This window comes from Mycobacterium intracellulare ATCC 13950 (assembly GCF_000277125.1).
In the GTDB taxonomy this organism is placed as follows: Bacteria; Actinomycetota; Actinomycetes; order Mycobacteriales; family Mycobacteriaceae; genus Mycobacterium; species Mycobacterium intracellulare.
Genome location: NC_016946.1, coordinates 3604441 through 3659605, shown reverse-complemented (window position 1 = coordinate 3659605; position 55165 = coordinate 3604441). Strand labels below are relative to the sequence as shown.

The 55165-nt window shown below is 68.0% G+C and carries 61 protein-coding genes, 4 tRNA genes and 1 pseudogene (1 of these 66 cut by a window edge); 33 read left to right on the top strand and 33 right to left on the bottom strand.

The features are described from left to right. Window positions 1-7 precede the first annotated feature (7 nt). Both OCU_RS41565 and OCU_RS41560 read left to right on the top strand, forming a co-directional pair. A complete protein-coding gene (locus tag OCU_RS41565; RefSeq protein ID WP_003875251.1) occupies window positions 8-376 on the top strand; it encodes an OB-fold nucleic acid binding domain-containing protein in 369 nt (122 codons plus the stop codon). 14 nt (window positions 377-390) lie between these two features. Then, the gene (locus OCU_RS41560) at window positions 391-1080 is read left to right on the top strand and encodes a DUF3159 domain-containing protein (RefSeq protein WP_009955806.1); all 690 of its coding nucleotides are present in this window, start codon (window positions 391-393) and stop codon (window positions 1078-1080) included. Here the strand turns inward: OCU_RS41560 and OCU_RS41555 are convergent. Together OCU_RS41555 and OCU_RS41550 are read right to left on the bottom strand one after the other, a co-directional pair. Next, window positions 1077-1733 (bottom strand): potassium channel family protein, encoded by a 657-nt coding sequence (locus tag OCU_RS41555; RefSeq protein ID WP_008258524.1) that lies wholly within the window; start codon window positions 1731-1733, stop codon window positions 1077-1079. The two genes, OCU_RS41560 and OCU_RS41555, sit on opposite strands and share 4 nt — an antisense overlap. A gap of 34 nt (window positions 1734-1767) precedes the next feature. Further along, window positions 1768-2433, bottom strand: coding sequence for a potassium channel family protein (locus tag OCU_RS41550; RefSeq protein WP_008258523.1), 666 nt, complete (start codon window positions 2431-2433; stop codon window positions 1768-1770). A gap of 127 nt (window positions 2434-2560) precedes the next feature. Here OCU_RS41550 and OCU_RS41545 point away from each other — a divergent pair, with 127 nt between their 5' ends. Next, entirely contained in the window at window positions 2561-4555 is a 1995-nt protein-coding gene (locus OCU_RS41545) for an APC family permease (RefSeq protein WP_009955810.1), read from the top strand. A gap of 29 nt (window positions 4556-4584) precedes the next feature. Further along, window positions 4585-5787, top strand: a complete 1203-nt coding sequence (locus OCU_RS41540; RefSeq protein WP_014380584.1) for a class I SAM-dependent RNA methyltransferase — start codon at window positions 4585-4587, stop codon at window positions 5785-5787. 8 nt (window positions 5788-5795) lie between these two features. Here OCU_RS41540 and OCU_RS41535 read toward each other — a convergent pair whose 3' ends face one another. Further along, on the bottom strand, window positions 5796-7085 hold the full coding sequence (locus OCU_RS41535) for an ArsB/NhaD family transporter (RefSeq protein ID WP_009955811.1): 1290 nt from the start codon (window positions 7083-7085) through the stop codon (window positions 5796-5798). A gap of 16 nt (window positions 7086-7101) precedes the next feature. After that, on the bottom strand, window positions 7102-7545 hold the full coding sequence (locus tag OCU_RS41530) for a CBS domain-containing protein (RefSeq protein WP_008258518.1): 444 nt from the start codon (window positions 7543-7545) through the stop codon (window positions 7102-7104). 154 nt (window positions 7546-7699) lie between these two features. On the opposite strand from OCU_RS41530, the gene dxs reads away from it, so the two are divergent. Beyond that, window positions 7700-9625, top strand: a complete 1926-nt coding sequence (gene dxs, locus OCU_RS41525; RefSeq protein WP_009955812.1) for a 1-deoxy-D-xylulose-5-phosphate synthase — start codon at window positions 7700-7702, stop codon at window positions 9623-9625. On the opposite strand, the gene OCU_RS41520 is transcribed toward dxs, so the two are convergent. From OCU_RS41520 to OCU_RS41510, 3 genes and pseudogenes are all read right to left on the bottom strand, one after another. Next, complete coding sequence (locus tag OCU_RS41520) at window positions 9622-10914, bottom strand: ribonuclease D (protein WP_009955814.1); 1293 nt, start codon at window positions 10912-10914, stop codon at window positions 9622-9624. The genes dxs and OCU_RS41520 overlap by 4 nt on opposite strands. Window position 10915: 1 nt before the next feature. Beyond that, window positions 10916-11582, bottom strand: a pseudogene (locus OCU_RS41515) (DUF3000 domain-containing protein). A gap of 78 nt (window positions 11583-11660) precedes the next feature. After that, the gene (locus OCU_RS41510; protein WP_008258514.1) at window positions 11661-12482 is read right to left on the bottom strand and encodes an enoyl-CoA hydratase/isomerase family protein; all 822 of its coding nucleotides are present in this window, start codon (window positions 12480-12482) and stop codon (window positions 11661-11663) included. A gap of 85 nt (window positions 12483-12567) precedes the next feature. Between OCU_RS41510 and hemE the strand changes: the two genes are divergently transcribed. The 4 genes from hemE to OCU_RS41490 are packed head-to-tail and all read left to right on the top strand — an operon-like array spanning window position 12568 to window position 16464. Continuing rightward, complete coding sequence (gene hemE / locus OCU_RS41505; protein WP_009955815.1) at window positions 12568-13641, top strand: uroporphyrinogen decarboxylase; 1074 nt, start codon at window positions 12568-12570, stop codon at window positions 13639-13641. Further along, complete coding sequence (locus tag OCU_RS41500) at window positions 13638-15014, top strand: protoporphyrinogen oxidase (protein ID WP_014380583.1); 1377 nt, start codon at window positions 13638-13640, stop codon at window positions 15012-15014. The genes hemE and OCU_RS41500 overlap by 4 nt, the downstream gene beginning before the upstream one ends. Before the next feature lie 5 nt (window positions 15015-15019). After that, window positions 15020-15715: a hydrogen peroxide-dependent heme synthase gene (gene hemQ / locus OCU_RS41495; RefSeq protein ID WP_008258510.1), complete on the top strand. Its 696-nt coding sequence runs from the start codon at window positions 15020-15022 to the stop codon at window positions 15713-15715. Further along, window positions 15712-16464: a class I SAM-dependent methyltransferase gene (locus OCU_RS41490; protein ID WP_009952076.1), complete on the top strand. Its 753-nt coding sequence runs from the start codon at window positions 15712-15714 to the stop codon at window positions 16462-16464. Before hemQ ends, OCU_RS41490 begins: the two co-directional genes overlap by 4 nt. A gap of 162 nt (window positions 16465-16626) precedes the next feature. Here OCU_RS41490 and msrB read toward each other — a convergent pair whose 3' ends face one another. Genes msrB through OCU_RS41470 form a run of 4 tightly spaced genes read right to left on the bottom strand, consistent with a single transcriptional unit; the run spans window position 16627 to window position 20717 of the window. Then, window positions 16627-17052 (bottom strand): peptide-methionine (R)-S-oxide reductase MsrB, encoded by a 426-nt coding sequence (msrB, locus tag OCU_RS41485; RefSeq protein WP_008258507.1) that lies wholly within the window; start codon window positions 17050-17052, stop codon window positions 16627-16629. Beyond that, window positions 17049-18359: an arabinofuranan 3-O-arabinosyltransferase gene (gene aftC / locus OCU_RS41480; protein ID WP_009952075.1), complete on the bottom strand. Its 1311-nt coding sequence runs from the start codon at window positions 18357-18359 to the stop codon at window positions 17049-17051. The genes msrB and aftC overlap by 4 nt, the downstream gene beginning before the upstream one ends. A 28-nt stretch (window positions 18360-18387) precedes the next feature. Next, entirely contained in the window at window positions 18388-19947 is a 1560-nt protein-coding gene (locus tag OCU_RS41475; RefSeq protein ID WP_080552477.1) for an alpha/beta hydrolase, read from the bottom strand. A gap of 14 nt (window positions 19948-19961) precedes the next feature. Next, on the bottom strand, window positions 19962-20717 hold the full coding sequence (locus tag OCU_RS41470) for a pyrimidine reductase family protein (protein WP_009952072.1): 756 nt from the start codon (window positions 20715-20717) through the stop codon (window positions 19962-19964). On the opposite strand from OCU_RS41470, the gene zapE reads away from it, so the two are divergent. After that, window positions 20716-21849, top strand: coding sequence for a cell division protein ZapE (gene zapE, locus OCU_RS41465; RefSeq protein ID WP_029383913.1), 1134 nt, complete (start codon window positions 20716-20718; stop codon window positions 21847-21849). The two genes, OCU_RS41470 and zapE, sit on opposite strands and share 2 nt — an antisense overlap. Here zapE and OCU_RS41460 read toward each other — a convergent pair. The 3 genes from OCU_RS41460 to OCU_RS41450 form a co-directional block, all read right to left on the bottom strand. After that, the gene (locus OCU_RS41460) at window positions 21827-22336 is read right to left on the bottom strand and encodes a GNAT family N-acetyltransferase (protein ID WP_014380581.1); all 510 of its coding nucleotides are present in this window, start codon (window positions 22334-22336) and stop codon (window positions 21827-21829) included. The genes zapE and OCU_RS41460 overlap by 23 nt on opposite strands. Next, on the bottom strand, window positions 22324-22842 hold the full coding sequence (locus tag OCU_RS41455) for a DUF1942 domain-containing protein (RefSeq protein WP_026071301.1): 519 nt from the start codon (window positions 22840-22842) through the stop codon (window positions 22324-22326). Before OCU_RS41455 ends, OCU_RS41460 begins: the two co-directional genes overlap by 13 nt. 92 nt (window positions 22843-22934) lie before the next feature. Beyond that, window positions 22935-23705: a Clp protease N-terminal domain-containing protein gene (locus OCU_RS41450; protein ID WP_009952068.1), complete on the bottom strand. Its 771-nt coding sequence runs from the start codon at window positions 23703-23705 to the stop codon at window positions 22935-22937. Between the two features lie 104 nt (window positions 23706-23809). Here OCU_RS41450 and OCU_RS41445 point away from each other — a divergent pair, with 104 nt between their 5' ends. Both OCU_RS41445 and OCU_RS41440 read left to right on the top strand, forming a co-directional pair. Further along, window positions 23810-24145 (top strand): DUF732 domain-containing protein, encoded by a 336-nt coding sequence (locus OCU_RS41445; protein ID WP_009952067.1) that lies wholly within the window; start codon window positions 23810-23812, stop codon window positions 24143-24145. Between the two features lie 48 nt (window positions 24146-24193). After that, complete coding sequence (locus OCU_RS41440; RefSeq protein ID WP_009952065.1) at window positions 24194-24538, top strand: DUF732 domain-containing protein; 345 nt, start codon at window positions 24194-24196, stop codon at window positions 24536-24538. A gap of 9 nt (window positions 24539-24547) precedes the next feature. Here the strand turns inward: OCU_RS41440 and OCU_RS41435 are convergent, their stop codons facing one another. The 6 genes from OCU_RS41435 to OCU_RS41410 form a co-directional block, all read right to left on the bottom strand. Beyond that, complete coding sequence (locus OCU_RS41435; RefSeq protein ID WP_009952063.1) at window positions 24548-25468, bottom strand: cation diffusion facilitator family transporter; 921 nt, start codon at window positions 25466-25468, stop codon at window positions 24548-24550. Window positions 25469-25530: 62 nt separating this feature from the next. Then, window positions 25531-25743, bottom strand: a complete 213-nt coding sequence (locus tag OCU_RS41430) for a hypothetical protein (RefSeq protein WP_009952062.1) — start codon at window positions 25741-25743, stop codon at window positions 25531-25533. A 63-nt stretch (window positions 25744-25806) separates the two neighbouring features. Further along, complete coding sequence (locus OCU_RS41425) at window positions 25807-27270, bottom strand: aldehyde dehydrogenase family protein (protein WP_009952061.1); 1464 nt, start codon at window positions 27268-27270, stop codon at window positions 25807-25809. Window positions 27271-27292: 22 nt separating this feature from the next. Then, window positions 27293-28048: a carboxymuconolactone decarboxylase family protein gene (locus OCU_RS41420; RefSeq protein ID WP_263649152.1), complete on the bottom strand. Its 756-nt coding sequence runs from the start codon at window positions 28046-28048 to the stop codon at window positions 27293-27295. 58 nt (window positions 28049-28106) lie between these two features. Beyond that, a complete protein-coding gene (locus OCU_RS41415) occupies window positions 28107-28928 on the bottom strand; it encodes a mycofactocin-coupled SDR family oxidoreductase (RefSeq protein ID WP_014380578.1) in 822 nt (273 codons plus the stop codon). 6 nt (window positions 28929-28934) lie between these two features. Then, on the bottom strand, window positions 28935-29765 hold the full coding sequence (locus OCU_RS41410) for a mycofactocin-coupled SDR family oxidoreductase (protein WP_008258475.1): 831 nt from the start codon (window positions 29763-29765) through the stop codon (window positions 28935-28937). Between the two features lie 115 nt (window positions 29766-29880). Between OCU_RS41410 and OCU_RS41405 the strand changes: the two genes are divergently transcribed. Further along, window positions 29881-30447, top strand: a complete 567-nt coding sequence (locus OCU_RS41405) for a TetR/AcrR family transcriptional regulator (RefSeq protein ID WP_014385361.1) — start codon at window positions 29881-29883, stop codon at window positions 30445-30447. Between the two features lie 16 nt (window positions 30448-30463). On the opposite strand, the gene OCU_RS41400 is transcribed toward OCU_RS41405, so the two are convergent. The 3 genes from OCU_RS41400 to OCU_RS41390 form a co-directional block, all read right to left on the bottom strand. Continuing rightward, window positions 30464-30838, bottom strand: a complete 375-nt coding sequence (locus OCU_RS41400) for a DUF732 domain-containing protein (protein WP_009952055.1) — start codon at window positions 30836-30838, stop codon at window positions 30464-30466. 112 nt (window positions 30839-30950) lie between these two features. Beyond that, window positions 30951-31316, bottom strand: a complete 366-nt coding sequence (locus OCU_RS41395; RefSeq protein ID WP_014380576.1) for a DUF4189 domain-containing protein — start codon at window positions 31314-31316, stop codon at window positions 30951-30953. A gap of 86 nt (window positions 31317-31402) precedes the next feature. After that, window positions 31403-31621, bottom strand: coding sequence for a hypothetical protein (locus OCU_RS41390; protein ID WP_009952053.1), 219 nt, complete (start codon window positions 31619-31621; stop codon window positions 31403-31405). A gap of 94 nt (window positions 31622-31715) precedes the next feature. On the opposite strand from OCU_RS41390, the gene OCU_RS41385 reads away from it, so the two are divergent. Next, a complete protein-coding gene (locus tag OCU_RS41385) occupies window positions 31716-32990 on the top strand; it encodes an amidohydrolase family protein (protein WP_014380575.1) in 1275 nt (424 codons plus the stop codon). On the opposite strand, the gene OCU_RS41380 is transcribed toward OCU_RS41385, so the two are convergent. Next, entirely contained in the window at window positions 32987-33874 is an 888-nt protein-coding gene (locus tag OCU_RS41380; RefSeq protein WP_014380574.1) for an IclR family transcriptional regulator, read from the bottom strand. The genes OCU_RS41385 and OCU_RS41380 overlap by 4 nt on opposite strands. Window positions 33875-33939: 65 nt before the next feature. On the opposite strand from OCU_RS41380, the gene OCU_RS41375 reads away from it, so the two are divergent. The 5 genes from OCU_RS41375 to OCU_RS51425 all read left to right on the top strand — a co-directional run bounded on the left by OCU_RS41375 (window position 33940) and on the right by OCU_RS51425 (window position 38569). Beyond that, window positions 33940-34869 (top strand): SDR family NAD(P)-dependent oxidoreductase, encoded by a 930-nt coding sequence (locus OCU_RS41375; RefSeq protein WP_041787087.1) that lies wholly within the window; start codon window positions 33940-33942, stop codon window positions 34867-34869. Next, window positions 34866-35669: an acetoacetate decarboxylase family protein gene (locus tag OCU_RS41370; RefSeq protein WP_014380572.1), complete on the top strand. Its 804-nt coding sequence runs from the start codon at window positions 34866-34868 to the stop codon at window positions 35667-35669. The genes OCU_RS41375 and OCU_RS41370 overlap by 4 nt, the downstream gene beginning before the upstream one ends. A gap of 3 nt (window positions 35670-35672) precedes the next feature. Further along, window positions 35673-36887: an amidohydrolase family protein gene (locus tag OCU_RS41365; RefSeq protein WP_009952048.1), complete on the top strand. Its 1215-nt coding sequence runs from the start codon at window positions 35673-35675 to the stop codon at window positions 36885-36887. Window positions 36888-36900: 13 nt separating this feature from the next. Continuing rightward, complete coding sequence (locus OCU_RS41360; RefSeq protein ID WP_008258454.1) at window positions 36901-38169, top strand: amidohydrolase family protein; 1269 nt, start codon at window positions 36901-36903, stop codon at window positions 38167-38169. Between the two features lie 256 nt (window positions 38170-38425). Then, window positions 38426-38569, top strand: a complete 144-nt coding sequence (locus OCU_RS51425; RefSeq protein ID WP_014380571.1) for a hypothetical protein — start codon at window positions 38426-38428, stop codon at window positions 38567-38569. Window positions 38570-38650: 81 nt separating this feature from the next. Here OCU_RS51425 and OCU_RS51835 read toward each other — a convergent pair whose 3' ends face one another. After that, window positions 38651-38935, bottom strand: a complete 285-nt coding sequence (locus tag OCU_RS51835; protein ID WP_308440472.1) for a hypothetical protein — start codon at window positions 38933-38935, stop codon at window positions 38651-38653. A gap of 224 nt (window positions 38936-39159) precedes the next feature. Between OCU_RS51835 and OCU_RS41350 the strand changes: the two genes are divergently transcribed. The 11 genes from OCU_RS41350 (at window position 39160) to OCU_RS41305 (ending at window position 50129) form a co-directional block, all read left to right on the top strand. Next, a complete protein-coding gene (locus OCU_RS41350) occupies window positions 39160-41091 on the top strand; it encodes a putative alpha/beta hydrolase (RefSeq protein ID WP_009952045.1) in 1932 nt (643 codons plus the stop codon). Beyond that, window positions 41072-41644, top strand: coding sequence for a hypothetical protein (locus OCU_RS41345; protein WP_029383902.1), 573 nt, complete (start codon window positions 41072-41074; stop codon window positions 41642-41644). Before OCU_RS41350 ends, OCU_RS41345 begins: the two co-directional genes overlap by 20 nt. Before the next feature lie 308 nt (window positions 41645-41952). Then, window positions 41953-42246 (top strand): hypothetical protein, encoded by a 294-nt coding sequence (locus tag OCU_RS51325; protein ID WP_162130883.1) that lies wholly within the window; start codon window positions 41953-41955, stop codon window positions 42244-42246. Between the two features lie 451 nt (window positions 42247-42697). Continuing rightward, complete coding sequence (locus tag OCU_RS41340) at window positions 42698-43858, top strand: tyrosine-type recombinase/integrase (protein ID WP_014380569.1); 1161 nt, start codon at window positions 42698-42700, stop codon at window positions 43856-43858. A 1-nt stretch (window position 43859) separates the two neighbouring features. Then, entirely contained in the window at window positions 43860-44252 is a 393-nt protein-coding gene (locus OCU_RS41335) for a hypothetical protein (protein WP_148278277.1), read from the top strand. 88 nt (window positions 44253-44340) lie between these two features. Then, a complete protein-coding gene (locus OCU_RS50575) occupies window positions 44341-44562 on the top strand; it encodes an excisionase family DNA-binding protein (protein WP_014380567.1) in 222 nt (73 codons plus the stop codon). 394 nt (window positions 44563-44956) lie between these two features. Further along, window positions 44957-46306: an AAA family ATPase gene (locus tag OCU_RS41325; RefSeq protein ID WP_158520010.1), complete on the top strand. Its 1350-nt coding sequence runs from the start codon at window positions 44957-44959 to the stop codon at window positions 46304-46306. A gap of 635 nt (window positions 46307-46941) precedes the next feature. Continuing rightward, the gene (locus OCU_RS41320; RefSeq protein ID WP_041787085.1) at window positions 46942-47457 is read left to right on the top strand and encodes a hypothetical protein; all 516 of its coding nucleotides are present in this window, start codon (window positions 46942-46944) and stop codon (window positions 47455-47457) included. 142 nt (window positions 47458-47599) lie between these two features. Further along, complete coding sequence (locus OCU_RS41315; protein ID WP_014380561.1) at window positions 47600-48127, top strand: HK97 family phage prohead protease; 528 nt, start codon at window positions 47600-47602, stop codon at window positions 48125-48127. A 3-nt stretch (window positions 48128-48130) separates the two neighbouring features. Next, window positions 48131-49561, top strand: coding sequence for a phage major capsid protein (locus OCU_RS41310; RefSeq protein ID WP_014380560.1), 1431 nt, complete (start codon window positions 48131-48133; stop codon window positions 49559-49561). Between the two features lie 94 nt (window positions 49562-49655). Beyond that, a complete protein-coding gene (locus tag OCU_RS41305; RefSeq protein ID WP_041787084.1) occupies window positions 49656-50129 on the top strand; it encodes a phage terminase small subunit P27 family in 474 nt (157 codons plus the stop codon). A gap of 195 nt (window positions 50130-50324) precedes the next feature. Here OCU_RS41305 and OCU_RS50565 read toward each other — a convergent pair whose 3' ends face one another. The 6 genes from OCU_RS50565 to OCU_RS41275 all read right to left on the bottom strand — a co-directional run bounded on the left by OCU_RS50565 (window position 50325) and on the right by OCU_RS41275 (window position 52109). Further along, entirely contained in the window at window positions 50325-51023 is a 699-nt protein-coding gene (locus OCU_RS50565) for a DUF732 domain-containing protein (RefSeq protein ID WP_014380557.1), read from the bottom strand. Window positions 51024-51064: 41 nt separating this feature from the next. Then, window positions 51065-51253: a hypothetical protein gene (locus OCU_RS41295; RefSeq protein ID WP_148278275.1), complete on the bottom strand. Its 189-nt coding sequence runs from the start codon at window positions 51251-51253 to the stop codon at window positions 51065-51067. Window positions 51254-51288: 35 nt separating this feature from the next. Beyond that, window positions 51289-51735, bottom strand: coding sequence for a hypothetical protein (locus OCU_RS41290; protein ID WP_041787081.1), 447 nt, complete (start codon window positions 51733-51735; stop codon window positions 51289-51291). Window positions 51736-51843: 108 nt separating this feature from the next. After that, window positions 51844-51918: transfer RNA gene (locus OCU_RS41285), tRNA-Val, on the bottom strand. 16 nt (window positions 51919-51934) lie between these two features. Continuing rightward, window positions 51935-52008 (bottom strand) — tRNA-Cys (locus OCU_RS41280). A 28-nt stretch (window positions 52009-52036) separates the two neighbouring features. Beyond that, window positions 52037-52109 (bottom strand) — tRNA-Gly (locus OCU_RS41275). A gap of 182 nt (window positions 52110-52291) precedes the next feature. On the opposite strand from OCU_RS41275, the gene OCU_RS41270 reads away from it, so the two are divergent. The 3 genes from OCU_RS41270 to OCU_RS41260 all read left to right on the top strand — a co-directional run bounded on the left by OCU_RS41270 (window position 52292) and on the right by OCU_RS41260 (window position 54188). Further along, a tRNA-Val gene (locus OCU_RS41270) sits at window positions 52292-52363 on the top strand. Window positions 52364-52577: 214 nt separating this feature from the next. Beyond that, on the top strand, window positions 52578-53015 hold the full coding sequence (locus OCU_RS41265) for an SRPBCC family protein (protein ID WP_080587940.1): 438 nt from the start codon (window positions 52578-52580) through the stop codon (window positions 53013-53015). 333 nt (window positions 53016-53348) lie between these two features. Then, a complete protein-coding gene (locus OCU_RS41260; protein ID WP_014380553.1) occupies window positions 53349-54188 on the top strand; it encodes an enoyl-CoA hydratase/isomerase family protein in 840 nt (279 codons plus the stop codon). On the opposite strand, the gene OCU_RS41255 is transcribed toward OCU_RS41260, so the two are convergent. Together OCU_RS41255 and OCU_RS41250 are read right to left on the bottom strand one after the other, a co-directional pair. Then, complete coding sequence (locus OCU_RS41255) at window positions 54183-54968, bottom strand: MBL fold metallo-hydrolase (protein ID WP_014380552.1); 786 nt, start codon at window positions 54966-54968, stop codon at window positions 54183-54185. The two genes, OCU_RS41260 and OCU_RS41255, sit on opposite strands and share 6 nt — an antisense overlap. An 8-nt stretch (window positions 54969-54976) precedes the next feature. Further along, window positions 54977-55165 carry the end of a long-chain-fatty-acid--CoA ligase gene (locus OCU_RS41250; RefSeq protein WP_014380551.1) on the bottom strand. Its footprint extends 1359 nt past the window's final position, so 189 of the gene's 1548 nt are visible here — the last part of the coding sequence; the start codon falls outside the window, past its right edge — the gene reads right to left on this strand; its stop codon occupies window positions 54977-54979.

Sequence of the window (55165 nt, the reverse complement as noted above, 5' to 3'; positions counted from 1 at the left end):
AGTGGCCATGGGGGCCCAAGGGTATCTGCGCCGGCTGACCCGTCGGTTGACGGAGGATCCGGAGCAACGCGACTCTGAGGAACTGTCCGACGAAGTCGCCAGCACCGGCGCGCAACGGGCTATCGATTGCGAACGTGGCCAGGAGGTCACGATGGTCGGCACGCTACGCAGCGTGGAATGCAACGGCAGGGCCTGCGCCGGCGGGGTTCGCGCGGAATTGTTCGACGGCAGCGACACCGTCACGCTCGTGTGGCTGGGCCAGCGCCGCATCCCGGGCATCGACTCGGGCCGGACCCTGCGCGTGCGGGGCCGCCTCGGCAAGCTCGAGAACGGAACCAAGGCGATCTACAACCCGCACTACGAAATTCAACGGTGACCGTCCCGGAAGGATTGGGCGGGGCCACCCCGCCCGCCCGGGAGCCGGGCTCATCGGAACAAACCACTAGTCGCATCAGCCCCGAGCGCCTGCTGGCGCAGGCAGGCGGCGTCAGTGGCGTCATCTACTCGTCGCTCCCGGTGGTCGTCTTCGTGATCGTCTCGAGCGTGTCGGGACTGGTCCCGGCGATCGCGGCCGCGCTGGGGGTGGCCGCGCTGGTCTTGCTGTGGCGGCTGATCCGGCGGGATTCCCCACAACCGGCGTTGTCCGGGTTCTTCGGCGTGGCGCTGTGCGCGCTGATCGCCTACGTGCTGGGGGAGTCCAAGGGCTATTTCCTGCTGGGCATCTGGATGTCGCTGGTGTGGGCGGTGGTGGTCGCGGCGTCGGTGGCGATCCGCCGGCCGCTGGTGGGCTACGCGTGGAGCTGGGCCACCGGCCGCGGGGACGGCTGGCGCAGCGTTCCAAGGGCCGTCCTTGCGTTCGACATCGCCTCACTGGGCTGGGTACTGGTGTTCACCTCCCGCTTCGTGGTCCAGGGGCTGCTCTACGACGCCGATCGGACCGGGTGGCTGGCGGCCGCGCGGATCGGGATGGGCTGGCCACTGACCGTGCTGGCCGCGCTGGCGACCTACGCGGCGATCAAGTCGGCGCAACGGGCCATCGCGGCGGGCGCCGAGCTGGCACCCCGTAGCGTCGGCGACTAGCCCAACAGCAGCTTCTGCAGGTCCTCTTCGGCCTCGGCGACGGCGACGAACAGCAGCTCGTCGCCGCCTTCGAGCGGCTCGTCCTCCTCGGGCACGATGACCCGCGGGCCGCGCAGGATCGTCACCAGCGAGGTGTCGCGCGGCAGCTGCAGTTTGCGCACCGGCTTGCCGCCCCACGGCGTGTCATCGGGCAGGGTGATCTCGACGAGGTTGGCCTGCCCCTTGCGGAACTCCATCAGCCGCACCAGATCGCCGACGGCGACGGCCTCCTCGATGAGCGACGCCAGCATGCGCGGTGTCGACACCGCGACGTCGACGCCCCAGGCGTCGGTGAACAGCCACTCGTTGCGCGGGTCGTTGACCCGGGCCACCACCCGGGGCACCGCGAATTCGGTTTTGGCCAAGAGGCTTAGCACGACGTTGGCCTTGTCATCGCCGGTGGCGGCCACCACCACGTCGAACTCCTGCATGTGCACCGATTCCAGCAGCGTCAACTCGCACGCATCGCCCAGGCGCCAGTGCGCGGCCGGGATGGCGTCGACGTCGACGTGGTCGGGGTTGCGCTCGATCAACGTCACGTCGTGGCCGTTGCCGATGAGTTCCCGCGTGACCGAGCGACCGACCGCACCGGCACCGGCAACCGCTACCTTCATATGCGCCGTCCCCTCACAGCCGGTCCCGAATTCATCACAGGTCTTCGCTCGGCGGTAGCGCGGCGATGGCGACCGCCTCGGCGGCGCGCCCGGATATCGCCGCGACATAGACCTGGTCGCCGGCCTGGATCACCGACTTCGGCTCGGGCAGGACGCCGGCCCCGAACCTGATCAGGAAGGCGACCCGCGCGCCGGTGGCCTGCTCGAGATCGGTGACCCGGTGGCCGATCCAGTCCTCGTGCAGGACGACCTCGGAGACGGCGACCGTGCCGGTCGGGTCGCGCCACTTGGCCGTCTCGGTCTCCCGCAGGAGGGCATTGAGCAGGCGGTCGGTGGTCCAGGGCACGGTCGCGATGGTCGGGATGCCTAGGCGCTCGTAGACCTCGGCGCGCTTGGCGTCGTAGATGCGGGCCACGACCCGCTTGACGCCGAACGTCTCCCGCGCCAGGCGCGCGGAGATGATGTTGGAGTTGTCACCGGAGGACACCGCGGCGAACGCGTCCGCCTCTTCGATACCGGCCCTCAGCAGTACATCTCGGTCGAATCCCTGCCCCAGGACCCGCTCGCCGGCGTATTCGGGGCTGAGCCGGTTGAAGGCGGTGCTGTCGCGGTCGATGACGGCCACGTCGTGACCGATGCGGGACAGCCCGTCGGCGACCGAGGAGCCGACACGGCCGCAGCCCATCACTACTACTCGCACTTGTGGTCCTCTCGGCCGCGTCCTGCGCCCTTCGTCGGCAACGCACGTGGGCAAGCCGTTTCGGTCGGCGAACATTCTCGTCCACGAACGCTACCGTCAGAGGCGTCTGGGCTTACTCTTGGCTCTCGTGTCCAAACTTTCAACCGCCACTCGTCGGTTGCTTATCGGCCGGCCGTTTCGCAGCGACCGGCTCAGCCACACCCTGCTGCCCAAGCGGATCGCCTTGCCGGTGTTCGCCTCCGACGCGTTGTCCTCGGTGGCGTATGCGCCCGAGGAGGTCTTCCTCATGCTCTCGGTGGCGGGGGTCTCGGCGTACGCGCTGACGCCGTGGATCGGGCTCGCCGTGGCGGCGGTCATGTTGGTGGTGGTGGCCAGCTACCGGCAGAACGTCCACGCCTACCCCTCGGGTGGCGGCGATTACGAGGTGGTCACCACCAACCTGGGCGAGACGGCGGGCCTCGTCGTGGCGAGCGCGCTGATGGTGGATTACGTTCTGACCGTGGCGGTTTCGACGGCGTCGGCGATGGCGAACATCGGCTCGGCCATCCCGATCGTGGCCGAACACAAGGTGTTCTTCTGTGTGGCCTCCATTCTGCTGGTGATGGCGCTGAACCTGCGCGGGGTGCGCGAATCCGGGGTGGCGTTCGCCATCCCGACGTATGCGTTCATCATCGGGGTCCTCGTCATGATCGGCTGGGGCCTGTTCCGGATCTTCGTGCTGGGTGATCCCTTGCGGGCGGAGTCCGCCGGTTTCCAGATGCACGCCGAACACGGCCAGGTCGTCGGTTTCGCGTTGGCGTTCTTGGTGGCGCGGTCGTTCTCCTCGGGGTGTGCGGCGCTTACGGGTGTCGAGGCGATCAGCAACGGGGTGCCGGCATTTCAGAAACCCAAGTCGCGCAACGCGGCCACGACCCTGCTGATGTTGGGCGCAATCGCGGTGACGCTGCTGATGGGCATCATCGTGCTGGCGCAGAAGATCGGCGTTCAGCTCGTCGAGGATCCCGCGACCCAGCTGAGCGGAACCCCGAAGGGGTACTACCAAAAGACCCTGGTCACCCAACTGGCGCAGGCGGTGTTCGGCGGCTTTCACCTCGGGTTCCTGCTGATCGCCACGGTGACCGCCCTCATCCTGGTGCTCGCGGCCAACACCGCGTTCAACGGATTCCCGGTGCTCGGTTCGATCCTGGCCCAGCACAGCTACCTTCCGCGCCAATTGCACACCCGCGGAGACCGGTTGGCGTTCTCCAACGGAATCCTGTTCCTGTCCGGGGTGGCCGTGCTGGCGATCGTGGCGTTCCGCGGCGAGGTCACCGCGTTGATTCAGCTCTACATCGTGGGCGTGTTCATTTCGTTCACGCTGAGCCAGATCGGCATGGTGCGGCACTGGACCCGGTTGCTGCGCACCGAGACCGATCCCGGGGTACGGCGCAAGATGATGCGCTCGCGGGTGGTCAACACGGTCGGATTGCTTTCCACCGGTGCGGTTTTGCTGGTGGTGCTGGTCACCAAGTTCGTCGCCGGGGCGTGGATCGCGCTGTTCGCGATGAGCCTGCTGTTCGGCATGATGAAGATGATCCACCGGCACTACAACACCGTGAACCGCGAATTGGCGCAGCAGGCCGAGGACGAGGAGGACGCGGTGTTGCCCAGCCGCAACCACGCCGTGGTGCTGGTGTCGAAGCTGCACCTGCCGACGCGGCGCGCGCTGGCCTACGCGAGGGCCACCCGCCCCGACGTTCTCGAGGCGGTGACGGTCAGCGTCGACGACGCGGAAACCCGCGAGCTGGTGCGCAAGTGGGAGGCGAGCGATATCAGCGTTCCGCTCAAGGTCATCGCCTCGCCGTATCGCGAAATCACCCGCCCCGTACTGGAATACGTCAAGCGGGCCCGGGAGGAGTCGCCCCGCACCGTGGTCACGGTGTTCATCCCGGAGTATGTGGTGGGGCACTGGTGGGAGCAGGTGCTGCACAATCAGAGCGCGCTGCGGCTCAAGGGGCGGCTGCTGTTCATGCCCGGCGTCATGGTGACTTCGGTTCCGTGGCAACTGAGTTCGTCCGAACGGCGCAAGACGTTGCAGCCGCACGTGGCGCCGGGCGACGCTCGTCGGGGTATTTTCGATTGACCCGCGAATCGACCCGCCCACCGCGCGGGGTGTCGCCCGCGGTGGGGGAGCTGACGTTGACCACCGGCGCCCCGGCCAACGGCGGCAGCTGCGTGGCGCACCACGAAGGCCGGGTGGTGTTCGTCCGGTACGCGCTGCCCGGTGAGCGGGTGCGGGTGCGGGTGACCGCGGACCGCGGATCCTATTGGCACGCGGAGGTTGTCGAGGTCGTCGAGCCGGCGGACGGCCGCACGGCGTCGCTGTGCCCGATCGCCGGGGTCGGCGGCGCCGGCTGCTGCGACCTGGCGTTCGCCGCCCCCGAGGTGGCGCGCGCGCTCAAGGCCGAGGTGGTGGCCAATCAGCTGGAGCGCCTCGGTGGGCATCGCTGGAGCGGGGAGGCCGAACCGCTGTCGTCGCGACCCACGGGCTGGCGCACCCGCGTCCGCCTCGACGTGGGCGCCGACCATCGACCGGGCTTTCACCGTTACCACAGCGACGATTTGGTGACCGACCTGCGTTGCGCGCAGCTGCCCGACGGCATGCTCGACGGGATCGCCGAGACCGAGTGGCCGCCGGCCGCCCAGCTGCACATGGCCGTCGACGACGACGGCGCGCGCCACGTGGTGCGCACCCTGCGGCAGGGCAGACGCACGGCGACCAAGGTGATGGAGGGCCGCTACGAGGCGGTGCAGCGGGTGGCAGGGCGCACCTGGCAGGTGCCGGTGACCGCCTTTTGGCAGGCGCACCGCGACGCCGCGGCGACCTACAGCGCCCTGGTCGCCGACTGGGCGGCCGCCGGCACCGGCATGAGCGCCTGGGATCTCTACGGTGGCGCAGGCGTTTTCGCCGCCGCGCTCGGCGAGGCCGTGGGGGCCTCGGGGCGGGTGCTCAGCGTGGACACCTCGCGCGGGTCGACGCGGGCCGCCCGGAGCGCGCTGGCCGATCTGAGCCAGGTGCAGATCGTCACCGACTCGGTGCGCCGCGCGCTGGCGGCCCAGCGGGAAGGCGCCTCAACCGCAGATGTGGCGGTGCTTGACCCACCGCGGGCGGGCGCCGGGCGCGAGATCATCGATCTGCTCGCCGCGGCCGGTGTCCCGCGTGTGGTGCACATCGGTTGTGAGGCGGCGTCTTTCGCGCGCGATATCGGTATCTATCTCGGCCACGGCTACGCCGTCGAGAAGATCAAGGTGTTCGACGCGTTCCCGTTGACCCACCACGTCGAATGCGTCTCGCTGCTGACGCGTGGCGATTAGTCCGGCGCCTAGGCCATCGCGAAATACCGCAGCCACACATACAGCGCGGCCAGCGCGATGGAGACGGCGGTGACGAGCGCGCCCTTGCGGGTGAATTCCCAGAAGGAGATGGGGTTGTCGGAGCGGTGGGCGATCCCGAGCATGACGATGTTGGCGCTGGCGCCGATGGCGGTCAGGTTGCCGCCGAAGTCCGTGCCCAGCGCGAGTGACCACCACAGGGCGCCGGGGTTGGCGTGATCGGTCAGGGCGGGCACCAGGTCGGCCACCACCGGCGCCATCGTCGCGGCGTAGGGGACGTTGTCCACGACCCCGCTGATGACGGCCGACGCGACCAGGATGATCATCGTCGCGGCCAGGGTGTTTCCTCCGCTGGCGGAGATCAGCACGCGGGCAAGCTCTTTGACGACTCCCGTCTTCACCAGCGCGCCGACCATGATGAACAGGCCGGCGAAGAACAGCAGCGTGTCCCACTCCACGCTGGACAGGTAATCGGACGGCTTGAGTCGTGACGCCACGACCAGGATCCCGGCGCCCAGCAGCGCCACCATGGAGGGTTCCATATGCAGCGGCGAGTGCGCGATGAACGCGGTGAACACCGCCAGCAAGACGATCCCGCACGTGACGAGCAGCCGGGGGTCGCGGATGGCCTCCTTTTCCTCCAGCGACATCACGTCGGCAACCCGATCGGGGTCGACGCTGAACGCCCCGGGAAAAAGGCGCGGCAACAACACCATCAGGACGGCGAGGACGATGACCACGATCGGCGCCAGATGAACGAGAAAGTCGTTGAACGTCAGACCGGCCCTGCTGGCGATGATGATGTTGGGCGGATCGCCCACCAACGTTGCCGCGCCGCCGACATTCGATGCGAACACCTCGGCCATCAAAAAGGGCGCCGCGTTGATCGCCAGTCGTTCGCACACCAACAGCGTCACCGGGGCGACCAGCAACACGGTGGTGACGTTGTCGAGCAGGGCCGAGGCGATCGCGGTCACCAGGGCCAGCAGGATCATGACGCGCAACGGCGAGCCGCGGGCGCGTTTGGCCGACCAGATCGCCACGTACTCGAACACGCCGGTCTGCCGCAGCACGCTGACGATGATCATCATGCCGAGCAGCAAAAAGATGACGTCCCAATCGATTCCGGTTTCGTGTGAGTAGAAGACGTCGTCGGATCGGATGATCGGCAGGGTGACCACGATCGCGGCGCCGGCGAGGGCCACGAATGTCTTGTTGACGCGGTCGCTGGCGATCAGGACATAGGCGACCACGAAGACCAGGATCGCGATGAAGCTCATCGATGTGCCTGGGGCATCAGGTTTTCAGCGCGGCGGCGAGCACCCGCGATGCCGTGATCACCCCGACCAGTCCGCCGTCTTTGACCACCGCGACGAGCGGGCTGCGCAGTCGCGCCATGAGCGCGGCCACTTCGATGATGGTGTCGTCGGCGTGGGCCGGGGGCACGTCGACCAGGTGGTCGGGCAACACGTCGCGCACCTTCTTGCCGCTCAATTTTTCCGCGCAGCGGTCGGCGGTCGATTCGTTGAGCACGCCGGCCAGCGACGGGTCGTCCTGCACGTAACGCGGCACGATGAAGCGGACGACCTGGGAGGCGGGCAGCACCGCGTAAGGGCGCCCCGAACCGTCGGTGACCAACAGCCCGGGCAGCCGGTGCTCGGCCAGCATCCGGGCGGCTTCCAGCGCGTCCGCGTCGATGCTGACGACGGGGAAGTCCTCGGCGATCTGCTCGGCACGCACACTGCGACGATACGTCCGCGGGGAGTGGATGGTGCGGCGGCCTCGATGCTCATGGCGTGCTCCTGGGTCGGAAGTAGAAGTGCCGACCAGGCTTCCCGGCTCACCGCGCATTGACGCTACCAAACCGGCGCGTGTGGCTGCGTAGACTGACGGGATGCTGGAACAGATCCGCGGGCCCGCTGATCTGCAGCACCTTTCTGCGCATCAGCTCCGCGAATTGGCCGCCGAGATTCGCGAGTTCCTGATTCACAAGGTCGCTGCCACCGGCGGACATCTCGGGCCCAATCTCGGCGTGGTCGAACTGACGCTCGCGCTGCACCGCGTGTTCGACTCGCCGCACGATCCGATCATCTTCGACACCGGCCATCAGGCCTACGTCCACAAGATGCTGACGGGACGTTCCCACGAGTTCGAAACCCTCCGCAAAAAGGGTGGGCTGTCCGGGTATCCGTCGCGCGCCGAGAGCGAACACGACTGGGTGGAGTCCAGCCACGCCAGCGCCGCGCTGTCCTACGCCGACGGACTGGCCAAGGCCTTCGAGCTGAGCGGGCACCGCAACCGGCACGTGGTCGCGGTGGTCGGCGACGGGGCGCTGACCGGTGGCATGTGCTGGGAGGCGCTGAACAACATCGCCGCGTCGGGCCGCCCGGTGATCATCGTCGTCAACGACAACGGGCGCAGCTACGCCCCGACGATCGGCGGCGTGGCCGACCATCTCGCCACGCTGCGGCTGCAACCGGTCTACGAGCAGGCCCTGGAAAGGGGCCGCGACGCGCTGCGGGCGCTGCCGCTGGTCGGCCGGCTCGCCTACCGGGTGATGCACAGCGTCAAGGCCGGCATCAAGGACTCGTTGTCACCGCAGCTGCTGTTCACCGACCTGGGGCTGAAGTACGTGGGCCCCGTCGACGGCCACGACGAACGCGCGGTGGAGGCCGCGCTGCGCCACGCCCGCGGCTTCGGGCGCCCGGTGATCGTGCACGTGGTGACCCGCAAGGGGATGGGCTACGCGCCCGCCGAGGACGACGAAGCCGAGCAGATGCATTCCTGCGGGGTGATCGATCCCCTTACCGGCCAGGCGACCAGCGTCCCCGGCCCGGGCTGGACGGCGACCTTCTCCGATGCGCTCATCGGCTACGCCCGCAAGCGCCGCGACATCGTCGCCATCACCGCGGCCATGCCCGGCCCCACCGGGCTGACGCCGTTCGGGCAGCAGTTTCCCGATCGCCTGTTCGACGTCGGCATCGCCGAGCAGCACGCCATGACGTCGGCGGCCGGCCTGGCCATGGGCGGGATGCACCCGGTGGTGGCCATCTATTCGACGTTCCTCAACCGCGCCTTCGACCAGATCATGATGGACGTGGCGCTGCACCGGCTGCCCGTCACCATGGTGCTGGACCGGGCCGGGATCACCGGATCCGACGGCGCCAGCCACAACGGCATGTGGGACCTGTCGATGCTGGGCATCGTGCCCGGCATGCGGGCGGCCGCCCCCCGCGACGCCACCCGGTTGCGCGAGGAACTCGGTGAGGCGCTCGAGGTCGACGACGGGCCGACGGCGCTGCGCTTCCCCAAAGGTGATGTGGGCGAGGACATCCCGGCGATCGAGCGCCGTGGTTCCGGCATCTCGGGTGTCGACGTGCTCGCGGTCCCGGCCGGCGGATGCAACCACGACGTGCTGCTGGTGGGCGTCGGCGCGTTCGCGCGGATGGCGCTGGCGGTGGCCAAGCGACTGCAGGATCAGGGGATCGGCGTCACGGTCATCGACCCGCGCTGGGTGCTGCCGGTCTCGGACAACCTGCTCGACCTGGCGGCGCGGCACAAACTGGTCGTCACCTGCGAGGACAACGGGGTCAACGGCGGCGTGGGCTCTGCGGTGTCGGCCGCCCTGCGCCGCGCCGAGATCGACGTTCCGTGCCGCGACGTCGGCCTGCCGCAGCGGTTCTACGAACACGCCTCCCGGGGCGAGCTGCTGGCCGACCTGGCCCTGACGGATCAGGACGTGGCACGCCGCATCACCGGGTGGGTCGCCGCCCTGGGCAGCAGCGAGGCGGAAGCCGAGATCCGGGAGCACCTCGACTAGTCGGCGCTTTCGGTGCCTTCCGCCTGCAGCGCCCGGGCCAGCACGGGATCCACCAACTCCCGCTGCCAGGGCCGGGCCTGCCCGGCCCGCAGAAACGCCTCGACGGCCTCGAACGGATCCGGCGCGGCCTCCCAGTCCCAGCACAGCCGTCGCACCAGGTCCGGCGAGACCAGGTTCTCGGTGGGGACGTGCACCCGCTCGGAGACCTCCGACAGCGCCGCCCGCGCGGCCTCGAGCCGCGCGGCGGCCTCCGGTTTGCGCCGGCTCCACCGCGCCGGCGGCGGCGGCCCGTTCGGCGGTTCGGCGTCCACGGGCGGATTCTTGTTCTGGCGCGCGGCCTCCAGCGCCGCCAGCCACGTCGCGGCGCTGCGGCGTTGATTGCGCCCCCCGAACACGGGCAGGGCGACCAGTTCCTCGACGGTCGTAGGGTTGGCCAGCGCGGCGTCGATGATGGCCGAGTCCGGAAGGATGCGCCGCGGCGCGATGTCGCGGCGCTGCGCGATCTGGTCGCGCGTCAACCACAATTCGCGCACCGCGGCCAGGCCGCGCTTGTCGCGCACCCGATGGATTCCCGACGTTCGTCGCCACCGGTCCCGTCGCGCCGCGGCACCCGGATCTTTCGAACCCGTGTCCCGCAGGTAGTCGAATTCCTGTGCGGCCCAATCGGTTTTGCCCTGCCCGGCGAGGACCTCCGCGATCGCCGCGCGCAGCTCGATGAGCAGTTCCACGTCCAGCGCGGCGTAATTGAGCCATTCGGCGGGCAGGGGGCGCTTGGACCAGTCCGCCGCGCCGTGGCCCTTGGCCAGCCCGAAACCCAGCAGCCGCTCGACCATGGTGGCCAGGTTCACGCGCTCGAACCCGGCCAGGCGGCCCGCGAGCTCGGTGTCATACAGCGCGGGCGGCCGCATGCCCACCTCCGCCAAACAGGGCAGGTCCTGATCGGCCGAGTGCAGGATCCATTCGTCGGTGCCCAGCACCTCGGCCACCGGCCGCAGCGCCTCCAGCGGGTCGCGGCCGTGGCTCACCGGGTCGATCAGCACGGTGCCGGAGCCCGCCCGGCGGATCTGGATCAGGTAGGCCCGGTTGGAGTAGCGGAAACCCGACGCCCGCTCGGCGTCCACCGCGAACGGCCCGCGCCCACGGTCCAGGCGCTCTGCCGCGGCCTCGATTTCGTACACGCTCACCGAGATGGGCGGGACGCCTTCGGCCGGGCGCGGAAGTGGGGTGGGGGCGGGTTCGGTGCTGCCGGGCGCGCTGCTGCCCGGCCCGTCGGGCGACGGTTCGCCCATGCTAGGCGCGTGACCGCGAGCTCAGGTCGGTGACTCCGGCGGGCGGCAGGCCCGCGGCGTGCTCCAGCACCTCGCAGAACGCCTCGACGTGCGCGCCGACCGCGGGCGACGTGGCGGTCCAGGACGCCCGCAGCTCGAGCTGGTGGGCGCGCGGCGGCCCCGAGATGTCGCCGTAGCGCACCGAGGTGGTGGCGGTGACGGTGCCGCCCAGCGCGACGACGTGTTCCATGCGTGACTCCAGTGCCTCGACCAGCCAGCTCCACGCTACTTCGGGCAGCAGGGGATCGACGGCCTCGCTGGGGTCGAGGTCGGCCTGGATGTAGGCGACCATGCGGATGGTGCCGTCCCACGCGTCGGCCCCTTCGGGGTCGTACAGCAGGATCAGCCGGCCGAAGGCGTCGCCGTCGGACCGTTCGGGGATGATCTCGCGGTCGGGATGCTTGACCTCGGCGCCCAGCGCGTAGCTGTGGGGAGCGAGGCGTTGCGGCGGCCGGATCGGACCCAGCTCGATCTCCGGCCGCACGGCCACGGCGTTCATCGCCGCCACCGCCTCGCGGAAGGGGGCCGGTTCGGATGAGGTCACTTGGCACCGCTCCTCTTCATCCCGACCGCTCTGTATCGTCACGGCAGGGGTCACAGGGATCGACGGTAGACCCATCGGCTGACACGCTGCGACAGGCGCGCCGGGTTTCAAACCCGCCGCGACCAACCCGTTACCAGCCCTCCACCAAACGTATATGTCCTGCTCAGGTGGCAGATCCGCCGGTAAACCGGGCGGGGCGCTTCTCGCGGTGGGCGGCCAGGCCTTCCTGCACGTCGGGGCCGCTGAAGCTGAGGAATTCCAGGCCCACCGAGGTCTCGAAGGTGGGGCCCATCATGCGGTACCAGTGGTTGAGGCTGCGCTTGGTCCACTGGATGGCGTTCTGCGCGCCCTGCGCCAGGTTCTCGGCGATCCGGGTGGCGGTGGACAGGACGTCGTCGTCGTCGACGCAGGTGGAGACCAGGCCGATCCGCTCGGCCTCCTCGCCGAGCAGGGTTTCGCAGGTCAGCAGGTAGTACTTGGCCTTGGCCATGCCGACCAGCAGCGGCCAGCAGATCGCGGCGTGGTCGCCGGCGGCCACGCCGAGCTTGGTGTGCCCGTCGATCAGCTTCGCGGTCCGGCCCGCCACCGAGATGTCGGCCAGCAGCGCCACCACCAGGCCCGCACCCACCGCCGGTCCCCGGATCGCCGACACGACCGGGGTGTCGCAGTTGATCATGTTGTGCACCAGGTCGCGGGCTTCGCGCATGATGCGGATCCGGCCCTCGTACTCGCCGATGGTCTCGGCGATCAGGTCGAAGCTGCCGCCGGAGGAAAAGGCCTTGCCCTCGCCGCGGACCAGGACGACGCGCACGGCCGGGTCGCGATCGATCACCGGCCAGATGTCGGCGAGGTCGCGATGCATCTGCGGGCCCACCGAATTCAGCCCCGGGGAGTCGAGAACCAGCGTCAGCACGCCGTTCTCACCGAGCTCGCACCGCAGGCTGGGGAACTCGTCGTAGTTGGCTGGGGGCTGGCTGACCGGCATCCGGGCTCCTGACGTTCAAACGGTTGCGGTCGCGATAGTACGCAGCGGGGTTCGATGTTCTGCGGTCATGGCAGCATTGAGGCCGATGAACAGGCCCACGCACACCAGTGCGGACACTCGCCGCGACCTTCCCGAGTCGCTGTATCTGGCCGCGGCGGGCGGCCGAAAGCCCCGCCGGATCCCGGTGTGGTTCATGCGGCAGGCCGGCCGGTCGCTGCCCGAATACCGGGCGCTGCGGGCCCAGCACGACATGCTGTCGGCGTGTTTCGACGCCGAGCTGGTCTGCGAGATCACCCTGCAACCGGTGCGTCGGCACGACGTCGACGCGGCGATCCTGTTCTCCGACATCGTGGTGCCGCTGCTCGGCGCCGGCATCGACCTGGACATCGTCGCCGGGGTCGGTCCGGTGATCGAGTCGCCGGTGCGCACCGCGGCCGACGTCGCCGCGATCAAACCGCTTGAGCGGCACCGGGTTCAACCGATTTCCGACGCCGTGTCGCTGCTGGTGTCCGCCCTCGGCGATGTTCCGCTGATCGGATTCGCCGGCGCGCCGTTCACCCTGGCGTCCTACCTGATCGAGGGCGGGCCCAGCCGCCACCACGCGCGCACGAAGGCGATGATGCTGGCCGATCCCGACAGCTGGCATGCGTTGATGGAGAAGCTGACCGACATCACCGTCGGCTTCTTGCGGGTGCAACTGGATGCCGGGGTGGACGCGATCCAGGTGTTCGACTCGTGGGCCGGGACGCTGTCGTTGGCCAACTACCGCGCCTACGTGCAGCCGCACAGCGCCCGGATCTTCGCCGCCCTGGCCGAGTACGGCGTGCCGATGACGCACTTCGGCGTCGGCACGGCCGAACTGCTGGGCGCGATGTCGGAGGTCGGCGCGACGGTGGTGGGCGTGGATTGGCGAACCTCGCTCGCCGACGCGGCGGCCCGGGTGGAGCCCGGCACGGCGCTGCAGGGCAACCTCGATCCGGTGGTCCTGCTGGCTGGCTGGCCGGTGGTCGAACGCGCGGCGCGCGCCGTCGTCGACGACGGTCGGCGCGCGGTCGACGCCGGCGCCGCCGGTCACGTCTTCAACCTCGGCCACGGCGTGCTGCCCGAGACCGACCCCGCAGTGCTGACCGACCTGGTGTCGCTGGTCCATTCGCTATGACTTCCCGCTCGTATTGCGTTGTCGGGGGCGGGATTTCGGGTCTGACGGCGGCCTACCGGCTGCGCATGTCCCTCGGCGACGACGCGGCCATCACGCTGTTCGACCCGGGGGAGCGGCTCGGCGGGATCCTGCGCACCGAGCTGGTCGGCGGGGCGCCGATGGATCTGGGCGCCGAGGCGTTCGTGCTGCGCCGACCCGAGCTGCCGGCGCTGCTGGACGAGCTGAATCTGACTGGGCACCAACTGGTTTCGACCGGTGCCCGCCCGCTGATCTACAGCGGGCAACGGCTGCGCCCGCTGCCCACCGGCACGGTCGTGGGCATCCCGTCGTCGGCGGCGTCGGTGGCCGGATTGGTCGACGAGGCGACCGTCGCCCGCATCGACGCCGAACCCTCCCGCCCGTTGGAGTGGGTCGCCGGCAGCGATCCCGCGGTGGCCGACCTGGTGGGCGACCGGTTCGGCGACCAGGTGGTCGCGCGGTCGGTGGACCCGCTGCTGAGCGGGGTCTACGCGGGCTCGGCGGCCACCATCGGCCTGCGGGCGGCCGCGCCGACCGTGGCCGCGGCGCTGGACCGTGGCGCCGCCAGCCTGACCGACGCCGTCGGGCGGGCCCTGCCGCCGGCCACCGGCGCGCCGGTGTTCGGCGCGCTCGACGGCGGGTACCGGGTGCTGGTCGAGGAGCTCGCCGCGCGCGCCCGGCCGCGCTGGGTGCGCGCCGCCGCGTCGCGGCTCGAGCGCGCCGACGCGGGCTGGGCGGTGTTCGACGACACCGGCGCACGCTGGCTCGCCGACGCGGTGATCCTCGCCGTCCCCGTGCACGAATCGTGCCGCCTGCTCGGCGGCATCGCGCCCCGCAGCGTCGCCGCGGCCGGGCGCATCGCCAGCGCATCGTCGGTGGTGCTGGCGCTGGCCGTGCCGGCTGACACCGCGTTCCCCGACTGCTCGGGCGTGCTGGTGGCCACCGGGGAGCGGTTGCGGGCCAAGGCCATCACGCTGTCGTCCCGCAAGTGGGGCGCCCGGGCCGACGTGCAGCTGCTGCGGTTGTCGTTCGGGCGGTTCGGCGACCACGTGGCGGCCAGCACCTCCGACGACGAGCTGCTGGCCTGGGCGCTGGGAGATGTGGCCACCGTGTTCGGGCTCGACGTCGACCCCGTCGACGTCCGGGTGCAGCGCTGGATCGACGCCATGCCGCAGTACGGCCCCGGCCATGCCGAACTGGTCGCCGAGGTGCGCGCCGGCCTGCCGCCGACGCTCGCGGTGGCGGGCAGCTACCTCGACGGCATCGGCGTGCCCGCCTGCGTCGGCGCGGCCGGGCGCGCGGCCGAGGATGTGATCAGGGCCATCGGAGGCCCGGACCCGGAAGTGGCACGATAGGTTTCATGGCCAAGCTCGACTACGACTCGCTCAACTCCCAGATTCGCTACCTGATGTTCTCGGTTTTCTCGGTGGAGCCGGGTGAGCTGGGCGAGGAGCGCGACGACGTGATCGACGAGGCGTCGACGTTCCTCAAGCAACAGGAGGAGCGCGGGGTCGTGGTGCGCGGGCTCTACGACGTGGCGGGCATGCGGGCCGACGCGGACTTCATGATCTGGACGCACGCCGAACGCGTCGAGGCGCTGCAGGCCACCTACGCCGATTTCCGCCGCACCACCGCGCTGGGGCGGGCCAGCTCGCCCGTGTGGAGCAGCGTCGCCCTGCATCGGCCGGCCGAGTTCAACAAGAGCCACATCCCGGCGTTCCTGGCCGGCGAGGAGCCCGGCAACTACATCTGCGTGTATCCCTTTGTGCGGTCCTATGAGTGGTATCTGCTGCCCGACGAGGAACGCCGCCGCATGCTCGCCGAGCACGGCATGGCCGCCCGCGAATACAAGGACGTCCGCGCCAACACGGTCCCGGCGTTCGCGCTCGGCGACTACGAGTGGATCCTGGCGTTCGAGGCTCCCGAGCTGCACCGCATCGTCGACCTGATGCGCGAGCTGCGCGCCACCGACGCCCGCCGGCACACCCGCGAGGAGACGCCGTTCTTCACCGGCCCCCGGGTGGCCGTCGAGCAGTTGGTGAAAGCCCTGCCATGACAGCGCCGTTCGATCCGACCGACCCCACCCGTTTCGAGCAGATGTACCGCGACGACCGGACGTCGCACGGCCTGCCCACCGCCACGCCGTGGGACATCGGCGGCCCGCAACCGGTGGTCCAGCAACTCGTGGCGTTGGGCGCGATCAAAGGCGAGGTGCTCGATCCGGGCACCGGCCCCGGTCACCACGCCATCTACTACGCCTCGAAGGGCTATTCGGCGACCGGCATCGACGGCTCGGCCGGCGCCATCGAGCGCGCCCGGGCGAACGCCGAAAAGGCCGGGGTATCAGTCAATTTCGAGGTGGCTGACGCCACGAAGCTGGACGGGTTCGACGGCCACTTCGACACCGTGGTGGACTGCGCCTTCTATCACACGTTCAGCACCGAGCCGCAGCTGCGACGGTCCTACGCCGAGGCGCTGCGGCGCGCCACCAGGCCGGGTGCGCGGCTGTACATGTTCGAGTTCGGCGAACACAACATCAACGGCTTCAAGATGCTGCGGTCGTTGTCCGAGAGCGACTTTCGCGACGTGCTGCCCGACGCCGGGTGGGACATCACGTATCTGGGCACGACCACCTACCAGGTCAACATCAGCGCCGAGTCCATCGAGTTGATGGCCGCGCGCAACCCCGACATGGCCGACGAGGCGGCGAAGTTGCTGGAACGGTTCCGCGCCATGGAACCCTGGCTCGACGGCAGCCGGGTGTACGCGCCGTTCTGGGAAGTGCACGCCACGCGGGTCGACTGAGGGCCTGGGCGTCACACCCGTCGCGTCTGTCACTGGGGGAGGGAAGGGGGCTTTTGCCCACCTCCCAGCGACAACGTGTTTCCCCTGGTCACACCCGTTAACGACGTTGTCGCTGGGAGGTGGGCACAACGCATGCCCCCCGATTCTTGTGACTGCTGGGACTCAAGCCCCCGACGGCACCAGTCGCAGGCAGACCGAGTTGATGCAGTACCGCTGGTCGGTCGGCGTCGGATAGCCCTCACCGGCGAACACGTGGCCCAGGTGGCTGTGGCAGTTCGCGCACAGCACCTCGGTGCGCGTCGTCCCCATCGAATGGTCGGGCCGCAGGATCACCGCATCGGATTTCGCCGGGTCGAAGAACGACGGCCAGCCGCAATGCGACTCGAATTTCTCTGTGCTGCGGAACAATTCGGCACCGCAGGCACGGCACTGGTACACGCCTTCGGTCTTGGTGTCGGTGTATTCACCCGTGAAGGGTCGCTCGGTGCCGGCTTGGCGCAGCACGTGAAACTCTTCCGGGGTGAGCTTCTGGCGCCACTCGTCGTCGGTCAGCTGCAGCTTCGGACGCGATACGTCGGGGGAGGTCATGCATCCACGGTAGCGCGCTGCCGCTCGGTCATCAGCCACGCCGGATCGATCCCGTCATCCAGCCGGTTCTCAGCCTTGGCATCGAGGTACCGGAAGTACAGCACGGTGAACACCACGATCAGCAGCAGCGACCAGCCGTAGGTGATCTTGAGGTACTCCAGCGCCCGGCCCCAGCGCATCCAGTTGAACAGCAGCCAGCGGTCCAGGGTCATGAAGCCGTAGATCCCCAGCCACGCGGGCCAGTTGCGGATCAACGAGTTGGGCAGCACGACCGTCATCAAAAACGGGAACAGCATCATCGAGTAGTAGCCCTGGGCCAGCGACGACACCAGGAACGACCACAGCAGCAGCACACCCGCGGAGTTGGTCAACCAGAACCGCGGGTCCCGGGTGCGGTAGTGGCGGTACAACAGCCACAGGGCCCCAATGGCCAACAGCGTGAACAGGATTCGCAGGAACACGATCAACCAGGTGGGCAGGCCGAAGTACACGCCGTTGCCCTCGATCGAGCTGTTGAAATAGTCGCGGGTGCCCAAAAAGTAGGGCACCGTGCGGGTCACGAAGTCCATCGGATCACTGACCAACGGCCACGCGGCCGCGTTGACGACGACGGGAATCACGAAGGCGGGCACCAGCGTCCGCCACTGGCGGTTCAGCACCGGCAGCAACAGCAACGGCAACAGCACCGGTTTGAGCGTCAGCGTCAGGCCGATCGCCACGCCGGCCCACCACTGCCGGCCGATCCGGCCGTCGAGCAGCCACCGCAGGAACAGCATCTCGGCGAGCAGCACGCAGCCGTTGATGTTGGTGAACACCAGCGTGTTGGTCACCGTCTCGGTGCAGAACATGGCCAGCAGCAGCGCGGGCGCGGCGACCGAGGACAGCGTGTAGTTGAACATCCGCAGCAGCAGATACCACGCGGCCAGGATGGCCACGGTGTTGATCAGGATGAACAGGTAGCGCGACGGATACTCGGGCAGGTACCCGAACGGTGCCATCAGCAGTGTGCCGCCGGGCGGATACAGGTAGTGCGGGTCGACGTAGTCGAAGTGCTCGTTGTAGATGTCCCAGCCGCGCCGGAAGTTCACCACCGCCCGGTAGACGGGTTTGAAGTCGTCGGTGATGTTGCCGTTGGTGGTGATGACGATGCTGCGGTGCAGCACCGAGAGGATGGCGATCGGCCATAGCGCGGACCGCAAGATGCTCGCCACGCTCGGCGCGCCGGTGCGGGGACGAAAGGCGGTCAGGAGCCGCTCGCGCGAGCCGGTTCGGATCGATTCAGCTGCCGTCACCAGCGCACCGTACACCGGCGCGCCGGCGCCGCTGAAGGCAGCATCAGGCCGGGCAGTAGGTGTCGGTGTTGGGCAATTTGCCGCTGCTGAGGTAGCCGTTCAGCGGCGCAACCGCGCAGCCCGAATAGATGCTGGCGCCGTGCCCGATGCCCTGCCACATCACCCGCTTGCTGGCCGCGTTGGCGTTGATGATGCTGGCCGCGGTCGCCGCGACCCCGTCGGTCCCCACGATCGGGTCGTTCTGCACGCCGAGCAGCAGCACGTCGACCTTCAGGGTCTTCGGGGAGGGCGGCGGGGAACCGGTGGGCCAGTGCACGCACTTGACCATGTTGAGCGCGGCGACGGTACCGAATTGGGGGTAGAGCTTGCCCCAGGCGACGAACAGCTCACGCACCCGGTCCGGGGTCGGGCGATTGACGGCGTCACTGCAGACATTGACGAACTGGCCGTCGGAGTCCTGCACGGTGTTGGCGTGGTTGATCAGGTTGTTCAGCCCGTTGGTGTCACCGGAGCGGGCGGCCGCGAGCGCGTTGGCCAGGTCGGTTGTGGCGTTGACGCGACCGCCGGACGGGAAGCCCAGCGCGACGGTGATGGCGTTGGCGACCTGTGCCACCGACGCGCCGCCCGGGCCCCTGCCGGCGCGGGCGTCGGCCAGCAGGGCGCTGACGGCGCCCTTCGGGTCCGGACCGAGCGCGCAGTTCACCGCGATGCACTGGGCGGCGAAGGCGTCGAGCGCGGCCTGCTGCCCCTTGACCTGTTGCTCGGCGGCGGCTTCGGCGTTGGTGCCCAACGCGACCGGTGAGTCGAGGACGAGGCGGGCGACCTTGTCGGGCCGCGATCCGGCGTAGGTCAGCGCCACCTGGGCGCCGTTGCCGATGCCGATCAGCGCCAGGGCGGGCACGTCCCAGGTGCTGCGCAACCGCTCGATGTCGGAGGCGGCGTGTGCGTCGTCGTAGGCGGAGGCCCCAGGCGCGATGGCGTCGGTGCAGTTGGTGGTAGCGGTGTTGGCGACCTCGGACAGGTTGGCCACCGGGTCGTCGCCGGTCTGGAACTGCGACTGGTCGCGCATCTCCTGGCGGTCGAACTTGTCCCGGCAGTCGATGGGGCTCGACATGCCGATGCCGCGACGGTCGACGGCGACGATCGGGTGGGCGGCGAGCACGTCGGCGCCGGCCCGGGACAGCCAGACCGGCAGCTGCGCCGACGACGGCAGATCCGAGCCGGTGGTGAAGACCAGCGGCCCGGCGTCGTGGGGCGTCTTGTTCGTGCGGGCGCGCACCACGCCGATGCTCAGGCTGCCGCCCCCGCCGTTGACCGGGTCCAGGTCGGAGTCGTAGGTGGCGCAGTCGAGCTGGACACCCGCGGCGGCGGGAACCGCCGCGTCGGCGAACACCCGCGAGGTGCAGTCGTGCCACGCCAGGTCGTTCTTGGGCGCGGTGATCGGGGGCGGGCCGGACGGCGCCGGCTTGGAGGTGGCCGCTCCTTGCGGCCGCGCACCGGAATTCGTGGCGAAGCGCGGGTTGGCGGCCAGGCCCGGGACGCAGCCGGCCAGCAGCGCGGTCACCGCAACGAGGATCGTGGCGCACGTGTACGGCCGACTCATGCCGACCACAGTAGCTAGGCCCTGACGTAGCGGGTGTAAAGGTAGCCGGCGTCGTCGGTCAGGACGTGGGCGCACCGCATCCCGGTGAGCAGCTGGCCCGGGCCGGCCGCGATGCGTCGCGCCTGGCCCCCGACGATGTAGGGCGCGATCGTCAGGCACAGCTCGTCGAGCATGTCGCGGTCGATCAGCGAGCCCAGCAGCATCGGGCCGCCCTCGGTGAGGATGCGGCGCAGCCCGCGCGCGCCCAGGGCCGCCAGCAGGGCGGCCTCGTCGACCTTCTCGGGATCGCCGGCGGAGCAGTCGAGGACCTCGCACACGCCGCTGAGCAGCCGCCGCGTCTGGGCGGCCGCCGCGGCGCAGGTGAGCACCAGCGGGGGCACCTCGGTGCGGGTGAACACGGCCATGTCCCGGTTGAGGTGGCCCGATTTGGTCACGATCGCCAGGGGCGGGACCTCGCTTTGCCCGCGGGCCTGCCGGTGCTGGCGCTGGGCGGCGCCCAGCTGCGCCCCGGAGTAGCCCTCGATCCGCACGGTGCCCGCGCCGACCACGATGACGTCGGCGAGCTCACGCAGCAGGTTGAAGATGAACCGGTCGCCCGGCCCGCCCATCGCCCCGCTGCTGCCGCCCGAGGTGGCGCCGCCGTCGACGCTGGTGATGAAGTTCGCCCGCACCCAGGTCGCGTCGTGCTCGGGATAGCCGTAGAGCCGGGGGAGTTCGCCGTCCTCGAGGTCGCGCACCGAGCCCAGCAGCGACAGCGGCGTCTCGGGCATGGGTCTGATTGCAGCACGCCGCTACAGTTCCTGCATGCACGGGTCCACCTCCGCGGGCGTTTCGGGCGCCGTCGCGCGCCTGGTGGATCGGCATCCGACCGTCTCGCCGGAGCGCCTGATCGCCCAATTGAGGCCGCCCCCGACGTTCGCCGACGTGAGCTTTGCGACCTACCAGCCCGATCCGGCCGAGCCGACGCAGGCCGCCGCGGTGCTGGCATGCCAGGACTTTTGCCGGCAGGCCACGCAGCGCCGCGCGGGCCGCCGAAAGTTGTTGGGACGACGGCAGGTTCTGCCCGGTGTCGGGCTGTACCTCGACGGCGGGTTCGGCGTGGGCAAGACGCACCTGCTGGCTTCGGCCTACTACGAACTGCCCGGTGACGGGCCGGGTGGGTCGAAGGGCGGGACGCCGGATGGCCCGCCCCCCAAGGCTTTCGCGACCTTCGGGGAGCTCACCCAGCTCGCCGGGGTGTTCGGCTTCGCCGAATGCGTCGACCTGCTGGGCGCCTACACGGCGGTCTGCATCGACGAGTTCGAGCTCGACGACCCGGGCAACACCACGCTGATCGCGCGGCTGCTCTCGTCGCTGGTCGAGCGCGGGGTGTCGGTGGCCGCCACCTCCAACACGCTGCCCGAGCAGCTCGGCGAGGGCCGCTTCGCGGCGCAGGATTTCCTGCGCGAGATCAACACGCTGGCAAGCATTTTCACCACCGTGCGCATCGAGGGGCCCGACTATCGGCACCGCGGCCTGCCGCCGGCCCCGCAGCCGCTGTCCGACGAACAGGTGGCGGCGCGCGCGGCGCGCGTCGACGGGGCCACGCTCGACGACTTCGACGCGCTGTGCGCGCACCTGGCCACCATGCACCCGTCGCGGTACCTGACGTTGATCGAGGGCGTGCGCGCGGTGTTCGTGACCGGCGTGCACGGGATCGACGACCAGAACGTCGCGCTGCGGCTGGTGTCGCTTACCGACCGGCTCTACGACGCCGGAATTCCCGTGGTGGCGTCGGGCGCCAAACTGGACACCATCTTCAGCGAGGAGATGCTGGCCGGCGGATACCGAAAGAAGTACCTACGGGCCACATCCCGGCTGCTGGCGTTGACCGCTGCGGCTAGCTCAGCTCGCGAACCATGACATAGTCGTGCTCGAGGCCGGCGCCGAGACGAAACGTCCTGGTGCCGCTGATCCTGAAGCCGCTCTTGGCGTAAAAGCGTTGCGCGCGTTGGTTTGCCTGGTTGACCCCCAGCCACACGCGCCGCGCGCCCCACTCGCCGGCGGTGGCCAGCGCGCGGTCCATCAGGGCCGTCGACACCCCGCCGCCGTGGTACGCGGGCAGCACGTAGATCTTGGACAGCTCGGCGGCGCCGGGCTCGCGAATCAGCATGGCGTAGCCGATGATTCGGCCGTCGTGCGCCGCGGTGAGGACGGCGCGGTGCGGATCGGCGAGGTAGTCCGCGAAGCGCTCGGCCGACAGGTTGGCGGCCACGAAGGCCGCGATGTTCTCCGGGGCCGCCGTGGGCGGGCACGCGAGCGGAAAGGTAAGGGCCGCAACGGCGGCCAGCTCGGCGGCGGCACCGGAATCCGCCGCCGCGACGTGGACGGTTCGGATCAAAGATTCCACTGGGCGAGGTGATAGCCCGTCTTCTTGTCCAGCAGGACGACGGTGGAGACGGGGTCGCGGTAGGCGTCCCAATACACCTCACCGCGCACGATCGCCCCGTTGGGCGCGTTGACGATCACGTTGTCCAGCGCGTCGGGCGCATCGGAGGCCCGCGGCTTGTAGGCGTCGGCGTTCGGGGTCACCCCGTTGAAACTGAAGATGGTCGCCATGATGTACGGATTGGGCACGCGGATCGCACGAATCGTCACGTCGGCGCGCTCGACGGTGCTGCCGGGGAAGCCCTTGTAGGTGCCCTCGCGCGTGTAGCCGAAGCCGGGTGGCGGGTCGCAGGGCGCCACGCCGCTGACGGTCACGTCCGCGATGAACGTGCCGTTGTCCACGCGCAGCGTGTCCCCGATGTGGCCGATCGGCGCGTCGCCGGCACCCGCGGGCGGCGCCGGAACGACGGCGGTCACGCTCGCCGCGGCAACCAGCGCGGCCGACACCGATACCAGCCAGCGGCGCATCTTCGCCATGTCTTGCCTCCTTGGCACCGTTGCGGGGACCCTCGCATGATCGCACACGCGGTAGCGCCCGAGGCAGGGGTCGGCCGCAGCCGTCAGGCGTCACCGCCGCCGTCCGGGGCAACGGATTTCCCGCCACCGAGCGAGTCCAGCGCCGCGATCAGATCGGCCTCGACCCGGTCCTTGTCGACGCCGCACCGGTGCAGCGGCCCCGGGGTGGAGGAGGCGGCCTCCAGTTCGAGCAACGCCAGCAGCTGGTGCTCGGTGCCGACGTAGTTGTGGCCGAGCCGAAGGGCCTCGCGCACGGTCAATTCGAGGGCCTTGCGCGCCGGCCCGCTGAACGGGATGAGTTCGGGCGGTTGGTCTTCCACGCGCAGCGCGGCGATCGACGCGGCCGCGGCGTCGCGTAGCGCCTCGGTGTCGATCTTTTGCAGGCGCAGCAACACCGTGGCGAGCGCGGCCGCGTCGGCGAGCACCCCGATCAGCAGGTGGTCGGGGGTGATCTCGCCGTTGCCGGCCTCGTGCGCGGCGTTCTGGGCCGCCACCACCGCGCCGCGCGCCCGCGGCGTGAACCGCGCGAAGCCTTGCTCCGGCCCCAGGGTGGTGGCCTCGGCGCGGGGGACGAATCGTTTCTGGGCGGCTTGTTTGGTGACGCCCATGCTCTTGCCGATGTCGGTCCAGGACGCTCCGGAGCGGCGGGCCTGGTCCACGAAATGGCCGATCAGGTGGTCGGCGATCTCGCCCAGGTGCTCGGCGGCCAGCACGGCGTCGGTCAGCTGGTCCAGCACGTCGGGGTGGATGGTCTTGATCGCGGTGATCAACTCGTCGAGGCGGATCGGATACGCGATGCGGATGGGCTCGGACATGTCGTCAACGCTAGGTTGACGGATGCCGAGTGTCAACCGCGAGTTGACGATGCCTGTCGCTAGCGGGTGCGGGTGGGCGACATCTCTGGGAGAATCACTGAGCCATGAAGCTCATGCTCGCCCTGTCCGGCCTGGCCGTCACGATCGGCCTCGCGGTGCCGGCGCACGCCGACCCCGTTGACGGCGTCGACGGCACCGACGAAGCGTTCATCGCGTCACTGCGCGCGGCCGGCATCACCTTCGCCGATTCCGACAAGGCGGTGGGCGCGGGCAAATGGGTGTGCGACACGGTCGGCCAGGGCACGCAGATGCCCGACGTGGTCAAGACGCTGCTGTCCAAGAACTCCGCGCTGAGCGAGGGCAAGGCCAATCAGTTCGCGGCCATCGCCGCGAGCACGTACTGCCCGGGCGCGATCACCTCCACCACGAACACCCCGTAACGGCGCCGAGGTGCCGATCGTCGCCGGGTTTGAAACAATCATGGCGTTATGCGATTTCTCCTCGGGCTCTGCAGTGCCGCCGCCGCGCTCGGCCTGGCCGTCCCGGCCCACGCGGACGTCGACAACGATCAGGATTTCCTCAAGGACCTGCGCGACGCCGGCATCACCTACCAGGACGCCGGCAACGCGATCACCATCGGCAAGTCGGTGTGTGAGCTGCTCGACGACGGCCAGTCGGACGCGAAGATCGTGACGGACCTGCGCAACCAGAACCCGGCCTTCCAGGGCGCCAGCGCGGCCAAGTTCACCTTCCTCTCGGCCGCCCACTACTGCCCGAAGTACATCACTGGCGAGGACCGCGGGCCCAAGCCCGAAGGCGCCGCCGGCAACTGAGCCGACCGGTCAGGCCGCCCGCGCCGTCCAGGTGAAGCTCTGCATCTCCGGGATCCGCGGCGCCAGGGCCGCGGCGACGCTGCGACCGATCTGATCGGACGCGGCCAGCGACGTATCCGCGTTCAGGAACCCTTCCACTTCCACGCGCAGGGTCCGGCCGGTCCATCGGGCCCGGGCGTGCGCGTGCGTCACGCCGGGCACCGAGGCGGCGACGGCCTCGGCGGTGGTGATGATGTCGGGGTCGACGCCATCGAGCAGGCGATGCGCGATGTCGGCGGTGACCTCCCAGCCGACGTGGCAGATGAATCCGGTGACGACGATTCCGGCGACCGCGTCGGCCCAGCCCCAGCCGAGTGCCACGCCGATCAGCCCCAGCACCGCCCCGGCCGACGATAACGCGTCGAGCCAGGAGTGCTTGGCGTCGGCCACCATGGTGGCCGACCGAATTCGCTTGCCTACCACCAGTTTGTAGCGGGCCACCAGCTGGTTGCCGGCGACGCCCACGACGGCCGCGGCGATGCCCCAGCCCACGTAGCCGGTGCCGCCGTGACGGAGCAACTTGGTGACGCTCTCGAAACCGGCGACCACGGCGCTGCCCCAGATCACCAGGGCCACCCCGATGCCGGCGAGGTCCTCGGCGCGTTCGTAGCCATAGGGGTACCGCTCGGTGGGGACCTTGCGCGAGGCGCGGAAGCCGACGAACACCAGGGCGCTGGTGGAGACGTCGGACAGGTTGTGCAGCGCATCGCCGAGCAGCGCCACCGAACCGGACAACAGCGCGATGACCAGTTCCACCAGGCCGGTCAACGCCAGCCCGGCCGCGCTGACGGCGACCGCACGGTTGGCCTGCCGGCGCTCGCCGGCGTCGTCGGCCGCGGTGTCGAGGGGAAAGCCTGCCGCCGGGTCACGGACCCCGTTGATCGCATGCATACCGTCAGCATGCCCGATGCGACGGCGGCTCCCAAGGGTTTACGGCAGACGAGGGCCGCGCCCTACTTGTCCTGCTCCGGCTTGGACGGTTGATCACGCCACGGGCGGACGGTCTTCGGCAGGAGCATGAACGCCACGGGCACGCGCACCAGGGCGTCGCGGGCGGAGACCTCGAGGAACACGATCTCCATCTCGAGGCTGTTCAGGGGCCGCGTTTCCATCATGAAGCGTGTCCGCAAGTAGCGGGGGGTCCGCAGCCACTCGACCAAACTCATGAAGGCGACTGTACGCCACTAGCGGAAATACCTGATGGACACCGTGTTTCGGAACTCTGTCCGTCAGCTCATGCCGATGCGGATGGTCTTCACCTGCAGAAAGTCATACAGGCCCTCCACGCCGCCGGTGCGGCCGAACCCGCTCTGTTTGTATCCGCCGTAGGGGCCTTGGGGCGCGATGTCGCTGTGCCTGTTCACCCACACCGAACCCGCTTCCAGCCGGCGCGCCACCCGATGCGCGCGCTCCAGGTCGGAGGTGGCCACGAATGCGTTGAGGCCGTAGCGCGAATCGTTGGCGATCCTGACCGCCTCGTCCTCGTCGCCGAACGGCATGACGGAAGCCACCGGCCCGAATGTCTCGGTTTGCGCCAGCGCCGAGCGGTTGTCGACGTTCGCGAAGATCGTCGGCTCGACGAAATAGCCGGACGCGAGTTCACCTCCCAGCCGGCGCCCGCCGGTGATCAGGTCACCGGCCTTCTCGCTGACCGCCTGGTCGATGACACCGAGGACGCGCTCGGCGGCGGCCTCGCTGACGACGGGCCCGAGCATGACGTCGGGCTGCAGCGGATCCCCGACCTTCGCGGCCCGCACGGTCGCCACGAGCTTCTCCACGAATGCCGTGTACACCGATGCCTGGACGAGGATCCGCGAGGCGCAGGCGCAACTTTGGCCGGCCTGGGTGATGGGCCCCTGGTGGGCCGCGATGACGGCGGCCATGTCGAGGTCGGCGTCGGCGAACACGAGATACGCCGACTTGCCGCCCAATTCGGCCGTCACGGGTGTGAGGTTGTGCGATGCGGCCTGCAGCACCTTCTGCGCGGTCGCCTGTCCGCCGGTGAAGTGGATCTTGCGGACCCCAGGGTGACGCACCAGCGCGTCGCCGCCCTCCGGGCCGGCCGGCAGCACGTTCACCAACCCCGGCGGCAGGCCCGCTTCCAGGCAGAGTTCGCCAAAGCGCAAGGGCGCCAACGACGCAACCTCCGAGGGTTTGAGGATGACGGCGTTTCCCGCCGCCAGCGCGGGGGCCACGGCCGCGCCGACCACGACCAGCGGCCCGTTCCACGGGGCCAGGACGCCGACGACGCCGTACGGTTCGCGCTCGACGATGTTGACGTCGAACGCGCCGGCGACGGGAGTGCTTGCGCCGTGCGACTTGTCGACGTAGCCGGCGTAGTAGCGCAGGAACCGCTCCGTCAGTACGGAGTTGCCGGCGACCGCGATCGGGACGCCGTAGTCGTGCACGTTGAGCTCGCTCAACTCGGCGAAGTGGTCGCGCACCACGTCGGCCAGCGCGAACAACAGGTCGCGGCGGCGATCGACGGGGTAGGACATCCATTCCCGGTGCGCGTCCCACGCGCTGTCGACGGCCCGGCCGACCTCGCTTCGGCCGGCCAGGGGTATGGACGCGTTGGGCAGGCCGGTGCCCGGGTAGACGTGGCGGTAGGTTCCGCCGGATGCCGCGTTAATGCGTTCTCCGCCAATGAGTAACGCACCCGAGAGCGTCGGTGACGACGCGGTTGCCGTCATGGCAGTGTCCTCCGTTGTCGTGTCAGCCGACGGTCGCGGGATCGGCCCGGTTTTCGGCCGTCACCCGCTGCTTCTGCTCCGCGATCACCTGGTTGAGGTAGTCGGCCTTGGCGCAGCCGTAGTACGCCGCGAACTGCAGCGCCAATTCGTCCATCTCCTCGAACGAGACGTCGCCGCTCTTCAGCGCCGCGTACACGTGGGAGATGATCGGGATTTCGGCGTCCTGGAAGGCGACGCAGGCCACCGTGATGAGGCGGCGTTCCTTCATGCCCAAGCCGGGCCGCAGCCACATCTCGCCGAAGACGAAGTTCAGAATGCCCGCGCCCGAGTAGGGGTTGTCGCGCATCGGCGCGAACGGCAGGCAGTTGATCTCCTTGAACGATGCTTCGCCGCCCTGCAGCCGCTGCTCGGGGTCGCTGGCGGTGACCAGCGGCAGCAACGGTTCCGGGGGAGGGGGCGCCTCGCCGCGTTCCTCGGCGATCCTGGCCCACTCCTGGTCCACGGCGATGTTGAACCGCGAGGCCTTCGGCCAGCCGGCGTAGACGGCGAAATGCAGGACCGTTTCCCGCATTTCGGTGATGGTGAGGTCACCGCTGTTCAACGCCGCATAGACGTGCTGCTCGAGCGGGGCCTGCGCGTCGGCGGCCGCGACGCAGGCCAGCGTCACGAACCGTCGATCGCGGCGGCCGAGCCCGGGCCGCGACCACACCTCGCCGAAGACGAAGTCGATCAGCCCTGCGGTGAAGGGTCCCCGATCGCCGGGCGGATCGACCGTCATCACCTCGGCGAAGGTGCGCACCCCCCGTTCATGTCGCGCACCGTCGTCCGTCAAAGCACTATCTGATGGTGACACCGGCGTCCACTTTCAGCTCAAGCCCCGTGACATAACGGGATTCATCGGAGAGGAGGTAGAGCACCGCGTTGCTCACATCGGCCGCCTCGATCAGCGGCGCGGGCAGCGCGTTGAGGAAGATGGGCACCAGGTCGGGCCGCTGCTCGGCGATCAACGTGTGCATCGTCGGGGGCGCCATGCCGGTCGCCACGCCGGTGGGGTGCACGGTGTTGACCCGAATGTTCTGTGCGGCAAGCTCGTTGGCCAGCGCGAGCGTCATCCCCACGATGCCGTGCTTGGACGCCGTGTAGGGCACATGCAGCGGGGTCCCCTTGATGCCGGCCGAGGAACTGATGTTGACCAGGCTCCCGCCGCCGCGCGCGACGAGGTGGGGCAGCGCGGCCGCGCAGGTGTTCCAGGCCCCGATGAGGTTGACATCGACAACCAGCCGCCACTGCTCGGCGGTGGTGGTGTCCCAGGTGCCGACGGTGAGCACGCCGGCGTTGGCGACCGCGCCGTCGAGCCCGCCGAGTTCGTCGGCGGCCGCGTCGACCGCCGCTTTCATGGCGGCCTCGTCGCGCACGTCGACGACCGCGGTGATCGCCCGGCGGCCGTGTTTCTCGACCAGGTTCGCGGTCTCGTTCAGGTCGTCCTCGGTGGCCAGTGGGTATTCCAAACCCGCTGGGGTGGAACAGATGTCGACGAGGACGCAGTCGGCACCCTCCTCGGCCAGCCGCACCGCGTGCGAGCGTCCCATGCCGCGCGCGGCCCCGGTGATCAGGATCCGTTTGCCGGCGACCCGGCCCGTTGCGTCGTTCGTTGTCACGGGCTATCAGACCTTGTTGCAGAAGCCGGCATCGACGGGGAAGGTCACGCCGGTCACGTACTTCGCCTCGTCGGAGACCAGGTAGGCGATCGCGGCGCTGACGTCTTCGGGTTCCAGCATGCCGACGGGCATCGGGTTTTGCAGATGGGGGCCGGCGCCGGGATTCTTCTCCAGGAAGTCGGTCATGTCATCATTGGTCGCCATCATGGTGTTGACCGCGGTCGGGTGCACGGTGTTCACCCGAATGTTCAGCGGCGCAAGCGCATTGGCCAGCGTACGCATCAGGCCGACGATGCCGTGCTTGGACGCCGCGTAGCCCAGGCCGCCGCCTTGCAGGCCGCCGAAACCTTTGATGCCCGCCGTCGAGCTGGTGAAGATGATCACCCCGCCGCGATTACCGGACAGCAGGTGCGGAACGGCCGCCCACGCCGTGTGGTAGGCGCCGTCGAGGTTGACGCCGGTGACCGCGCGCCACTGCGCCAGTTCCTCCTCAATGCTCAACTCGCGGAACGCCAATGGCGCGATCCCGGCGTTGGCCAACACGATGTCGAGGCGGCCGAAGTGCTCGACGCCGCTATCCATCGCGGTCTTGACCTGCTCGAAGTCGCGCACATCGGCGACGGTGCCCAGCATCTTTCCGCCGGCCTCTTCGACGAGGGCGACGGTCTCGTCCAGTTCCTGCCGGGAGGCCATCGGATATCCGTTGGCGGGGATGTCGGCGCAGATGTCGATCCCGATGATGTTGGCGCCCTCGCGGGCGAGCCGCACCGCGTGGCTGCGGCCCTGGCCGCGCGCCACCCCGGTGATGAAGGCGACTTTGCCATCTAACGAACCCACGGCGCGTTTCCTCTTTTCTTGGTCATCGGCCCAGATCAGGCCGGAGTAACGCCGTTACTCACGTGCGCACAGTAACATGGTTACTGTGAAGACGACAGGGTCCCGAGTGCAGACCGTGGACAGCGCGTCCGGGCCCCGGGTCGATCCGATCCTGGACATCGTGGTCGAAATGCTCGACACCGAGGGCTACGAGGCCGTGCAGCTGCGCGAGGTGGCGCGACGGGCCCGCGTTTCGTTGGCGACCATCTACAAGCGGTATCCGACGCGCGACGAGCTCATCGTCGCCGCGCTGGAAGGCTGGATGGACGCCAACCGCTACGCGCGATTGCCGTCGCTGATCGAGGACCTGCCCGGCGATTCGATCTATGTGGACCTGATGCACGTGATGAGGACCATCTTCGAGCCGTGGGAAAGCCACCCGTTGATGCTGCGCTCCTACTTCCAGGCGCGATCGGGGCCCGGGGGAAAACGCCTCATCCAGCGCGGTGTCGATGCCGTCGTCCCTGTCGCCAAAGCCATTCTGGCCCAAGCCGATCCGGGGTTCGCCAAAGACCTCGAGCTCATCCTGCCCGGCGTCGTGTACGGGTTTCTCACGCGATTCGCTCAGGGCGAGATCGACGTCACCGAGATCGTGCCCGGCATCGAGCGCACGGTGTTCTGGCTGACCGCGGCGCAGGGCTGAGCGGGATTCTGCGCTCTCACAGGATCGGGGGTGGTATCAGCCACCCCATCGACGGATCGACGTCGTCTTTGTATTCCGGGCAGTAGCTGGCCACCGAAAGGCCGATGAAGTATCCGGATTGCTTCGCCGACATCGGCGTTTGCTTGGTCAGTTTGATCGCCAGCATCGATACGTTCGGGTTCGTTTCGATGCTGCTGCACACCGCATGGGCCGTCGCGATCGCATCGTCGTCGTCGAACATCGTGATCCCGCCCCTGTCGAGGCCGGCGAGAAACGCATCGTCGGCGTCGTCATCGGCCGCCGCCGGTGCCGCGCCGGCCAGCGCGCCGGTGGCCAGCGCAATCGCGCAGGCGGCCGACCACGTGGCAAAACCGGCCTTCAGATGAGCCATGGCCTCCCCTCTATGCGCGGGCCAATCGGCGGCAAGTCAAGGACGACTTAAGTGAACGATAGCCGAAATCGCGGTGTCCATCTCGGCATCGCGCGAGGCGTCGTCCCGGATTTCACGACGAGCAGTGGGAGGCCTTGATTCGTCCGTTGGGGGCGCCCAGCTTGGCCAGGGCGTCCGCATCGGATGCCGTTGTGTCCGGGCCGGATCCGCCCTGGAACCGGCCGGAACGGTCGAACGCCACCGATGCGCAGCCGTTGCGCGTGCCGGCCACGACCTCGCACACGTCGCCGGCCTCGGCGGTGCAGTGGGCGAGCGCGATCTGGTTTGCCTGGTCCTGGCTGCCCCCGGTGCCCCACCCGGCGGCGCGTCCGCTCCCGACGGACACCGCCACGGCGACGAAGTCGTCGTCGGCCGCGGCCGCCGGCGCCGCGATGAGCGCGCAACCGAACGCGACGACGACGGCAATGATTGACCGCACCGGCCGACTCCTTCGCAACGCTCAGGACAGGAATCTAGCGCCGCGGTCGGCGTGCGCGCGGGAAAACGGGCCGCGGTGTCTCGCGGCTACGCGGTGTCCTCCGGGTCTTCGGCCAAGTAGGTGACCTCATACCAGCGCTTCCGGGATTCGGCGTCGAACGGCTCGCTCGCGGTCGCGCGCTCCAGTCGCACGTCCGTCAGATGCGGATTGTCAACGCGGATATAGTCTTCGAGCTCGGCGTGCAGCGCCTCGCCATCCAGGCTGACATCCGCGAGCGCCCTGCCGTCGTACCTCGTCCAACTCACGGGTGACATCTTGCTCCGGTCGCGGCCCGGACTTTCGTTGGCCCTTCGCGCGCCGACCCGTTTCTCCTATACTCGACGTACCTTTGGAGGTGCGATGGCTACAAGCTGGGACACGCTGGATCGCTACGTCGTCATTTCGACGGACACCCACGCCGGGGCGGACCTTTACGACTACAAACCGTATCTGCCGGCCGGCCTGCACGAGGAGTTCGATGCGTGGGCCAAGGCCTACGCCAGCCCGTTCGACGATCTGATCGTCGCCACCGCCAACCGGAACTGGGACCACGAGCTTCGGATCGCCGAGATGGACGCCGACGGGGTGGCCGCCGAGGTCCTGCTGCCCAACACCGTTCCGCCGTTCTTCCCGACGACCCCCAACATCACCATCAGCTTGCCGCGCACGCGTGAGGAGTTCGAGCAACGTTGGGCCGGCGTGCAGGCCCACAACCGGTGGCAGGTCGATTTCTGTTCGCTGGCGCCCGCCCGGCGGCGCGGGCTGATCCAGATCTTTCCCAACGATGTCGAGTTGGCGCTGGAGGAGATCCGCTGGGGCGCGGAGCAGGATTGCTTTGGCGGCGTGCTCATTCCGCCGGTGTCGCCCGGCGATTCGCAGGTGGCCCCGCTGTTTCACACCCGCTACGAACCACTTTGGGCGCTGTGCGCGGAATTGGACCTCACGGTGGTGCAGCACGCGGGCGCCGGCAGTCCCGAGATGCCGATGGACCAGCCGGCCTCCAACGCGGTGTTGATCACCGAAATGGCGTTGTGGGCCCAGCGGACCCTGGGTCACCTGATCCTGGCCGGGGTGTTCGAGCGCTACCCGACGCTGCGCTTCGTGCCGACCGAGCAGGGCACGCTCTGGGTGCCCGGGCAACTCGCCGTCCTCGACGCCATGGTGCCGACCATGAAGTCGGACGCGGGCAACCGCACCTATGGAATGTTCGGCGGATCGTCGGTCGACGAGCTGTCCCTGACTCCGAGCGAATACGTCCAGCGGAACTGCTATTTGGCCACCGAGCTGATGCCGTACGACTCCTCGATGATCGACTTCATGGGCCCCGATCACATCATGTGGGGCAGTGACTATCCCCATGAGGAGGGCTTTGCGCCCCACTCCACGTTGGCCATTCGTTGGGCCCTGCACGACAGGCCGGAGGACGTCTGCCGAAAGATCTTGGGCGGCAACGCCGGCCGCCTGTACCGATTCGATCTCGAAGCGCTGGTGCCGATCGCCGGCAAGATCGGGCCCACCGTCGCCGAGGTGCGGACCCCCCTCGAGGACACGGGATATCGCGCCCCGGCCGCCTTCGGCTACCGACCATTCGAAGGGGGCCTGGCCCTCAAGCGGCTGGCTCCGCAGCGGCACTAACCGGATTCGTCGCTCAGGGCGGCGCTCAGCCGGCGGGTCGCCGAAGCGAGTTGCGCCCCAAGGCCAGTGACCGCCGCGCCGCTCATCGGCTCGGCGCTGGGGACCAGGCTGAGCATCAGGGCGATGCGCGACCCGGGGCCCAGGATCGGGGAGTCGATGTGGCTCACCTCGTAGGTGCGGTCCGCGTCGAGGTCGATCGGGAACCACTCCTCCTGGTGGATCAGCTCGTCGGTCAATTCCTGCGCCAGCCGGCTCAGTCGGGTGGACCGCACCTCGGCACTGCGCACGATCAGGGCCAGTTCCTGCAGGCGCAGATCGGGCAAAAGATGCAGGCCGACCGCGTACCCACGCCGCCGGGCATTGGTGATGGCCTCGCGGTAGCGATCGCGTACGTCGTCCGGCAGCGCGGACAGCCAGCGCTCCCGGACCTCGGGGCCGGCCCAGGCAACGGTCGACGCCCCGTACGGCGGACGGTGCGGGAACTGGGTGCCGATCGGCATCGGGTGACCGCCGCCGCGACGGCTCCGGACCTGATCTACGACGGTGGAGTAGTCCTCGCTCACCGAGAAGGCCACGCAGTGTGCGCCCGTCGCTGCCGACAGCTCGGCCATCGCGGAGCGGGCCAACACCAGCGCCGGGTAGCGGCCCGCGGCCTCGCGGCCGAGCCGGACCAGAGCGGGACCGAGGTGGTAGGTCTTGCGCACCGGGTCGCGCAGCAGCCAGCCGGCCCGCAGTAGCTCGGACAACATCGAGTGGCAGCTGGCCTTGTGCACGCTCAAGTGGCGCGACACCTCGGCCAATGTCATCCCGCGGCTCCCGTCGCCCGCCAGCTGCTCGAACAGGTTCACCACCCGTTCGGTCTGCGGGGAGGGGCGCGGGGCCATGGCCCCAATAGTCGCATAATGCGACTGCTTGCGGTGATATAAGCGACCATGTGACCATGACCACAATGGAAGACCTGCGGGGCAAGGTGGCGGTCGTGACCGGCGGGGCCGGGGGCATCGGCCGGGCCATGGGCCGCCGTTTCGGTCGCGAGGGTATGAGGGTGGTGCTGGCCGACGTGCTCGCCGAACCCCTCGAGGAGGCGACGCGGGCGCTCGCGGACGAGGGCGTCGAGGCCGCCGGGGTTCTCACCGACGTCACCGACTATTCCTCGGTCGAGTCGCTGGCCAAGGAGGCGGTCTCGCGCTTCGGCGCGGTCCACGTGGTGTGCAACAACGCCGGCACCGGCGGCGTCTCCGAGGGCTACATGTGGGAGCACGACCTGGCCGACTGGCGATGGGGGATCGACGTCAACGTGCTCGGCGTCATCCACGGCATCAAGGCGTTCGTGCCGCTCCTGCTCGAGCAGGGCGAGGGGCACGTGGTCAACACCTGCTCGGGCAACGGCGGCTTCGCCCCGATCGCCCGGGGCGCCATGGGCGGACCGGCCACCGCGGTCTACCCGATGACCAAGGCGGCGGTGCTCTGCCTCACCGAGAGCCTCTACACCCACCTGGAAATGGCGGGGAAGGGCGTCCGGGCGCACGTCCTGTTCCCCGGCGGCTTTTTGAACACCGGCATCTGGGAGTCGTGGCGGCATCGCCCGGAGCGCTACGCCGCGACCCAGCAACGTCGCACGCCCGAGCAGACACTGGACAAGGTCGTGGCCCGCTTCGAGGCCGCCGGCGCGCACGTCGAGTTCACCCCGCTCGAGACCGTCGCCGACCAGGTGGTGGACGGGATTCGCGCGGACCGCTTCTGGATGATGGGCCCGCCCACCCCGGCCGATCAGGTGGTGAGCGCCAAGGCGGCCTCGATCCTTTCCCGCGGCGCGCCCGACTACCTCGTCGACGTTCTCGGGCGGCACGCCGAAAACAGTGAAGGAGGAAAGCGTTGAACACCAACGTCATTCGCTACGGTCCTCGCCCGCCCGAGGCGCAGGTCGACCACGAGATCGATGCCACCAAGGCGCCGATTGCCACCGAGGCGGTGACCGTCACCTACCTCACCGATCCGGAGATCGTTGCGGCCGTGCTGCCCAGGCCGCTGCAGCCCGCGGCCGAACCGCTGGTGCGTATCCAGCTGCAGCGGGTGCGGATCGAGGGCATGGCGCCCTTCGGGTCGGCGGTGTTCTCGGTGACCGCCCGGCACGGCGACGTCGAGGGCGACTACCCGCTCTTCATGCCCCAGTCCACCGAACAGTCGGTCACCGGCGGGCGCGAAACGTTCGGCGAGCCAAAGAAATTGGCCCGCATCGAGGTGGAACGCGACGGCGATCGCGTCACCGCCACCGTGGACCGGCTGGGCTATGCGCTCATCAGGCTGAGCGGACAGATCACCGGCGCGGCGGAGTTGCCCCCCGACCAGATGAACACCGAGTTCTACTTCAAGTTCCTGCGGGCCCCCGACGGCAGCGGCATCACCGACCCCCACCTGGTTTATGGCGAGTACCACCGCCACTACGAGCTGCTGGAGAACATCGACGGAACCCTCGAGCTGGGGGAGTCGCCGTTGGATCCGGTGGCCGACATCGTCGTTCGTCAGATCAGGTCAATCACCTGGTGTCGGCGGCGCACCGTCCAGGTGGGCCGGATCGCGGCGCGGGTGCCGCAGGAGTGGCTGCTGCCCTACGTGCACCAGCGCTACGACGACGTCGCCCTGCTCGCCGCCCCGAGGCCCGAGCCGGCGCGAGCCTGACCCATGGACCGCTACACCGTCATTTCGGCCGACTGCCACGCCGGCGCCGACCTGCTCGCCTACCGCGAGTACCTCGATCCGCAGTACCGGGACGAATTCGACGGCTGGGCAAAGACATACGTCAACCCGTTCGGTGATCTGACCGAGCCCGAGGCCGAGCGCAACTGGAACAGCGATCGGCGCAACGCCGACCTGGATTCCGAAGGCATTGCGGGGGAAGTCATTTACCCCAACACCGTGCCGCCGTTCTTTCCCCAGGCGAGCCTGGCCGCCCCGCCACCCGAGACCGCCCGCGAGCTCGAGCTGCGCTGGGCCGGCCTGCGCGCGCACAATCGCTGGCTCGCCGACTTCTGCTCCCTGTCGCCCGAGCGGCGCGCCGGGGTGGGCCAGATCCTGCTGCCGGACATCGACGAGGCCATCGCCGAGGTGGCGCAGATCGCCAAGCTGGGCCTGCGCGGCGGGGTGCTGCTGCCCGGGATCGCCCCGGGCACGGGCATTCCCCCGCTCTACGCCGAGCACTGGGAGCCGCTCTGGGCGGCGTGCGCGGACGCCGGCCTGGTGGTCAACCACCACGGCGGCAACGCCGGGCCGAGCCCGACGGACGGGTGGGGCAGCTCGTTCGCGGTGTGGGTGTACGAGACGCACTGGTGGGCGCATCGGGCGTTGTGGCACTTGATCTTCAGTGGCGCGCTGGATCGCCATCCGGACCTCACCGTGATCTTCACCGAGCAGGGCGCGGGGTGGATCCCGGCGACGCTCGACTCGCTCGACGTGGCGGCGGCCCGCTACGGGCGGGAGAACTCGGCGATCGCCCGGTTCGCCGGGCCCACCGCCGGCTCGCTGAGCCTCAAGCCGAGCGAATTCTGGGCCCGCCAGTGTTACGTCGGGGCCAGTTTCATGCGTCCCGTCGAGTGCGCCGAGCGGCACCGCATCGGCGTCGACCGCATCATGTGGGGAAGCGACTACCCGCACTACGAGGGCACCGCCCCCTACACGCGGGAAGCGTTGCGCCACACCTTCTCCCGCGTTCCGGCCGAGGAGGTGGCGGCCATTTTGGGCGGGAACGCGGCCGCCGTGTACGGCTTCGACCTCCAGGTTCTCGCGCCGCTCGTCGAGCGGATCGGCCCGACCGTGGCCGAGGTCGCCGAGCCGCTGGACTCCGTGCCCGCCGACGCGCGTAGCACCGTCTTCGAACCCGACCCCATCCGTGCCTGGTAAGGAAGGACCGCCCGTGAACCCCTACATCATCATCTCCGCCGACACCCACGCCGAACTCCCGACCGAGCGGTACCGCGAATACGTCGACCCCGAGTACCGCGAGGACTTCGAGGCCTACCTGGCCGAGAAGACCGCCGCGGCGCAGGCCGGCGGATTCATCGACGAGGAGTTCGCGCAGGAGTGGTTCTCCGAGCATGGCGACGGCATCGCCGGGGGATGGGACGTCGGCCTGCGCGACAGGGAACTCGACGGCGATGGGGTGGTCGGCGAGGTCATCTTCCCCGACGCCGACGCCGTGACCGGGGTCGCCGGCGCCCCGTTCGGCGCCGGACTGGGCCAGTCGGGCGACCTCGACCCGGGGCGCGCCATGGCTGGGGCGCGGGCCCACAACCGCTGGCTGGCCGAACTGTGCAGCCACAGCCCCGAGCGGCGCGCCGGGGTGGCGGTGGTGCCGATACTGGCCGACGTCGACGCGGCGGTCGCCGAGATCACCCGCGCCGCGGAATCCGGACTGCGCGGCGGGATCCTGATCCCGGCGCGCTGGGTCGGCTACCCGCCGTATCACGATCGTCGCTACGACAAGGTCTGGGCCGCCTGCCAGGACCTGCAGATGCCGATCCACACCCACTCCGGTCCCGCCCCGCAGGAGGAGTACGGCGGGCACCTGGGCATCTACGTGACCGAGGTGCGCTGGTGGGGCGCCCGGCCCCTGTGGTTCGCGCTATGGTCGGGCGTGTTCGAGCGCTTCCCCGGGCTGCGCTGGGGGGTCACCGAGTGCGGCGCGTTCTGGGCCAACGATCTGCTCTGGCTGATGGACACGCGGTACCTGCGTGAGCACTCGGCCAAGAAGATGAGCCATCTGATGGAGGGCGACCTGACGATGCCGCCGTCGGCCTACTTCGACCGGAACTGCTTCATCGGGGCCACCACCACCGAACGCCGGGAGCTGGCACGCCGCTACGAGATCGGTGTATCGAACATATTGTGGGGCAACGACTTTCCCCATCCGGAGGGTACCTGGCCGCACACCCGCGACTGGCTGCGCCGCTCCTTCTGGGACATTCCCGTCGAGGAGACCCGCCAGATGCTGGGGCTGGCGGCGGCCGAGGTCTACAACTTCGACCTCGGGGCCCTCGCCTCGCTGGCCGAGCGCATCGGCCCGACCCCCGAGGACCTCGGCCAGGACGATGCGGTCAGCATCCCCAAGTGGGAGGCGGCACGACAGGTCGGACGCCACTGGCTGACGGACGCGGAGCCGATCCCCGATCTCGTGCAGAACTGAATAGTTCCAGGGGTCTCGGCGCGTTACTCCGGCGCGCCGCGTGGGCGGTATTCCGTTGCGGCGCAGCGTATCTGATCGGCGCATGAGGCCGCCGCGTCCGCGAATGCGCTTGCGTGGCCGCCGGAGGCATTGCCAGCCGTGAAAGGATGGCGATGATGACCACGGTATCTGCGGAATTACCCGTTGCACCGGTGCTGATGGGTTGAGCGTGCCCCTGAAACGCGTCGACGCACTGAAGCCCGGAGACAGGATCCGCATGAAGGTCGGGCACGCCACCGTCGTCGCGACGGAACCCCTCGACGACGACCGCACCTTGCTCACCTTTACCTACGGGACCAAAGCCCCCGCCGACAGCAGCCTCACCGTGGACGTCCTCGCCGATGACGACTGGGGTTGGTAAGCGAGAAGCCCAGGCCGCGTGGGGTTTTCGCGGGGCCGAGGCGCCAGTGGCGGTTGGCCCCTCAGCCGCCCCGCAACTCGCTCACGGCTCGGGTGGCGGTGCCGGGGGGTTGTCCCAACTTCCCGGCGTGCCGGCGGGCACCTGCATTCCGAGCCAGTTGCACGGCATCATCGATCGCCATGCGATGAACGCGCACTGCTGTTCGGGTGTCAACGGGCTAGGCCCCGCGCAGGGCGGCGTTCCCGCCGTCCCGCATATCGGGTCGGCCGCGGCAGGTGGTGACGCGGCGAATGTGGCGACGGCGATCATCGGCGCGATGGCCGCGATGAATGTGGTGACGAAACCTCGGGTGCGATGCATGGCCACCTCGAATCTGTAGCTCCGTGCGCAGATCGTAACCCCAGGCCCCGGCGCCGGGTGGCCGTTTGAGTGCACCCGGGCGAGCCCGGGAATCGGAGGGCATCGGCCACGGCGGAGCACGGCAGTGACTTGCGGCGCGTCACCGGATGTAGCTAACTTGGACGACCCCCGGTTGGGGGTAGCGTCATAGCTGGTGTGGAGAATTATCAGCTAGGTTTTCGGGCGGAGCGATGCAGCTGAAGTGGCTCAGCGTGGCCGATCTGATCGCCCGGGCCGGTGGAGACCCCTGGGCGATCAACCAGAGCCTGCAGGCGGGCAGCCCGGCTCAGATTTCGAGCCTGGCGGAAGCCTTCCACGGCGCGGGTCGGCACACGGCCGAAGCCGACCACGCCTTTGAGCAAGCCCGGAAGCGCTTTGATGCGGCCTGGAACCACCAGAATGGCGATCACCCAATCAACGACTCCGCTGAAGTGCAGCGGGTCATCAAATCCCTGGGTGCGCAATCCGAGCAGTTACCCAAAATCGGTAGCGATCTGGAGAACATCGCCGCCGCGTTGGCCGAGGCGCAGAAAGCCGGAGCTCAACGAATCTCCACGCTCGAACACGCGCTGCAGGGACTCGACCACATCATCGACGCGGCCCAGCACGATCTGCAATACGGCCGCCCCGACGCGAAAACCCAGGCTTTTCTGAAGAAGCTGATCGATGACGCGACAGCCGACGCGGCCGATGATGTCCGGGATGCTCTTGGCGACCTGGAGTCGACTCGTGACGGCTACTCGGCCACGCTGCAGAGCTGTCTGGGCGATCTGCGCACCGATGGCTACGACCCGAACATCCTGGCGCCAGTCGACGCCGACACCCAGGTCCCGCCGCCGAACGCCAGTCCCGAGGACGTCAATCGCTGGTGGACATCCCTGACCCCCCAGCAGCGGCAGCGCTTCATGGCCGAGCACCCCGACCAAATCGGCAACCTCAACGGTGTCCCCATTCTGGCGCGCAATGACGCCAACCTCACGGTGATGAACCAAGACCTCGACCGGGTGCGGGGCATCGCCAGCCGCAACGGTGTCTCGGTGGATGACGTGCTTCGCGACCCCGCGAAGTACGGTTTGTCGGCCACGGATGTGACCCGCTACCAGAACGCCAACGAGACCAAGCTAGGCCTCGACCACGACGCGGGAGACCCGCTTCACCCGAAACCGGTCTACCTATTCGCTTATGACCCAACGGCATTCGGCGGCAAGGGCCGCGCGGCGATCGCGATCGGCAACCCCGACACGGCCAAGAACACCGCGGTGATCGTGCCCGGTACCAGCAGCAGCGTGAAAGGCGGCTGGCTACACGACGGCCACAACGACGCGATCAACCTGTTCGAACAGGCTAACGCCGCCGACCCCCATAACCCGACGGCGGTCATCGCGTGGATGGGCTACGACGCCCCCAACGGATTCGACGACGTCCAGCGCATCTCCACACCGGCGCTGGCTCGCGTGGGCAGTGCGTCGCTGGCCCAAGACGTCAACGGTCTGTGGGCGACGCACCTCGGGGCGGGCCAACATGTCACCGTCTTAGGCCACTCGTATGGTTCGACCACCGTCGCCGACGCCTTCGCCATGCACAACATGCACGCCAACGACGCCGTGCTACTGGGCTGCCCCGGAACCGACATGGCCCGCAGCGCCGAACAATTCCACCTCGACGGTGGACACGTCTTCGTGGGAGATGCCTCCACCGATCCGGTCGGCATGCTCGGACATCTCGATGGCGCGAGCAAGAAACTCTTCGGCGAGAACTTCTTCGGGACTAACCCCAGCCTGGGTACCGACCCCGCGGTCGACGGGTTCGGGTCGGTGCGCTTCCGCGCCGAGGTCCCCGGCTCCGATGGCATCAATCCCCATGACCACTCGTACTACTACCACCGGGGCAGCGAAGCCCTCTATGGCATGTCCGACATCGTCTCCGGCCATGGTGACCAACTACAAGCCGACGGCATGACCGCCGATCACCGCCATTCGTTGGGTGGCGTACAGGTCAGGATCCCCGGCCTACCCCCGGTCACCATCGGCCCGCACACGCCTGCCGTCATCGACCCGGAGTGGGAGCGGTCGCCAGGATCTATTACCGACAACCATGTTTTCGATGCTCAACACCACCATTGAGGAACAACGTATGCCGTTGCGCCAAGCGCTGATCAGTTCGCTAGTGGTCGTCGCCGTGTTGTTAGGAGGATGCGCGCCAGTGCTACACAAACCACATGCCGCGGGATCGACGAATCCGTACGAGGATACGGCCCATCCCATGAGCGACGATCAGACCAAGGCGCAGGTGATCGAGCCGGCCAAGCAGATCGTCGCCGCCGCGAAGCTGGAGGGCGTCAGCGGGGCATTCTCGTTCGCCTCGTGCAACGACCAAGGGGATCCGCCGTTTCAGGGCACCGTCACGCTGAGCTTCCTGATCCACGGGGACCCCGATGCGTATTTCCAGCAAGTACGCGCGGCGATGATCGCGCAGGGCTGGAACGAGGGGGCGCCGCCGGGACAGCACTACCACGGCGCGTCGCTCAACAAAGACGGCGTGGCCGCAAGCATCAGCTACATGCCGTCCGACCACGCTTACGGGCAGATCATCTTCGATGGCCAATGCCGAAACATGGGCAACCACAAGGGCGAAGGCCAATGGACCAACATCAACGATCAGCTGGCCGCGCGTTAGCCGTCTTTGCCGAATGGCTGGTCAGCACCCGATAGGTGCTAGACCTGTTGGGAGCGACCTCGAATCCCTGCACCGATCACGCATACGGGCAAATCTGTTGTGGGACAACGCGAGAGGGGCTGCCAACCGCCAGAAATTCCTGACCCTTCCGACCCTTCGGACCATTCGCCACGCTTCGTGGCGTCATTGACGAGGCGCGACACGACACCTCGAGGGTGTGCGGCAATCTCAGGGTAAGGCGTTGGCCTGGCTAGTTGGCTGCCGCTGACGGATAATACGAGGTTATCCCGCACGAAAGGTAAGGAGTGATGACCGACACCGCTTCCACCACATCACGTACTCGCACCGGCCCGACGTGGACTCGCTGGCTTTACCGAATCCTCGCCATCGTCGGCATCGCCGTCGGCATCGTTGTCATCATCGCCGTCGTCTATCTCCTCTTCGCTAAGTCGGACTGCTGCTCCATGATGAAAGCGGACCCGCCGGCTGCCCAGTCGAAGGATTGCTGTGCCTCCATGATGAAAGGCATGAAAATGCCGATGGAGAACAGGCCGAGCATGTCGCCGATGCCGAACATGCCCATGCCCGCTCCCGGCCGGTGACTGCCCTGGCGCCGGAGTCAGTCGGAAGCTGAGCCGCCCACGATTTACGCGACTCGGCGGATATAACCCCCGCCCGCTGAAAAGGCGGCACATATTCGACCGTCGCACGCTCAAGGTGTTGGACGGCTTCGTCGGAGCATGACTCGCTACGCAATCGGCGATGTCCGTCTCGGCGCTCGCGCATGCCAGCTACATGAGATCGTCTCGATGCCTAGCTACGGCGGTTAAGCAGTACCGATGTGGTGCGCGATACTGGGATTGAACCAGTTCACATAGTTTGCTAGCGTGGACATATTGACCAGCGCAAATAGTGGCTCTACCTGCACTAGTGCTGATCAGTATAGCGGAATCTCATGGAATGTCACGGAAACTTGGTACAGTTTTGTTAGCTCACAACGAGTTCACGTAGTTCACGCCAGTGCACAGCGGAGTATCGCAGACAGGGGCGTCCGTGGTTAGGGGACAGGGCCGCAAGCCGCAGAAGCGCGGTGCGTTCGGCACCGCGCACAAACTACCCAGTGGGCGCTACCGGGCGATGTACCGCGGGCCTGACGGGCGCCGCTACACAGCACCCAGGACATTTCTAACCGAAAAGGACGCCCGCGGCTGGCTATCGCTGCGGCAGTCGGAGATCATCCGCAAAGCGTGGGTGCCGCCCGAGGCGGACGAGATGCCGCAGCCGAAACTGATCTTCGAGACCTACTCCAAGACGTGGATGGCCCAGCGCGACCTCAAAGACCGAACTCGCGAACACTACGAGAAGTTGCTTGCGAATCACATCGTTCCCACGTTCGGGGCGCTGCCGATCGCGTCGATCACTGCTGACGACGTGAGGGCCTGGCACGCCAAGATGGGCACCAAAACACCGACACTGCGCGCCCATGCCTACGGGCTTCTGCGCACCATCATGGGGACCGCACTTAGCGACGGCAAGATCAAGACGAATCCGTGCGTGATCCGCGGCGCCGGCAGCGCGCGGCGCGTCCACAAGATCAGGCCAGCGTCACTTGACGAAATAGCGACCATCGCCCAGGAGATGCCCGAGCGTTATCGGGCGATGGTCCTACTTGCGGCATGGTGTGCGCTGCGCTTCGGTGAGCTGACCGAGCTACGTCGCAAGGACATCACCGTAGTCGAGCCGGCCGACGAGCCACAGGACGCCTACGGCGTTGTTCGCGTCGAGCGAGCCGTGGTCCGCACCGAGGGCGGATTCGTGCCCACCACGCCCAAGAGTGACGCTGGGCGTCGCGACGTCGAGATCCCTCCGCACCTGTTGCCCGTGATCAAAGATCACCTTCAGCGTTTCGTCGACGATGACAAAGAGGCCCTATTGTTTCCCGCCGTGCAAGGCGGCCACCTGGCGCCAGCCAGCTTGTACCGCCAGTTCTATAGGGCACGCTCAGTGGCCAAACGCGACGACCTCCGTTGGCACGACCTACGCCACAGCGGTGCTGTATTAGCTGCGGCTACCGGTGCCACGCTCGCGGAACTGATGGCACGCCTTGGGCATTCGACGCCACAGGCCGCCATGCGATACCAGCACGCCGCGCAAGGCCGCGACCGCCAGATCGCGGCGCTGCTGTCGAAAATGGTTCAAGACAAAGGGGAGTGACGTGCCTAACTATGCGGTTATTTGCTGCGGAAGACCGCTCGCGCTGATTGTCGATCAGCGCCCAGATCGGCCAGTAATCGTTGTGACAGAGAAGGGTTCGGCTCAGGTTGTAATCGGTTCGCCCGGCGCCGTAGAGATGGGCGACGGCGAAGCTGCTGTAACGCTGCCTCAGGAACAGCTGACGTCGGCCTGGACCGAGGCCTCGGTCACGGAATCGTCCCTCAAAGGGCACACCACGTGGATCATTCGCTGCAACCAGGGTCGCGACCACGCGCAGGACTTGCAGCTACAAATGCGGGACGAGCGGCTAGCGGCCATCGTTGATTTGTTGGACGTCATGAGCCGACACGAAATTCCTCTTAGCGAGTTGATCCGCCAAAATCATCAACTCTAGGTGTAACGTTTCCACTGCGCTCATGTAGCGCCACGTCCCCGGACAATCCGGTTAGGCGGTCGACACTTCGACGCCTACGGAGTCCGAAATGGCAAATCATCTTGGTCGACCCAACAAGCTAAACGCTTCCGGGGGCCGCCGCTACGTCAAGATCAGCGAAGCTGCGGAGTATCTACAAGTCACCGACCGCACGATCAGACAAATGGTGTCTGACGGGCGGCTGACCGCCTACCGCTCCGGAAAGCGGCTAATCCGCCTGGATCTCAACGAAATTGACGCTGCAATGCAGCCCTTCGGCGGTGCAGCGTGAGTCCGCCTGATAAAGAAAGCCGCCTCGCGGGCAACGAGGCGGCCTCCACAACAGCAGCGGATGACAACAATGTACCCCTCAGACCCCGCCTGTGCCGGGTGCCATGCACACCGCCGCCCCGGGACACTTCAACCCAGCTCCGACGTCGGCGGCTCGCGGCACATCGAAGTGTGCCGCTCGACTGCGGATGCCGTGACCCCTGGCCATGCCGCTGCACCGAGCCGCCCCTGTCCGACAAAGCAATTGACGGATGGCGCGATGCCGCCGAGCACGTGCTGGCGACTGGCCAAATTCCACTGACGCCTTTGGACGTCCGTCGCGCATTGTGGCGTCGTGGCGGCCGCGACCGGGAGCTCGCCGAATTTCTGCACCACGCATGCGGCGAGGTGCTCGCATGAACGCGGCTGTCAGCCGCGCCTCCACGGTCGCGCTGACTCGACTGTCCGACGTAAAGCCAGAGCGTGTTACGTGGTTATGGCAGGGTTGGCTTCCGCGCGGCAAGCCGGTCACTCTCGACGGCGATCCAGGCCTTGGAAAGTCCACCCTGTCAGACGAATTCGCAGCAGTAGTCACCACTGGCGGCCAATGGCCGGACGGTACCCGATGCGAGTACCCGGGATCCGTTCTGCTGATGTCGGCAGAAGACGGCTTAGCCGATACAGTGCGTCCCCGCCTGGATGCGGCGGGCGCTGACGTCACGAAGGTTCACGCAATTGAGGGCATTCCCCTCGTCGACGAGGACGGCGAACGAGTGTTGCGCCCGCCGACCTTGGCCGACGTCCTGGCCTTGGAGGAAGCCATCATCGAGACTGACGCGCGACTGCTCGTCGTCGATGTCATCATGGCTTACCTTCCCACCGGCACGGACTCCCACAAGGACCAAGACATCCGACGAGTGCTATCACGCCTGGCCGCACTGGCGGACAGAACCGGTTGCACAGTACTGCTTCTCCGCCATCTGAATAAGGCGAAGGGCGGCGATCCCCTCTACCGCGGCGGCGGCTCAATCGGCATTGTCGGCGCTGCGCGCGCCGGGATGCTCGTGGCGCCAGACCCCGAGGACCCCGAACGGCGAGTTCTCGCCTCGGTCAAATCCAACCTCGGCCCACGACCCGACTCCCTGGCATACCGGCTCATCGAGGCCGGCGACCACGGTGTGGCCCGGGTGCAGTGGGAAGGCCAGACCAACCACACCGCGCACACCTTGCTGTCCGATCCACGTGACGAAGATCAGGGCGCAGCCACCGAGGCCGAACAGTGGCTGTCCGATTACCTGACCGAGCAAGGCGCGGCACCATCGAAAGCTGTCAAGGTCGGCGCCGCGAAGGTCGGAATCCGCGAACGAACGCTACAACGCGCCGTCAAGTCGCTCGGCGTCGTCGTCGAAAGCCGCGGCTTTCCAAGGGTGACGTGGTGGCATCTGGACAGTCCCGCCAACCACAGTGCCGACACCCCCGCCTCTCAAAACCTTGGCGCGACTGGCACAACTGGCGACGACCTGCAGGAACACAATGGCGCGACTGCGCCAAATCTGCAGTCGCGCCAACTGTTTGAGACGGGCGCAACTGGCATTCCACCCGGTGGTCTGAAACCAGATACCCCCGGCCAAACCGACCGCGTCATGGTCGCCCTGGCTAACGCCAACGCCCGGCTAAACCCACCGCCCATCTGTCCCGAATGCTCGCGCGCACCCGCCCGGTCTGACACCGGAGTCTGTGACTTCTGCACGGCGAAGGCGAGCTGATGACCACCGCCGCGCACGTCGACCGCCGGCACGCGCGCGTCGTCAGCTTTCAATCAGACCCAGACGGGCGCCTCACGTCCTTCGAGGTGCGATGTCCATATTGCAGAGGCCGCCACGCACACTCCGCCCGGCGCTCAACCGAGTACGCGCATGCATGGTGCGGTACGCCCGCCGGCGCGTACGAAGTCCTCTGGCCGCCCACACCTCTTGTAAATACAACACCTGAACCGGCCGACACATCTCTGACGACCGCCCTCGCACCGGAGGCATCGTGAGCACCGCCAACGTCAGCCTGGACCTGACACCGATACTCGGCGAGATAGCGCGACGATGGAATCGCATAGCGCCCAGCGACTTGACCGCGACCGAAGCACTACAGCTCCTGCACGTACTCGTCGAGATAACGCACCGCCTCGACGACGAAGACCACACCCAACCCGCGCAGGTGATCCCACTCAGGGCCAGGCAACCATGACCGCCGCGGCACGAGCTCGAGCCCAATCGCCCGGGGGGTGGGCACCGGTCGCGCACGGCGACCTCGCAGCGACCGCTTGCCCAGCATTTCTGCTCCATAGTCACGTTTCGCATGTCCAGAATTGCCATCCCCAACCAGCCCCCACCGGAAGGAACGAACCATGACCGAGAACCAGATCTCGCCCGATTTCGGCGACTATCGCCGCGCTGCTGTACTCACCCTGCACGCTCGCCGCGGCGACACCGCTGGTGTGATCGCGATCGTTGACGAGACCAATAATGCTGATCGCGCGGTCCAGCTTCTCTTTGCTCTTCTCGGCTTTCATAGACATCTAATCGTGCGGCTCCGTAGCGATGAGGGGTTGAGCCTGCTCGCGGACTACATACATGGCATGACGAAGCTCGACATATCAGCCACCGATCCCGGAGCTATCGCCATGGTCCGCGCGGCCCAGGTTCTTGATTTGCACGGTTACAACGACGTGGACGGGATCGCTCGTGTGATGAATGCCGCCACGGCCGATGGCCACCCAACTGAGACGTTCCTGCGATTGCTCGATCATTACGAAGCGGCGTTGCCGGAACTCACCTCTTCGGCCGGGGTCGCGTGGCTTGAGGCACAGATTGCCGCGCTTGCTGGTGAGGAGCACCGGCCCGACGACGGCGGGTCGGAGTGAAATTCCGTGTCTTGTACGCGGTTTGCGGTACGCTGATTTGCAGCTCGGTATGTCGCCGGCGCCGGGAGCCGAAAAGGTTCGGCCAACCCGGACAAGCGCTCACCATGCAAGACCGCTTCCGCATACGCAGAAGGCGACTACCTTGAGCGCTCAAATCCTGTTCCGCAACGCCGAATTGACTCCCGGGGCCGGTCGCACGGTTCACGGCATCGCCGTGCCGTACGGCCAGGACGCTGAGGTCAGTGATGGTGGCCCGGCATATCGCGAGCGTTTCGAGTTCGGGGCATTTCGTCGCAGCATCGCCGAACGGGGCCACAAGGTGCGGCTGTTCGGCAATCACCAGACGCGACAGTTCCCGGTTGGCCGGGCGGTGGAGCTGCGCGAGGAACGCGACGGGCTGCATGCGGCCTTTGACATCGTGGCCACACGCGACGGCGACGACGCACTCGAGCTGGTCCGCTCGGGAACAGTCGACTCGTTCAGTGTGGGATTCGCGGCCATCCGTCATCACTCAGTTGGTGGTGTCGTGGTCCGCACCGAGGCGGCGCTGCGTGAAGTGAGCCTGACCGCGATGCCGGCCTATTCCGGTGCGCTGGTGCAGGGTGTGCGGTCCCAACTTGTCATTACTCGATCCGTGGCGCAGGCCCGGCTCGACCTCCTTGATTGGTGAACCATGACTGAAATTGCAATCAACGACATGACCATTGAGCAGACCCGCGCTGCGGCGCAGGAGCTGCTCGATTCGACGACCGGCGACCTGGCCGGCGCCGACGCCGAGCGCTTCGAGGCCCTGCGGGCCCGCGCCGAGCAGATCCGTGACCAGGAACGTCAGCGGACCACCGCGGCCCGCGACCTGGTGCAGCGCTTGGCCGCCGGTGAGCTTCGCACCGAAGCCGGCAGCCCCCAGGACCGCGGCGACCGCGATGAGGACCGCTCGCCCGCTGTCCGGCAGCGCGACGACGCGATGCGCGTGCTTGAACGCCACGTCAAAGCCGGCAAGCTCAACGAGCGCGGCGCCGAGCTGGTCGAAGCCCTCATGTGCTCGGGTCCGGCTCCCTCACAAACCTGGACGCAGCGTTACGCGGCCGCGGCTGGCGCCGAGGCATACGAGCGCGCGTTCGCCAAACTGGTGGGCAACCCTACGCATGGGCATCTGACCTGGACGGGCGAAGAGGCCGCCGCCTACCGGGCCGTGGCGGAGGTGCAAGCCGAGCAGCGCGCAATGTCGCTCACGGACAGCGCCGGCGGATACATGGTGCCGTTGACGCTGGACCCGACGATCATGTTGACCTCGGATGGCTCGACGAATCCGCTGCGCCAGATCAGCCGCGTCGCGCAAACCACCAGCGACACCTGGCAAGGCGTCACCAGCGCCGGTGTGACCGCCGAGTGGACCGCAGAAGCCGCCGAGGTCGCCGATGCCAGCCCTACGCTGGATGGCCCGTCGATCCCGGTGTCCAAGGGTGATGCGTTCGTGCCGTTCAGTTTCGAAGTCGAAGGCGACGCGCTCGGATTCATGCAAGAGCTGTCCAAGCTGCTCGCCGATGCCGCTGACCAGCTCACCGCCACCGCGTACACCACAGGTAGCGGATCCGGGCAGCCCACCGGTGTCATCACCGCAGTAGCCGCCGCGTCCGGTTCGCTCGTGTCTCCCAAGACCGCCGAAACACTGTCCCCCGACGACGTTTATGCGGTACAGAATGCGTTGCCGCCGCGTTTCCAGCCGCGCGCATCGTGGAATGCGAACCTGGCGATCCTCAACAGCTTGCGGCAGTTCGAGACCTCCAACGGGGCGTTGAAGTTCCCCGAAATGGCCGCGAATCCTCCGATGTTGTTGGGCCGCAAGGTTTTTGAAAACTCCAACATGGACGGAACCATCAACCCCGCCGCGAGCGAATCGAATTACTCGCTGCTGTATGGCGACTTCGCCGCCGGGTTCGTGATCGTCGATCGTATCGGGAGCACGCTCGAGCTGGTGCCCCACTTGTTCGGTGCTAACCGCCGGCCCACCGGGCAGCGCGGCGCTCTGTTGTGGTTCCGCACCGGCTCAGACGTGGTCATCCCCAACGCGTTCCGGCTGCTGTCGATCCCGACGACCGCATAGAAAGCTTCCTGCGGCGGGGACCGCAGCCGCTTCGGTGAGTTCCCGGTGAGCGGCCCCGCCGCAGGACCACCCGATCCGCAAGGGAGCTGACGATATGGGTAAACGTGGTCCAGCCTCGGCGCCGGCTGCGCTGAAGCTGTTGAACGGTGTCGGGCCGGGACGTGACTCGGGTGGCCGGAAGGTGCCGACACCGCCGAAATTCGAGCGGTGTGCACCAGATTGCCCGGACTGGCTGCCGCCGGATGCGCGCGACATGTGGGAGCGCACCGTCCCGGAGCTTGAGCGGCTCGATCTGCTCAAGGAGATAGACCTTGGCGTGCTGGCCGCTTACTGCCTCGCCTGGGATCAGCTCGTCCAGGCTGTGAATGCGTATCAGGCGCAGGGTTTCACGACTGCCAACAAGCGGAGCGGCCGAGTGACGGTCAATCCCGTGGTGGCCACTGCGCGGGCCGCCATGCGCGACCTGCTCACCCTCGCGCGAGAGCTAGGGTGCACCCCGTCTGCCGAGGCGAACCTTGCCACCACCATGCCAGCCGACGACGACGCCGACGACCCATTTAGTAGTTAGGGCGTGGTCCCCGAACTAGCCCATCCAGCCGAGCGTGCCGGCATCACTGCCGGGAAGGGTGCAGCCACTGGCGATTACCGCCGTGAGCGCCAAGACGACGACGAGGCTGATACGCGCGGTGACAGCAGACATTTCGACTCCAATCCCCAGATCACAGAGCGTACGGGCGTGGAAGCGGACTGTCAGGCGAATCGGTTACTTAGCGTTGGGGCAGTAGACCTGGATCGCTGAGTCCACCAGTGTGTGTGCGTTTGCGTCGGTGAGGCTCGCGTTGTTGCCCATCGCCACCTGTACTGCTTCGGGTTCCGTGTGCCCGGCCTCGAGGAACCGGCACACGTTGCGGGCGCCGGTGAGCACGGTGTGGACGTCGGTGATCTGTAGGCCGCCGGCGGTCATCGCCGAGAGGTACCGCTCGTCGAGCTCGGCCGCCGACGGCCGCGGCGGCGCCGCCGCGACAGGTGTCGGTGTCACCACCATCGTCGACACGCTAGGCGGGACAGCCACAGGCGTCGGCGCCATCGTCTTCACCGGCCGCGGCGCCTGGGCCACCACATCAGGATCTCCCCGGCTCGATTCTGGAAGAGGCGACCATGACGTCGGCGGCGCCAACGTCGCACCCGTAGGCAACTCAGGCGCCCGGCCGCGCTGCTCCTGCAGCAACGCATACCCGACCGCGGCGACCGCCAACACAGCAACCGCAGCACACACGACGATCACCGCTGTCACACCCCACGCCGACCACCACGACAACACCACAGGCTCAGGAACATCATCATCCTGCGACCACGCCAACTCTCGGCCCGGTTGGGGCGCCCGCGGCAGGAACTCCGTCGCATCATTCGCCGGCCCGGCGGCCGTCACCGGCTGGCCGTCATCGTGCTCGTTGACGCTCATTCCCGGACCTCGTGTTCGCACGTGTCCCCCAACAGGATTATTCACCGCACGACCCGCAACCCGCGGCCTTTTGGCGGGTCGCTATCAGGAACACCGAACTCGAGATCGAAGACCGCGATGAGGGCCGCAATGAGGCGCGCCGGCCAATAATCGGCGGGATGTTCCTCGAATCGCTGCACCAATTCGGTTCGGAGATGATCGAGCTTGCGCTCATCGTCGTGTGTGGTCATCGTGCCCCCGTCGATCGCGTGGCTTCGATAGTGACTCATCTTCTGCCTTCCAGAATGGCCGCCCACTCGGAGCGAAGGTCGTTGCTGACCTTCGCTAAAGCCAAGATGTCCTCGTAGCTGTAGGCGGCGATGTCGGATATTCCGGCGCTATCCGGGGTGCCATCGATGCGCGCCTCGAAGGTGATGCTGTCGTCATGGCCGTCGGCCCAGCGGATCAATTCGCCGACAACCTCACCGGAGAACTCCCCCGAAACCGCGGTCGACATAACGTGCGAGACCGGATGACCGCAGGCTTTGGATATGACAATGGCGTCCTCGGCGCTCGGCTGCGAATGGCGGAAGATGCCGCGCCGCCCCAGCCAGGAACCGTGGATGCCCTCAATGAGCTCGGACGACTCAAGGCAGTTGGGCGTGTGCCGGCCGATGCCATGGCAGCAAGAACGGGTGGTGGAATCAACGGGGCGATGGTTGGTCGTGGTCATGGCTAGCTACCTCTCAGAAAGGTTGCTAGCGCCCTTTGTGACCAGTTCACATGCAGTTCATGCGAACTGATTCGCGTCGCAGATTATGCCTCTGAACTTTACGAAACCTGGTGCGCGATACTGGGATTGAACCAGTGACCTCTTCCGTGTCAGGGAAGCGCTCTCCCGCTGAGCTAATCGCGCCGGGGAAACCAAAGCTTGGAGGTGGAGACGGGAATCGAACCCGTGTGCACGGCTTTGCAGGCCGTTGCCTCACCACTCGGCCACTCCACCGTTGGGGTCCACGCCACTTGCACCTTCGAGCGGATGACGGGATTCGAACCCGCGACCCTCACCTTGGCAAGGTGATGCGCTACCAACTGCGCTACATCCGCGCGCCTCGGACGAGATCGTCGCCCGGTGCGAAGCACGACGATAGTCCACGTGAGCGGGCACATACAAATTTCTTGGTACGAGCCGTGTCTAGGCTATCGCGTCGCGCCCGGCATGCCGATGCGGCCGGTATCGTCGGGGTCTGCACGTGCTAGTCTTCGACGTCGTTCGCCATCTCGGCGCCGGTCCCGTGGCTCAGTGGGAGAGCGTCCGCTTCACACGCGGAAGGTCGCTGGTTCGATCCCAGCCGGGACCACACATCGACCCAGGTCACTGAGCAGTTGGCCCCCATCAACCCGGCTTTCTCGCTGGCCCCCTCCTGCAGCGAAGTGGCATCACCCGCGCGTCCTGGGCGCGGCCCGCTTGGTGCGCCGTGTCGGGTTAACCGCTCGGCGAGACGAAGTCGCCGCCACACCCCCGAGGACACGCTGCCCTTGCCGGAACGCGCCCGCTGGGCCACCATGAACCGAGTGAGTAAGGTAACCCTAACTACCGAGCTGCCGATCCCCGCCGAGACCGCGGCCGCCCTGGCCCGCAAGCCCGAGCTGATGCGCCATGTGCTGAGCCCCGTGCTGCGGATCTACCGCCTCGACGTCCCCGAGCGCATCGAGGTCGGCACCCAGGGATCGGCGCGGTTCTGGTGGTTCGGCGTGATCCCCGCCTGGACCCACCACCTCACCATCAAGCGCCTCGAACCGACCGAGATCTACACCAACGAGCACGGGGGACCGGTCCGCACGTGGAACCACCGCCTGACGTTTGAACCCATCGACGAGCGCAGCTGCCGCTACACCGACGAGATCGAAACCGACGACGGCCTGCATGGCCTACTGACCCGCGCCTTCGTCCGGCTCATGTTTCGCCATCGGCATCGGCGGTGGCGAAAGCTCGCGCAGATCCTGCGATAACGCGAGCGGCTTCGCGAAAGCCCGCGTCCATCAACGAATAGCGCTTCCGATCCGAGCGACTACTACCCGCCCGCGCGATGGGTACAGCTGTAGAGGACGACTCACAGCAACAGAGGAAGGGATCATGGGAGACACGGCTCGAGATCCGCTCGAGCATCAACGGTCCAGCCGCCCGCGGGTTGGCCAAGCCCTGAAAAATCCCGCCAAAGCCCCGGGTTTGCTTCTGGTGGGCACCGAGAGCCGCGGCCGGCCCTGAAACCGCATTCGGGGTGGCGCCCGGCCCCGCGGATACTGTAAGAGCTACAGTAGCGGCGCCGACCCGAGAGGAGCCCCGTGGCGCAGAACCCTTCGACTCCGCCGAGCACCCCCCGCCCTCCCGAGGGAGACTGGCTGGGCACGCCCTATCTGCGCTTCGAGCGCCAGGGACCGATCGCGGTGTGCACCATCGACCGCCCCGACGCGCGCAACGCCCTGAGCCCCGCGATGTACTTCGGAATCCGTTATGCCGTCGGACGTCTCAACGAGGACCCGGACCTGGCCGGGCTGGTGCTCACCGGAACCGGCGATGTCTTCGCGCCCGGCGGCGACATGGGCGGCGGGGGAGGCGAGGACAACTGGATCACGTTCGGCTCCGCGCTGGGCATGGACGTGACGCCGTTCGACGCGGTGCGCACCTCGGCCAAGCCCATCGTGTCCGCGGTCAACGGGCTGTGCCAGGGCGGCGGATTCCAGATCGCGCTGTGCAGCGACCTGTCGGTGGTGAGCGATCGGGCGACCTTCCGGGTGCCCGAGTTGTTCCGCGGCTACGCAGACACCTACTACAGCCAGATGCTCACCCGCGTCATCGGTCCGGTGCGCACCCGCGACCTCATGTTCACCGGACGGGTGCTGACCGCGGTCGAAGCCCTCGACTGGGGCCTGGTCACCCGGGTGGTGCCGCACGAGGGCCTGCTGGACGCGGCGAAAGACGTACTCGCGCAATGCTGTCGGACCGCGCCGCGCGCCCGCGGCGTCATCAAGTCCAGCATCGACAGTTACCTGGGCCTGTATGACCGGATCGGCATGACCTCCAGCCTGTCCGACGCCGAGGCCATCGAGGGCTTCCGCTCGTTCAAGGAACGCCGCTCGCCCGACTGGGTGCATCCGGAACTGCGCGTCGAGGGACGCCTATAACTCGATCCATTCCCCGTGGGGCGCAACCTTGAGCAGGCTGCTGATGCCGGCCTGATCGAACGCGGCGACGAATTCGTCGACGCCCTCGCTGAAGTGGGCCCAGCCGTCGACATGGGCCGGGATCACCGCCTTGGCGCCGAGCACCTCGGCGGCGGCGGCCGCGCGCGCCGCGGTCAGCGTCAACGGCCGCCCGCGCTCCTTGGTGGGCACGCTCGCCGCCCCGGCGAACAGCACCGCGATATCGACCTGCCCGACCCGATCGGCGACGTCCTTGACCGCGCTCATCGAGGCGTTGTCGCCGCTGAGGTACACCGTCGGCAACCCGGGCCCCGACAGCACAAAGCCGGTCACCTCGCAGTTGATGTGGCCGCCGTCGTCCCGTTGCCCGTCGGCGGGGCCGTGCACGGCCGGAACCGCTTGCGCGGTAAGCGATCCGGGCCCACCGCCAAGCTCATGGGATTCCCAGGGCGCCAACCCGACCGCGGGCGGGCCCAGCCGGCCGGCCGCCCCGGGATGGGTGAGCAGCAGCGGCGCGGCCACCGCCATGCGCCGGCCGTCGTCGTCGAAGTTGTCGGGATGCTGGTCGTGGCTGACCAACACCGCATCCACCGGGCCCAGGGCGCCGGCGCTCACCGCGGGACCGGTCAGCTTGGTCAGGTAGGCGTGCACCCCGGGCGGGTCGAAGGTCGGGTCCATCACGATCCTGCGGCCCGCGATGTCGATCACCGTCGTCGGGCCGCCCAGCACACTGATCGCGCAGTCACGCCGCCGCGCGTCCACACGGCCGCTCATATTCCGCGGGACCGGTCTCGCCAAAACGGTTCCCGCAGCTGCGTTTTGAGGATCTTCCCGCTCGCGTTGCGGGGGAGCTCCGACACGAAATCCACGGTGCGTGGGCATTTGAAGCCCGCCAGATGCTGTCGACAGAATTCGATGATGCCGGCGGGATCGGCCTCGCCGTCGGCCACCACGATCGC

Bases quoted from the DNA above. Each gene is read 5' to 3' on its own strand.
- OCU_RS41445 (WP_009952067.1), top strand. From the start codon at position 23,810: ATGAAGCTCATGCTCGCCCTGTCCGGCCTGGCCGTCACGATCGGCCTC.
- OCU_RS41350 (WP_009952045.1), top strand. From the start codon at position 39,160: ATGCAGCTGAAGTGGCTCAGCGTGGCCGATCTGATCGCCCGGGCCGGT.
- OCU_RS41475 (WP_080552477.1), bottom strand. From the start codon at position 19,947: ATGAGTCGGCCGTACACGTGCGCCACGATCCTCGTTGCGGTGACCGCG.
- OCU_RS41375 (WP_041787087.1), top strand. From the start codon at position 33,940: ATGGAAGACCTGCGGGGCAAGGTGGCGGTCGTGACCGGCGGGGCCGGG.
- OCU_RS41565 (WP_003875251.1), top strand. From the start codon at position 8: ATGGGGGCCCAAGGGTATCTGCGCCGGCTGACCCGTCGGTTGACGGAG.
- OCU_RS41470 (WP_009952072.1), bottom strand. From the start codon at position 20,717: ATGCCCGAGACGCCGCTGTCGCTGCTGGGCTCGGTGCGCGACCTCGAG.
- OCU_RS41325 (WP_158520010.1), top strand. From the start codon at position 44,957: ATGAACGCGGCTGTCAGCCGCGCCTCCACGGTCGCGCTGACTCGACTG.
- OCU_RS41290 (WP_041787081.1), bottom strand. From the start codon at position 51,735: ATGACCACGACCAACCATCGCCCCGTTGATTCCACCACCCGTTCTTGC.
- OCU_RS41420 (WP_263649152.1), bottom strand. From the start codon at position 28,048: ATGACGGTCGATCCGCCCGGCGATCGGGGACCCTTCACCGCAGGGCTG.
- OCU_RS41430 (WP_009952062.1), bottom strand. From the start codon at position 25,743: ATGAGTTTGGTCGAGTGGCTGCGGACCCCCCGCTACTTGCGGACACGC.
- OCU_RS41365 (WP_009952048.1), top strand. From the start codon at position 35,673: ATGGACCGCTACACCGTCATTTCGGCCGACTGCCACGCCGGCGCCGAC.
- OCU_RS41320 (WP_041787085.1), top strand. From the start codon at position 46,942: ATGACCGAGAACCAGATCTCGCCCGATTTCGGCGACTATCGCCGCGCT.
- msrB (WP_008258507.1), bottom strand. From the start codon at position 17,052: ATGACCTCCCCCGACGTATCGCGTCCGAAGCTGCAGCTGACCGACGAC.
- OCU_RS51425 (WP_014380571.1), top strand. From the start codon at position 38,426: ATGAAGGTCGGGCACGCCACCGTCGTCGCGACGGAACCCCTCGACGAC.
- OCU_RS50565 (WP_014380557.1), bottom strand. From the start codon at position 51,023: ATGAGCGTCAACGAGCACGATGACGGCCAGCCGGTGACGGCCGCCGGG.
- OCU_RS41510 (WP_008258514.1), bottom strand. From the start codon at position 12,482: ATGCCGGTCAGCCAGCCCCCAGCCAACTACGACGAGTTCCCCAGCCTG.
- OCU_RS41400 (WP_009952055.1), bottom strand. From the start codon at position 30,838: ATGGCTCATCTGAAGGCCGGTTTTGCCACGTGGTCGGCCGCCTGCGCG.
- OCU_RS41535 (WP_009955811.1), bottom strand. From the start codon at position 7,085: ATGAGCTTCATCGCGATCCTGGTCTTCGTGGTCGCCTATGTCCTGATC.
- OCU_RS41490 (WP_009952076.1), top strand. From the start codon at position 15,712: ATGACAGCGCCGTTCGATCCGACCGACCCCACCCGTTTCGAGCAGATG.
- dxs (WP_009955812.1), top strand. From the start codon at position 7,700: ATGCTGGAACAGATCCGCGGGCCCGCTGATCTGCAGCACCTTTCTGCG.
- hemE (WP_009955815.1), top strand. From the start codon at position 12,568: ATGAACAGGCCCACGCACACCAGTGCGGACACTCGCCGCGACCTTCCC.
- OCU_RS41305 (WP_041787084.1), top strand. From the start codon at position 49,656: ATGGGTAAACGTGGTCCAGCCTCGGCGCCGGCTGCGCTGAAGCTGTTG.
- OCU_RS41345 (WP_029383902.1), top strand. From the start codon at position 41,072: ATGCTCAACACCACCATTGAGGAACAACGTATGCCGTTGCGCCAAGCG.
- OCU_RS41425 (WP_009952061.1), bottom strand. From the start codon at position 27,270: ATGACGGCAACCGCGTCGTCACCGACGCTCTCGGGTGCGTTACTCATT.
- OCU_RS51325 (WP_162130883.1), top strand. From the start codon at position 41,953: ATGACCGACACCGCTTCCACCACATCACGTACTCGCACCGGCCCGACG.
- OCU_RS41295 (WP_148278275.1), bottom strand. From the start codon at position 51,253: ATGACCACACACGACGATGAGCGCAAGCTCGATCATCTCCGAACCGAA.
- OCU_RS50575 (WP_014380567.1), top strand. From the start codon at position 44,341: ATGGCAAATCATCTTGGTCGACCCAACAAGCTAAACGCTTCCGGGGGC.
- OCU_RS41380 (WP_014380574.1), bottom strand. From the start codon at position 33,874: ATGGCCCCGCGCCCCTCCCCGCAGACCGAACGGGTGGTGAACCTGTTC.
- OCU_RS41385 (WP_014380575.1), top strand. From the start codon at position 31,716: ATGGCTACAAGCTGGGACACGCTGGATCGCTACGTCGTCATTTCGACG.
- OCU_RS41555 (WP_008258524.1), bottom strand. From the start codon at position 1,733: ATGAAGGTAGCGGTTGCCGGTGCCGGTGCGGTCGGTCGCTCGGTCACG.
- zapE (WP_029383913.1), top strand. From the start codon at position 20,716: ATGGGTCTGATTGCAGCACGCCGCTACAGTTCCTGCATGCACGGGTCC.
- OCU_RS41435 (WP_009952063.1), bottom strand. From the start codon at position 25,468: ATGCATGCGATCAACGGGGTCCGTGACCCGGCGGCAGGCTTTCCCCTC.
- OCU_RS41455 (WP_026071301.1), bottom strand. From the start codon at position 22,842: ATGCGCCGCTGGCTGGTATCGGTGTCGGCCGCGCTGGTTGCCGCGGCG.
- OCU_RS41500 (WP_014380583.1), top strand. From the start codon at position 13,638: ATGACTTCCCGCTCGTATTGCGTTGTCGGGGGCGGGATTTCGGGTCTG.
- OCU_RS41520 (WP_009955814.1), bottom strand. From the start codon at position 10,914: ATGGGCGAACCGTCGCCCGACGGGCCGGGCAGCAGCGCGCCCGGCAGC.
- OCU_RS41440 (WP_009952065.1), top strand. From the start codon at position 24,194: ATGCGATTTCTCCTCGGGCTCTGCAGTGCCGCCGCCGCGCTCGGCCTG.
- hemQ (WP_008258510.1), top strand. From the start codon at position 15,020: ATGGCCAAGCTCGACTACGACTCGCTCAACTCCCAGATTCGCTACCTG.
- OCU_RS41310 (WP_014380560.1), top strand. From the start codon at position 48,131: ATGACTGAAATTGCAATCAACGACATGACCATTGAGCAGACCCGCGCT.
- OCU_RS41450 (WP_009952068.1), bottom strand. From the start codon at position 23,705: ATGTCCGAGCCCATCCGCATCGCGTATCCGATCCGCCTCGACGAGTTG.